General features: G+C 50.3%; 58 protein-coding genes, 2 tRNA genes and 1 pseudogene (2 of these 61 only partly in view). 44 read left to right on the plus strand and 17 right to left on the minus strand.

Features of this window, described 5'->3' with window-relative positions:
• The 4 genes from flgK to fliW all read left to right on the plus strand — a co-directional run.
• Nucleotides 1-90, plus strand: partial view of a flagellar hook-associated protein FlgK gene (gene flgK / locus SRBAKS_RS00280; protein WP_229592425.1) — the 3' end only. It extends 2,049 nt beyond the left edge of the window; only the last 90 of its 2,139 coding nucleotides appear in the window; its start codon lies off the left edge, out of view; its stop codon occupies nt 88-90.
• An 18-nt stretch (nt 91-108) separates the two neighbouring features.
• On the plus strand, nt 109-1,776 hold the full coding sequence (gene flgL, locus SRBAKS_RS00285) for a flagellar hook-associated protein FlgL (protein WP_229592427.1): 1,668 nt from the start codon (nt 109-111) through the stop codon (nt 1,774-1,776).
• A gap of 90 nt (nt 1,777-1,866) precedes the next feature.
• Nucleotides 1,867-2,109, plus strand: a complete 243-nt coding sequence (csrA, locus tag SRBAKS_RS00290) for a carbon storage regulator CsrA (protein ID WP_229592429.1) — start codon at nt 1,867-1,869, stop codon at nt 2,107-2,109.
• Nucleotides 2,109-2,528, plus strand: coding sequence for a flagellar assembly protein FliW (gene fliW / locus SRBAKS_RS00295; protein ID WP_430709141.1), 420 nt, complete (start codon nt 2,109-2,111; stop codon nt 2,526-2,528). The genes csrA and fliW overlap by 1 nt, the downstream gene beginning before the upstream one ends.
• A gap of 27 nt (nt 2,529-2,555) precedes the next feature.
• On the opposite strand, the gene flgM is transcribed toward fliW, so the two are convergent.
• Nucleotides 2,556-2,864 carry a flagellar biosynthesis anti-sigma factor FlgM gene (gene flgM, locus SRBAKS_RS00300; RefSeq protein ID WP_229592434.1) on the minus strand — a complete coding sequence of 103 codons (309 nt, stop codon included), beginning with the start codon at nt 2,862-2,864 and terminating at the stop codon, nt 2,556-2,558.
• A 27-nt stretch (nt 2,865-2,891) separates the two neighbouring features.
• Nucleotides 2,892-3,302 carry a DVU0524 family FlgM-associated protein gene (locus SRBAKS_RS00305; protein ID WP_229592436.1) on the minus strand — a complete coding sequence of 137 codons (411 nt, stop codon included), beginning with the start codon at nt 3,300-3,302 and terminating at the stop codon, nt 2,892-2,894.
• Nucleotides 3,303-3,541: 239 nt separating this feature from the next.
• On the opposite strand from SRBAKS_RS00305, the gene SRBAKS_RS00310 reads away from it, so the two are divergent.
• The 11 genes from SRBAKS_RS00310 (at nt 3,542) to SRBAKS_RS00360 (ending at nt 15,580) form a co-directional block, all read left to right on the plus strand.
• Nucleotides 3,542-5,305 carry an ARMT1-like domain-containing protein gene (locus SRBAKS_RS00310; RefSeq protein ID WP_229592438.1) on the plus strand — a complete coding sequence of 588 codons (1,764 nt, stop codon included), beginning with the start codon at nt 3,542-3,544 and terminating at the stop codon, nt 5,303-5,305.
• A gap of 53 nt (nt 5,306-5,358) precedes the next feature.
• Nucleotides 5,359-6,732 carry an MltA domain-containing protein gene (locus SRBAKS_RS00315; protein WP_229592440.1) on the plus strand — a complete coding sequence of 458 codons (1,374 nt, stop codon included), beginning with the start codon at nt 5,359-5,361 and terminating at the stop codon, nt 6,730-6,732.
• Nucleotides 6,725-7,369, plus strand: a complete 645-nt coding sequence (locus SRBAKS_RS00320) for a DUF4254 domain-containing protein (RefSeq protein WP_229592442.1) — start codon at nt 6,725-6,727, stop codon at nt 7,367-7,369. Before SRBAKS_RS00315 ends, SRBAKS_RS00320 begins: the two co-directional genes overlap by 8 nt.
• Before the next feature lie 8 nt (nt 7,370-7,377).
• On the plus strand, nt 7,378-8,811 hold the full coding sequence (gene gatB / locus SRBAKS_RS00325; protein ID WP_229592444.1) for an Asp-tRNA(Asn)/Glu-tRNA(Gln) amidotransferase subunit GatB: 1,434 nt from the start codon (nt 7,378-7,380) through the stop codon (nt 8,809-8,811).
• Nucleotides 8,812-8,826: 15 nt separating this feature from the next.
• A complete protein-coding gene (gene mtnA / locus SRBAKS_RS00330) occupies nt 8,827-9,879 on the plus strand; it encodes an S-methyl-5-thioribose-1-phosphate isomerase (protein WP_229592447.1) in 1,053 nt (350 codons plus the stop codon).
• Nucleotides 9,880-9,996: 117 nt separating this feature from the next.
• A complete protein-coding gene (der, locus tag SRBAKS_RS00335; protein WP_229592449.1) occupies nt 9,997-11,508 on the plus strand; it encodes a ribosome biogenesis GTPase Der in 1,512 nt (503 codons plus the stop codon).
• A gap of 86 nt (nt 11,509-11,594) precedes the next feature.
• A tRNA-Ser gene (locus SRBAKS_RS00340) sits at nt 11,595-11,688 on the plus strand.
• A 267-nt stretch (nt 11,689-11,955) separates the two neighbouring features.
• Nucleotides 11,956-13,032, plus strand: a complete 1,077-nt coding sequence (locus SRBAKS_RS00345) for a hypothetical protein (protein ID WP_229592451.1) — start codon at nt 11,956-11,958, stop codon at nt 13,030-13,032.
• Complete coding sequence (locus SRBAKS_RS00350) at nt 13,013-13,597, plus strand: hypothetical protein (protein WP_229592453.1); 585 nt, start codon at nt 13,013-13,015, stop codon at nt 13,595-13,597. Before SRBAKS_RS00345 ends, SRBAKS_RS00350 begins: the two co-directional genes overlap by 20 nt.
• Complete coding sequence (locus SRBAKS_RS00355) at nt 13,594-14,301, plus strand: Abi-alpha family protein (protein ID WP_229592455.1); 708 nt, start codon at nt 13,594-13,596, stop codon at nt 14,299-14,301. The genes SRBAKS_RS00350 and SRBAKS_RS00355 overlap by 4 nt, the downstream gene beginning before the upstream one ends.
• A 292-nt stretch (nt 14,302-14,593) precedes the next feature.
• A complete protein-coding gene (locus SRBAKS_RS00360) occupies nt 14,594-15,580 on the plus strand; it encodes a hypothetical protein (RefSeq protein WP_229592457.1) in 987 nt (328 codons plus the stop codon).
• A 21-nt stretch (nt 15,581-15,601) separates the two neighbouring features.
• Here the strand turns inward: SRBAKS_RS00360 and SRBAKS_RS00365 are convergent, their stop codons facing one another.
• Complete coding sequence (locus SRBAKS_RS00365) at nt 15,602-16,030, minus strand: Fur family transcriptional regulator (protein WP_229592459.1); 429 nt, start codon at nt 16,028-16,030, stop codon at nt 15,602-15,604.
• 216 nt (nt 16,031-16,246) lie between these two features.
• Between SRBAKS_RS00365 and SRBAKS_RS00370 the strand changes: the two genes are divergently transcribed.
• From SRBAKS_RS00370 to SRBAKS_RS00405, 8 genes are all read left to right on the plus strand, one after another.
• Nucleotides 16,247-16,338 (plus strand) — tRNA-Ser (locus SRBAKS_RS00370).
• 183 nt (nt 16,339-16,521) lie between these two features.
• On the plus strand, nt 16,522-17,739 hold the full coding sequence (locus SRBAKS_RS00375) for a tyrosine-type recombinase/integrase (protein ID WP_229592461.1): 1,218 nt from the start codon (nt 16,522-16,524) through the stop codon (nt 17,737-17,739).
• Between the two features lie 109 nt (nt 17,740-17,848).
• A complete protein-coding gene (locus SRBAKS_RS00380) occupies nt 17,849-18,586 on the plus strand; it encodes a hypothetical protein (protein WP_229592463.1) in 738 nt (245 codons plus the stop codon).
• Between the two features lie 624 nt (nt 18,587-19,210).
• The gene (locus SRBAKS_RS00385; protein WP_229592465.1) at nt 19,211-20,017 is read left to right on the plus strand and encodes a hypothetical protein; all 807 of its coding nucleotides are present in this window, start codon (nt 19,211-19,213) and stop codon (nt 20,015-20,017) included.
• Nucleotides 19,995-20,330, plus strand: coding sequence for a hypothetical protein (locus SRBAKS_RS00390; protein ID WP_229592467.1), 336 nt, complete (start codon nt 19,995-19,997; stop codon nt 20,328-20,330). Before SRBAKS_RS00385 ends, SRBAKS_RS00390 begins: the two co-directional genes overlap by 23 nt.
• Nucleotides 20,320-21,294 carry a DnaB-like helicase C-terminal domain-containing protein gene (locus tag SRBAKS_RS00395; RefSeq protein ID WP_229592469.1) on the plus strand — a complete coding sequence of 325 codons (975 nt, stop codon included), beginning with the start codon at nt 20,320-20,322 and terminating at the stop codon, nt 21,292-21,294. The genes SRBAKS_RS00390 and SRBAKS_RS00395 overlap by 11 nt, the downstream gene beginning before the upstream one ends.
• A 44-nt stretch (nt 21,295-21,338) precedes the next feature.
• Nucleotides 21,339-21,797 (plus strand): hypothetical protein, encoded by a 459-nt coding sequence (locus SRBAKS_RS00400; RefSeq protein ID WP_229592471.1) that lies wholly within the window; start codon nt 21,339-21,341, stop codon nt 21,795-21,797.
• Between the two features lie 68 nt (nt 21,798-21,865).
• Nucleotides 21,866-22,159, plus strand: coding sequence for an HNH endonuclease signature motif containing protein (locus SRBAKS_RS00405; RefSeq protein WP_229592473.1), 294 nt, complete (start codon nt 21,866-21,868; stop codon nt 22,157-22,159).
• Nucleotides 22,160-22,174: 15 nt separating this feature from the next.
• Here SRBAKS_RS00405 and SRBAKS_RS00410 read toward each other — a convergent pair whose 3' ends face one another.
• The gene (locus tag SRBAKS_RS00410) at nt 22,175-22,366 is read right to left on the minus strand and encodes a helix-turn-helix domain-containing protein (RefSeq protein ID WP_229592475.1); all 192 of its coding nucleotides are present in this window, start codon (nt 22,364-22,366) and stop codon (nt 22,175-22,177) included.
• A 104-nt stretch (nt 22,367-22,470) separates the two neighbouring features.
• On the opposite strand from SRBAKS_RS00410, the gene SRBAKS_RS00415 reads away from it, so the two are divergent.
• Nucleotides 22,471-22,860, plus strand: coding sequence for a hypothetical protein (locus SRBAKS_RS00415; RefSeq protein ID WP_229592477.1), 390 nt, complete (start codon nt 22,471-22,473; stop codon nt 22,858-22,860).
• Between the two features lie 52 nt (nt 22,861-22,912).
• A complete protein-coding gene (locus tag SRBAKS_RS00420) occupies nt 22,913-23,287 on the plus strand; it encodes a hypothetical protein (protein WP_229592479.1) in 375 nt (124 codons plus the stop codon).
• 477 nt (nt 23,288-23,764) lie between these two features.
• Here SRBAKS_RS00420 and SRBAKS_RS17910 read toward each other — a convergent pair whose 3' ends face one another.
• Both SRBAKS_RS17910 and SRBAKS_RS00425 read right to left on the minus strand, forming a co-directional pair.
• Complete coding sequence (locus SRBAKS_RS17910; protein ID WP_430708950.1) at nt 23,765-23,977, minus strand: MerR family transcriptional regulator; 213 nt, start codon at nt 23,975-23,977, stop codon at nt 23,765-23,767.
• Entirely contained in the window at nt 23,974-24,675 is a 702-nt protein-coding gene (locus SRBAKS_RS00425; protein ID WP_229592481.1) for a hypothetical protein, read from the minus strand. Before SRBAKS_RS00425 ends, SRBAKS_RS17910 begins: the two co-directional genes overlap by 4 nt.
• Nucleotides 24,676-24,804: 129 nt before the next feature.
• Here SRBAKS_RS00425 and SRBAKS_RS00430 point away from each other — a divergent pair, with 129 nt between their 5' ends.
• The 4 genes from SRBAKS_RS00430 (at nt 24,805) to SRBAKS_RS00445 (ending at nt 30,649) form a co-directional block, all read left to right on the plus strand.
• Nucleotides 24,805-25,788, plus strand: coding sequence for a radical SAM protein (locus SRBAKS_RS00430; protein WP_229592483.1), 984 nt, complete (start codon nt 24,805-24,807; stop codon nt 25,786-25,788).
• Nucleotides 25,772-26,173: a DUF6375 family protein gene (locus SRBAKS_RS00435; RefSeq protein ID WP_229592485.1), complete on the plus strand. Its 402-nt coding sequence runs from the start codon at nt 25,772-25,774 to the stop codon at nt 26,171-26,173. Before SRBAKS_RS00430 ends, SRBAKS_RS00435 begins: the two co-directional genes overlap by 17 nt.
• 398 nt (nt 26,174-26,571) lie before the next feature.
• Complete coding sequence (locus SRBAKS_RS00440) at nt 26,572-30,219, plus strand: NACHT domain-containing protein (protein WP_229592487.1); 3,648 nt, start codon at nt 26,572-26,574, stop codon at nt 30,217-30,219.
• 25 nt (nt 30,220-30,244) lie between these two features.
• On the plus strand, nt 30,245-30,649 hold the full coding sequence (locus SRBAKS_RS00445) for a hypothetical protein (RefSeq protein WP_229592489.1): 405 nt from the start codon (nt 30,245-30,247) through the stop codon (nt 30,647-30,649).
• A 213-nt stretch (nt 30,650-30,862) separates the two neighbouring features.
• Here SRBAKS_RS00445 and SRBAKS_RS00450 read toward each other — a convergent pair.
• Nucleotides 30,863-30,997: pseudogene (locus tag SRBAKS_RS00450) on the minus strand (transposase); the annotation flags it as partial.
• Nucleotides 30,998-31,489: 492 nt separating this feature from the next.
• Here SRBAKS_RS00450 and SRBAKS_RS00455 point away from each other — a divergent pair.
• The 4 genes from SRBAKS_RS00455 to SRBAKS_RS00470 all read left to right on the plus strand — a co-directional run bounded on the left by SRBAKS_RS00455 (nt 31,490) and on the right by SRBAKS_RS00470 (nt 38,538).
• Nucleotides 31,490-32,809, plus strand: a complete 1,320-nt coding sequence (locus tag SRBAKS_RS00455; protein WP_229592493.1) for a surface lipoprotein assembly modifier — start codon at nt 31,490-31,492, stop codon at nt 32,807-32,809.
• A gap of 77 nt (nt 32,810-32,886) precedes the next feature.
• Entirely contained in the window at nt 32,887-35,604 is a 2,718-nt protein-coding gene (locus tag SRBAKS_RS00460; protein ID WP_229592495.1) for a pentapeptide repeat-containing protein, read from the plus strand.
• A gap of 256 nt (nt 35,605-35,860) precedes the next feature.
• Nucleotides 35,861-37,897 carry a sensor histidine kinase gene (locus tag SRBAKS_RS00465; RefSeq protein WP_229592497.1) on the plus strand — a complete coding sequence of 679 codons (2,037 nt, stop codon included), beginning with the start codon at nt 35,861-35,863 and terminating at the stop codon, nt 37,895-37,897.
• Entirely contained in the window at nt 37,894-38,538 is a 645-nt protein-coding gene (locus tag SRBAKS_RS00470; RefSeq protein WP_229592500.1) for a response regulator transcription factor, read from the plus strand. The genes SRBAKS_RS00465 and SRBAKS_RS00470 overlap by 4 nt, the downstream gene beginning before the upstream one ends.
• Before the next feature lie 207 nt (nt 38,539-38,745).
• Here the strand turns inward: SRBAKS_RS00470 and SRBAKS_RS00475 are convergent, their stop codons facing one another.
• From SRBAKS_RS00475 to SRBAKS_RS00505, 7 genes are all read right to left on the minus strand, one after another.
• The gene (locus tag SRBAKS_RS00475; protein ID WP_229592502.1) at nt 38,746-41,217 is read right to left on the minus strand and encodes a PAS domain S-box protein; all 2,472 of its coding nucleotides are present in this window, start codon (nt 41,215-41,217) and stop codon (nt 38,746-38,748) included.
• Nucleotides 41,214-41,801, minus strand: coding sequence for a SpoIIE family protein phosphatase (locus tag SRBAKS_RS00480; protein ID WP_229592504.1), 588 nt, complete (start codon nt 41,799-41,801; stop codon nt 41,214-41,216). Before SRBAKS_RS00480 ends, SRBAKS_RS00475 begins: the two co-directional genes overlap by 4 nt.
• The gene (locus SRBAKS_RS00485) at nt 41,794-42,228 is read right to left on the minus strand and encodes an anti-sigma regulatory factor (RefSeq protein WP_229592506.1); all 435 of its coding nucleotides are present in this window, start codon (nt 42,226-42,228) and stop codon (nt 41,794-41,796) included. Before SRBAKS_RS00485 ends, SRBAKS_RS00480 begins: the two co-directional genes overlap by 8 nt.
• Entirely contained in the window at nt 42,197-42,700 is a 504-nt protein-coding gene (locus SRBAKS_RS00490; RefSeq protein WP_229592508.1) for an STAS domain-containing protein, read from the minus strand. The genes SRBAKS_RS00485 and SRBAKS_RS00490 overlap by 32 nt, the downstream gene beginning before the upstream one ends.
• A 37-nt stretch (nt 42,701-42,737) precedes the next feature.
• Nucleotides 42,738-43,547: a PAS domain-containing protein gene (locus SRBAKS_RS00495; RefSeq protein WP_229592510.1), complete on the minus strand. Its 810-nt coding sequence runs from the start codon at nt 43,545-43,547 to the stop codon at nt 42,738-42,740.
• Between the two features lie 377 nt (nt 43,548-43,924).
• The gene (locus SRBAKS_RS00500) at nt 43,925-44,218 is read right to left on the minus strand and encodes a hypothetical protein (protein WP_229592512.1); all 294 of its coding nucleotides are present in this window, start codon (nt 44,216-44,218) and stop codon (nt 43,925-43,927) included.
• 68 nt (nt 44,219-44,286) lie between these two features.
• A complete protein-coding gene (locus SRBAKS_RS00505) occupies nt 44,287-44,502 on the minus strand; it encodes a hypothetical protein (protein WP_229592514.1) in 216 nt (71 codons plus the stop codon).
• Between the two features lie 321 nt (nt 44,503-44,823).
• Between SRBAKS_RS00505 and SRBAKS_RS00510 the strand changes: the two genes are divergently transcribed.
• The 5 genes from SRBAKS_RS00510 to SRBAKS_RS00530 are packed head-to-tail and all read left to right on the plus strand — an operon-like array spanning nt 44,824 to nt 48,294.
• Nucleotides 44,824-45,234, plus strand: a complete 411-nt coding sequence (locus tag SRBAKS_RS00510; protein WP_229597027.1) for a PPC domain-containing DNA-binding protein — start codon at nt 44,824-44,826, stop codon at nt 45,232-45,234.
• 1 nt (nt 45,235) lies between these two features.
• Nucleotides 45,236-45,835 carry an ECF transporter S component gene (locus SRBAKS_RS00515; protein ID WP_229592516.1) on the plus strand — a complete coding sequence of 200 codons (600 nt, stop codon included), beginning with the start codon at nt 45,236-45,238 and terminating at the stop codon, nt 45,833-45,835.
• A gap of 13 nt (nt 45,836-45,848) precedes the next feature.
• Nucleotides 45,849-46,634, plus strand: coding sequence for an energy-coupling factor transporter transmembrane component T family protein (locus SRBAKS_RS00520; RefSeq protein ID WP_229592518.1), 786 nt, complete (start codon nt 45,849-45,851; stop codon nt 46,632-46,634).
• A gap of 3 nt (nt 46,635-46,637) precedes the next feature.
• The gene (locus tag SRBAKS_RS00525) at nt 46,638-47,483 is read left to right on the plus strand and encodes an energy-coupling factor ABC transporter ATP-binding protein (RefSeq protein WP_229592520.1); all 846 of its coding nucleotides are present in this window, start codon (nt 46,638-46,640) and stop codon (nt 47,481-47,483) included.
• 10 nt (nt 47,484-47,493) lie between these two features.
• On the plus strand, nt 47,494-48,294 hold the full coding sequence (locus SRBAKS_RS00530; RefSeq protein WP_229592522.1) for an energy-coupling factor ABC transporter ATP-binding protein: 801 nt from the start codon (nt 47,494-47,496) through the stop codon (nt 48,292-48,294).
• A 270-nt stretch (nt 48,295-48,564) separates the two neighbouring features.
• On the opposite strand, the gene SRBAKS_RS00535 is transcribed toward SRBAKS_RS00530, so the two are convergent.
• Nucleotides 48,565-48,855 carry a hypothetical protein gene (locus tag SRBAKS_RS00535; protein WP_229592524.1) on the minus strand — a complete coding sequence of 97 codons (291 nt, stop codon included), beginning with the start codon at nt 48,853-48,855 and terminating at the stop codon, nt 48,565-48,567.
• 139 nt (nt 48,856-48,994) lie between these two features.
• Between SRBAKS_RS00535 and SRBAKS_RS00540 the strand changes: the two genes are divergently transcribed.
• On the plus strand, nt 48,995-49,183 hold the full coding sequence (locus tag SRBAKS_RS00540) for a hypothetical protein (protein ID WP_229592526.1): 189 nt from the start codon (nt 48,995-48,997) through the stop codon (nt 49,181-49,183).
• A 185-nt stretch (nt 49,184-49,368) separates the two neighbouring features.
• Here the strand turns inward: SRBAKS_RS00540 and mazG are convergent, their stop codons facing one another.
• Nucleotides 49,369-50,175 (minus strand): nucleoside triphosphate pyrophosphohydrolase, encoded by an 807-nt coding sequence (gene mazG / locus SRBAKS_RS00545; protein WP_229592528.1) that lies wholly within the window; start codon nt 50,173-50,175, stop codon nt 49,369-49,371.
• Between the two features lie 38 nt (nt 50,176-50,213).
• Nucleotides 50,214-50,741 (minus strand): CvpA family protein, encoded by a 528-nt coding sequence (locus SRBAKS_RS00550; RefSeq protein WP_229592530.1) that lies wholly within the window; start codon nt 50,739-50,741, stop codon nt 50,214-50,216.
• 189 nt (nt 50,742-50,930) lie between these two features.
• Here SRBAKS_RS00550 and rfbC point away from each other — a divergent pair, with 189 nt between their 5' ends.
• From rfbC to qrcC, 5 genes are all read left to right on the plus strand, one after another.
• Nucleotides 50,931-51,500, plus strand: a complete 570-nt coding sequence (gene rfbC / locus SRBAKS_RS00555; protein WP_229592532.1) for a dTDP-4-dehydrorhamnose 3,5-epimerase — start codon at nt 50,931-50,933, stop codon at nt 51,498-51,500.
• A gap of 5 nt (nt 51,501-51,505) precedes the next feature.
• On the plus strand, nt 51,506-52,936 hold the full coding sequence (locus SRBAKS_RS00560; RefSeq protein ID WP_229592534.1) for a mannose-1-phosphate guanylyltransferase/mannose-6-phosphate isomerase: 1,431 nt from the start codon (nt 51,506-51,508) through the stop codon (nt 52,934-52,936).
• Between the two features lie 171 nt (nt 52,937-53,107).
• Nucleotides 53,108-53,857, plus strand: coding sequence for a cytochrome c3 family protein (locus tag SRBAKS_RS00565; protein WP_229592536.1), 750 nt, complete (start codon nt 53,108-53,110; stop codon nt 53,855-53,857).
• A 14-nt stretch (nt 53,858-53,871) separates the two neighbouring features.
• Nucleotides 53,872-55,815: a menaquinone reductase molybdopterin-binding-like subunit QrcB gene (gene qrcB / locus SRBAKS_RS00570; protein WP_229592538.1), complete on the plus strand. Its 1,944-nt coding sequence runs from the start codon at nt 53,872-53,874 to the stop codon at nt 55,813-55,815.
• A gap of 11 nt (nt 55,816-55,826) precedes the next feature.
• Nucleotides 55,827-56,560 carry the 5' portion of a menaquinone reductase iron-sulfur cluster-binding subunit QrcC gene (gene qrcC / locus SRBAKS_RS00575; RefSeq protein ID WP_229592540.1) on the plus strand. Its footprint extends 100 nt past the window's final position, so only the first 734 of its 834 coding nucleotides appear in the window; its start codon is at nt 55,827-55,829; the stop codon falls past the right edge of the window.

A 56,560-nucleotide genomic window follows, 5' to 3' on the forward strand; every position in this document is an offset into this window, starting at 1 on the left:
ATTAAATATCAGGCATCCTACACGGCGGCAGCCAAGCTTATCACCACTGCCGACGCAATGTTGCAAACCATCTTGTCGCTCAAGCCCTAGCGTGAGGAGGAAACAGGTATGCGCGTAACGCAGAAAATGCTCTTCTCCCGATATGTCACCAACTTGAACAAGTCGTTGACATCTCTGATGGACTTGAACATCAAGGCCCAGACACAGAAGCGGATCAATAAGCCCAGCGACGACCCTACCGGCATGACCCGTATTCTGGATCATCGTGACACGCTGCGCTCTCTGGATCAGTACTCCGAGAATATTTCCACGGCAAAAGGGTGGCTCACCAGTGCCGATGAATCACTCATGCAGGTGTCCACCATTCTGACCCGTGCCAAGGAATTGGCTACGCAGGCGGCTACCGGAACAGTGGACAGCAACAACCGCGAGCAGATCAGCTATGAACTGCGTTCGCTCTTCGAGCAGCTGGTCGGGCTGGCCAATACCAATTTTGAAGGCAAGCAGATCTATGGCGGCCATAAGGTCAATACTCCGGCGTTCAAGGAAATCATGTGGTTGACCACCAATGATGACTCCTTTGGCAATAATGCGGAGTTCACTGTCAATGGGTCATCGAATTCTACCGTTCTTGTTCAATTCTTCGACAGCTCCGGCACTGTTGCGCCGGGCGGCAACATGAACCTGTCGGACGGCAATCTTGGTGTGCGGTATTCCATTGACGGTGGTGACACTTGGCAGACGGATGGCTCCGTGACATTTGCCGCAGGCGAAGGCACCCTCAGTCTGCCACAGAGTGGCACCAGCGTTACATTTCACAACGATACGGCCATCAAGGTCAACGACCCTGCTGATGAATCCGTTGCCGACGGAACATGGCTGTGGATTCGTCCTTCCGCTCAATATATGGGGGATGACGAAGACGCACCTCCCTCGGTCGATCCGCTCGGCCCTGGATCGAACCTGATTGATGCCACGGCATCAGGGTCATTTCTGGATACCAACGTCACTGTGCGTATCGACAACTCGTCAGCCGTGGCCATGAATGAGGACATCGAGTACTCCTACAGCATTGATGGCGGTATCAATTGGGTGACCGGTAATATCGCCCAGGCTGACACGTCGTCCAACGCGGCCGTGCTTTCCGTTGCCAACGGCGGCATACTGTCCCTGGCCTCCAATGGGTCCAACCTGCTTCAGCCTGGACAGCAGTTTGTCATCCGTCCTCGTTCGGCGGCCATCAATCTCGATGTTTCCTCCAGTGAGCAGGTTCAGGTCAATGGCGTGGGCAAGGATATTTTTGGCGGTATCTATATGGACCCGGAGATTGTCCTGGCCTCCAATGGTTCCATTCTGACGCTGAGTAGTCAGAATTCCGGCAGGGTGTTCCACTCCAATGCCGCGCCCGGCATGGCGATTTCTATTCAGGGCAATGACGAATACTCCAAGAACCTGTTTGAAGTCATGGGCAATCTGGTCGCCATGGCCGAGACTAATAACCAGACAGGTGTGCAGCAGGCGCTGGCGAATCTGAGTGAGGCGCAGGAGCATATCATGAATGCTGTCGCCGAAGTCGGCGGTCGGGAGAACCGGTTGCAGATAGGCGAGACCATTGTGGATGGTCTCAAGCTCAATGAGCAGACATTGGTCAGTTCCATCGAGGATGCCGATGTCTCCGAATTGATGACCGAACTGGCGCAACAGCAGATCGTGTATGAGTCTGTGCTGCGTTCCACGTCCATGATCATGCAACTAAATCTTGGAAAGTTTATTTAATACTCCTCTTTACTTAGATGTGAACGTCATGTAATCGGCAATGAACGACTCGCATGATGCGGATGAGCCGAAGGACATATTGGAAACCACATGTTGATACTAACCCGGAGACCGGGAGAAAGCCTCTTCTTAGGCGATAATATCAAGCTTAAGATCCTGAGCGTTCAGGGTAAGCAGATAAAGATCGGCCTGGATGTACCCGAAGACATGACTGTCTATCGGGAAGAGGTGTATCTTAAGATCAAGGAACAGAACAGGCAGGCGCTGGAAATTAGCCAGCAAGACCTGCTCGCGGCGGCAGCGCTATGGCAAAAGAAAGAAAACAAAAAATAATGACGCGGCTGGGCGAGCGCGAAGTCAGCTCGGACGGCATCATCTATTTTCCTCGTGGCCTTGTGGGGCTGGAGGACAAGCGCGAGTTTGCCCTTTTGAGCGTTAAGGACGATGACTCTCCGTTCCTGCTGTTGCAGTGTGTCACAGACCCGGGCTTGGGACTGCTCGTGGCCGACCCCTACGCTTTTATCGAAAGTTATGATGTGAAGATCGAGAATGCGGACCGGAAAGTCCTCAAGGTGGAGAATATCAGGCAGGTGGCAGTATTGGTCACAGTGACCATACCACGTGACAAACCTGAAGACACCACCCTTAACCTTCAGGGGCCGATTGTCATCAACACCGAGGCAAGGATAGGTCTTCAGATTCCGCAGACGGAAGCAGGCTACCCCACACACTTCCATCCGATTGCTGTCTAGTCAGTCAGTCGGGTTACTCCCTTTCGACTAAACGAGAAGATCCAGGTCGTCACGAATGAGATTCGCGGCGGCCTTTTTCAGGTCTGGCTGGTAGGAGCCGTCCTGCACCTGGCGCTTGAGTTCATCCACCTTTTCACGGCGGACATCCGAGGCGTCCTTGGCTGTCTGCAGGGCTGTCCCCCGCAGGCGTGCTTCTGAAGACAGGACAACGCGATCAGCGGATTCTCCCGAGCTCTTGGCGGCTTCCTGGGGCTTTTGCTGATCCTTGACCTCTGGCCTTTCGATCTTCTTGTTTGCGTAAGGATTTGTTTCCCCTACTATGTTCTTGATGACCATGTCATTCCTCCCGTGATTACGGGGTTATCAAAGCATGGTGTCGTCCACCTTTGACAAAGTTATCTCCCACAGTCTCCGCATGACCTTGTTCCTTTCGGCGTCATGTATTTCAACCGGACCCTGATGGGTATCCTTTAATATCTGAACGTCGCCTCCGTCCAGTGGATATTCAAAAACATACCGCTGGTTGAATTCTCCCTCCAACTGGGCAAGGACTGCCTTGACCACGGGAGAGGGGTCGGAGTTGACGATCAGGTTTTCAATGACCTCATGCGCAATGCGCTGGACCAATTCCCGACGCTTTGCCTGCTTGGCAACATCGTCCATGGGGACGCTGTCGCCCATTGCCTGCCGAAAGCGTGCAAGACGCTTTGCGCTCGTAAGCTGCTTTCCATAGGTGCGCAGCATATTTCGAACATTGGCAGACGAAGTATTCACAGTTTTTTTCCTTTCCTTGATTGTTAGGATCGGCTTCTTGAAAAATAACTTTAGGGTTAAAGTTAAAAAAAATATAGAAAAGTGTTTTTTTCAACGGTATTTTTAGAGTTAAAAATGAAAAAGGTTGAATGTTTCTCAAATTTTAACTACAAATTTGAAGGATACGTGTACGTATGAGGTATGAAAGGCCATAGCTGGTTCAGTTGACCTTAATATGATTTTTTGAATGGGGAAAATTTATGGGATCGCCCAAACTTTCTGACTCGGTATTGGACATCAGATACGGCCAGGACGCATTGCTCGATGCGCTTCTATTGCATTTCATGACCGAGAATCATCTGGAATATTCCATTGACCCTACCAAGAACGCTTCCGGTGAGCAGATGCGCTTCATGCTGGCCATGCAGGACGGGGATTTTTATGCTCCGTGTTCGGACAGGATGTTCAAGATGCTGCTGGATGAAGGGCTGCCTGACGAATTGCTTCAGGAATATCTGGAACAGTGGCGGACATTCATTCGGTTGTCCCGTGAGTTCTGTTCAGACAGACAACTGTTGAGGCGGTTTATCCAGCTTGCCAGGCACAAGTTCCGCATGGTCCTTGCTTCTCCCATCATCGTGCCGTCGCGACTGATGAAGCGGTTGATCACCATCTTCATGACCCAGAGTGGTATTGATGATCCCTATCGAGATATTCGCAAAGGTCTGAACAGCAAAGCTGCCGAGATTGTCGAGAGCGATGCGTTTGACGCCATGGTCCACGCCGGGTTGTCCAATGTCAGCCCTGAAGAGCGCATTGATGATCTGCGATTCAAGATCGATATGTTGGAAATCGAGCGACTGTTGCGTATATCCACGATCTCTGACCATTGGTCGCCCGAGACATTCTCCGTTGAAGGGCTGAACGCCTGCGGCATGGCGCGTGAAATCAAGGAAGGGTCCGAGGTTTTCAAAGTCCTTTTCGAACGGCTGGGCAAGGACGGCCAGAGTCCCCGACGCATTTTGTATCTGCCCAACAGGGCTGGCGGCCTGCTCTTTGATCTGCAGGTTGTACGGGCGTTGCTGCGACTCGGACACAGTGTGGTCATGGCCCTTAAGGAAGGGTTTTATTTCGATAACCCCACTTTCTGGGATCGGGATAATGATCCTGTTCTGGCCAAGGCGTTCAGCGGTGCGCACTTTGTCAGTGAAGACAAGTTGTCCAAGAACGAATTGCTGTCCATTATGGCAAAGCACCGGTTTGTGGTCATTTCCGATGGTACACGCGAAAAATTCAATCCGTATCGAACCTCGGTCACGTTTGCTCGAGCCTGGAAGGAATGCGACTTTATTGTTGCCAAAGGTGAAGGGCTCAGAAACAGGCTGGTACTCAACAGCCATGATTTCACCCGCGACATCATCAATATATATCGCGATGAGCAGGGGGCATTCCATATGCATTTCAGGCCCAAGTCCGGCTCTGTTCATTCCTTTAGCGAGCAGTATATTTCTGCCAAAGCAGAGGAGATTATCGCCGAGATGCGCCATGCGCGTGCAGAGGGGAGAACGGTCATGTTCTATTCCGGCATCATCGGAAGCGTTCCCGGTCAGACAAAGGCGGCAATCGAAGTTATCACCACCTATGTGCAGCACCTGCGTTCCCAACTCGACGACGCGTTCATCATCAATCCGGGCGAGTATTTCGAGGAGGGCATGGACGCGGATGATCTCATGTTCATGTGGGAAAAGGTGCAGCGGAGCGGGTACATCAATGTCTGGCGTTTCCAGACGTATTTCGATATTGAAAAGAGCTTCGAGTTGATGGACAGAAAGGTGCCGCCGGTCTGGACCGGCAAGGACGCCACGTATTCCACCGGATGCACCAAGGAAATGCATATCGCTCTCGATGTGCAGAAGGCGCATCCCGAGTTGCAGATCATCGGTCCCAACCCCGAAAAATTCTTCCGTCGTCGGGAGTATGGGGTGGGGAAATTCTGTGATGTTGCCATCGATTCATGTGACTAAGGGAATCAGCAATCCTTTAACCCAAGCATCAAATGAAAGAAGAGAGTCGTACATTGAGTTGGCGGACTGCACGATGGCTGGTTGCCGTGGTGTGTCTGGCCGTTTTGCTCGCCTGTGTGAAGCGGGGAGGTGACACGATTGTAGAGACGTCCTCTGCATCGGACCCAGCCGCTCCTGTAGAAGTGGTGGAGCAATGCCCGGAGCAGCCTGAGACACTCCCCAAGCCTCAACCTGAGATGCTCGCTGTTCAGCCCGTTAGCCTTGTTCAGCCTCGGATAACGAGTGCGTTGACCCTGCGTCCTGTGCGGGAGCCGGCCTTTGTTCCGGCCTGTGACATGTTCTTTCCTCTTTCCAATGTGGAAGGGGTCGCGAGCAATGCCAAAATAGATATCAAAAGTCAGGGCCTTACTTCCTGGAATTCACTGGTCGACCCGGTGCAGCGCAGCCTTGAGTATGCCCTGAACATGCCTAAGAACACCCCCGCCCTGGTTCGGCCCGGTATGGTCCTGACCTGGGGACAGGTGGTGCAGTCTCTGGAAGAATTTCTCGATCTGCTGCCGTATCTCGACAATGACCCCGAACTGCTCGCTCGTCGTTTTGTCTGGTATGGAATGCGAAAGAAGCCTGTCATGACAGGATATTATACGCCTGAGATCGAAGGGAGCCTGACTCGACGCCCCGGATATGATTTTCCCATCTACGGCGTGCCGTCGGACTTGCGTTACGGCAAGGTGCGCGGGTTCAAGCAGTTTTATCGGGTCGAGAAGGGCCGGGTGCTGCCGTACTACGAACGGGGTGATATGGATGTCCGCAAGGTGCTCGCCGGGCAGGGGCTTGAAATTGCCTGGGCCAAAGATCCCGTGGATGTCTTCTATATGCAGGTGGAAGGGTGCGGACGGTTGAGATTGCCGGACGGCACCACGAGCAACCTGCTTTACGGGGCCAAAAACGGACACGGCTTCCGTAGTCTGGGTCGAATTCTCCATGCCAAGGGACTCCTGCCAAAAGGCAAGCTGTCCAAAGAGCATGTGAAAGCGTATTTTGCCAAGCATCCTGAACAGATGTTTCAGTTGATGGCCGAGAACAGAAGCTATGTTTTCTTCCGTCTGGAGAACTCTCCGCCCGAGGGGACCATTGGAAAGCCGTTGACGCCGATGGTTTCACTGGCTACAGACCGAAAGCTGTTGCCGCTTGGGAGCCTGCTGGCTTTTGAAGCCGAGATTCCGGAAGCCAAGGACGGTCGTCCCGTCGGTAAACGCACAATAGCCGGCATCGGTCTGGCGCAGGATACCGGAACCGCCATCAAGGGGTCCCGTGTTGATTATTATATTGGTGAAGGGAGCGCGGTGGAGCCCATTGCCAACAACATCATGACAGAGGCCACCGTGTACCTCCTCATAAGCAAAGAAGCACTTATTAATGGCTGATATTACAATAGATACCGTCAAGGACACCCTCAAGGATGCCATCGCCCATCAATCCCGCTCTGTCATCGACTGGCATTTTGGCGAACCCGTATATGATGGTGATCCTGCCAACGACCTGGCTGGCGTCTCCGGCGTGCGCGAGCTGGTTGCGCGTCAGCATTGGGCCAACTTCCAGCTGTGGCATGTCGAGGACCGCGCCCGTCGCAAGGATGTGGACGCCAAGGTTATCGCCGACTGCAAGTATGCCATCGACAAGCTCAACCAGAAACGCAATGACCTCATTGAGCGGGTGGATGAATGTCTTATCGGCATGATGGACGCCATATTGCCCGCCGACGCAAAGGAACGGTACAATACCGAGACTGTCGGGGCGGCCTTGGATCGTCTGTCCATTCAGGCGCTCAAGATCTATCATATGAAAGAGCAGTGTAGCCGTCAGGACGTTGATGAAAAGCACGTTAACGAATGTGACGCCAAGGTTGGTGTCCTGCAGCGGCAACACGAAGATCTTGAGCGTGCAATCCTTGAACTCATTGATGAATATTTTGCCGGACTCAAGAAGCCCAAGGTGTACTTCCAGTTCAAGATGTACAACGACCCGAAGCTGAACCCGGAACTTTACGCAAACAAGAAATAGGGGAACCCATGTCCCGCTACGAAACTGTCATCGGCCTGGAAGTCCATGCCCAGCTCAAGACGCAGACCAAGATATTCTGCTCCTGCTCAACCAAATTCGGCAACGATCCCAACGAGAACGTGTGCGCGGTCTGTTCCGGCATGCCCGGTGTGCTGCCTGTCCTCAATGAAAAAGTGGCTGAGTATGCCACCAAGATGGGGCTGGCAACCAATTGCGAGATCAATCTGAAGTCCGTGTTCGCGCGCAAGAACTATTTTTATCCCGATCTGCCCAAGGGGTACCAGATTTCCCAGTTCGAGCTGCCTATCTGTGAACACGGGTACGTGGATATTGATGTTGATGGCGAGAAGAAACGCATCGGCCTGACTCGTATTCATATGGAAGAAGATGCGGGCAAGAATATTCACTCTGCCGCCGATAATGCCAGTTTCGTGGACCTGAACCGTACAGGCGTTCCGCTCATCGAGATCGTGTCAGAGCCGGACATGCGCTCCGCAGAAGAGGCCGTGGCCTATCTCAAGGAAGTGCGCGCTGTCCTGTTGTATCTGGGCATCTGTGACGGCAACCTCGAAGAAGGAAGCTTCCGGTGTGACGCCAACATTTCCATTCGCCCTTATGGTCAGGAAGAGTTCGGTACCCGCGCAGAGTTAAAAAACCTCAACTCCTTCAAAAATATCCTCAAGGCCATCGAATACGAAGTGGGCCGTCAGATCGACCTCGTGGAAGACGGCGAAGCTGTTGTACAGGAAACCCGGCTCTACAATGTGGAGAAGGGCACCACTCATTCCATGCGCGGCAAGGAAGAGGCCCACGATTATCGCTACTTCCCGGACCCGGATCTGGTACCGCTGGTGCTGGAAGAGTCCTGGGTCGAGAAATGGACGTCCGAGCTGCCTGAGCTGCCCAGAGCCAAGCGTGAACGGTTCATGGCAGAGTACACGCTGGCTGATTATGATGCCGCGCTGATCACGGGCGATATTGCCGTGTCAGAGTATTTTGAGGCCGCTGTCAAAGCCTACGGTGGTGAGACCAAGAAAGTGACCAACTGGGTTGTCGGTGATCTGCTTCCGTACCTTGGCGAGACTGAGAGTGAAGCTTGTGATTGCAAGTTGACGCCTGAAAAAATGGCCGAACTGCTCAAGCTGGTTGATGACGGCACCATTTCCGTCAAGATCGGCAAGGATATCTTTACCGAACTCTGCACCTCTGGTGATGCCCCGGCCGAGCTCGTCAAGGCCAAGGGGTTGGTGCAGATGTCCGATACCGGTGAGCTGGAGGCCATGGTTGATCAGGTCATTGCCGATAATCCCGAAGAGGCGGAAGCCTACCGGGGCGGCAAGAAGAAGCTCATGGGATTCTTTATGGGCCAGGTCATGCGTCTTTCCAAAGGACAGGCCAATCCCGGTGTCGTTACCCAACTGTTCAATAAGAAACTTTCATAATTACAAGGAATTAAAATGACCGAGCATATCCAGTATTCTGCGGAAAAAGATGCACTGATTCTTCTTGATCAGCGATTTCTTCCCAACCGGGAGGATTGGTTCGAGTGCAAGACCACCGATGATATCTGCTTTGCCTTGGTTGTCATGGTCGTGCGAGGGGCGCCTGCCATCGGCGTGACCGCTGCGTATGGTTGCTATCTGGCCGGACGTGAAGTCCAGGGCATGGACGGCGACTGGACGGCAAATCTCGAAGCCAAGCTTGACCAGATCCACGATGCCCGTCCCACCGCGGTCAATCTGCGTTGGGCTGTGCGCGAAATGCGTCGCATCTGGAAAGAAGCCGGGGACATCAGCCTGGAAGATTTGCTCGCCATCTGGTTGGATCGGGCCAAGGAAATTCACGTGGGCGATATTGAAATGTGCGAACTCATCGGCAAGTTCGGCGGCGAGCTTATGGATGAAGGCGACACCATCATGACCCATTGCAATGCCGGCGCCCTGGCCACAGCCGGATACGGAACCGCGCTTGGTGTTGTTCGTGGTGCCATTGATCAGGGCAAGAAAGTGTCTGTCATCGCCAATGAGACCCGTCCCTTCCTGCAGGGCGCGCGACTGACCGCTTACGAGCTGCACAAGGACGGTATCCCGGTCAAGGTCGCCTGTGACAATGCCTGTGCTCTGCTTATGAAGCGTGGGTTGGTGGACAAGGTCGTGGTCGGCGCAGACCGCATCACGGCCAATGGTGACGCCGTCAACAAGATCGGTACCTTTGGTGTGGCCGTGCTGGCCGATCGGTTCAATATTCCTTTTTATGTGGCCGCGCCTCAGTACACGATTGATACCGAGACCTTCTCCGGTGACGATGTGCCCATCGAGGACCGTGATCCCAAGGAAGTCACGCACATTGGTGATCATCGTATCCCGCCCGAGGGTGTGGAAGTATACAACCTCGCATTCGATCCGACTCCCAATGAGCTGATCGCGGGTATCATCACTGAAAAAGGCGTGCTGTATCCGCCGTATACCGAGTCCATCAAGAAGCTTTTTGAAGATTATCCCGAGGGCTAACGCAAAATTGGACTCGACATTCAATTCAAGATAGGCTAATCCCCGCGCTTCCTGTCCGTTATGGAAGTACGGGGTTTTTTCTTGATCCTGCTTTAATCAATTTTTCTGGAGCCAAACATGCTGCCTATTGTCGCCCTGGTGGGACGCCCCAACGTGGGAAAGTCCACACTGTTCAATCGTCTTCTTCGCAAATCGCGATCCATTACCCATGATATGCCAGGGGTGACGCGCGATCGCATCTATGGCGAGTGCATCATGGGCGACGTGAAATTCGACCTCGTCGACACCGGCGGTATGGTGTTGGAGTCCGAGGCTACGCCTGAATTGTCCAAGGATTTCGAGGATGAGATTTTCGAGCAGGCTCGCGAGGCCATTGAGGAAGCCAACGCCATTATTTTTGTGGTCGATGGCAAGGAAGGGCTGACGCCGCTGGATGAGCAGGCCGCAGAATATGTGCGTCGATCCGGCAAGCCGGTTTTCATGCTGATCAACAAGGTGGACGGCAGTGAATTTGCCCCTCAGATGACCTCCGAGTTCCATTCTCTCGGCATTGAACAGATGCCCGTGTCCGCAGCCCATGGCTACAATCTGCACGACGTTCGCGCCCGTGTGCGTCAATTCGTCATTGATCTGGACCTGCCCGAAGAGGAGGACGACGGCGTTGAGCGCGGACTCCGCCTGACCATGCTCGGTCGGCCCAATGCGGGTAAATCCTCCATCATCAATGCCGTCATCGGCCAGGACAGGCTCATCGTCTCTGATGTGGCTGGAACCACGCGAGACTCCATTGACGTGACCTTTGAGAAGAAGAACAAGCGGTACACCTTTGTGGACACGGCAGGAGTGCGCAGAAGGGCGAATATTCAGGATCATCTGGAGAAGATCAGCGTCATCCGTGCGCTCAAGAATTCCAAGCGGTCCGACGTCACCATCCTGACTATCGACATCACGCTTGGTGTGGGCAGACAGGACAAGCGTCTCATCGAATTTCTGGCCAAGGAGAAGACCCCGTTTATCGTGGTCGTCAACAAGGCTGACCTGATCCCCAGAAACGAGACCAACCGGGCGCTTGAGGCATTTCGAGAGGAGTTGCGGGTCATTCCGCATGTCCCGATCGTGATGACTTCGGCGCACAAGGGCGTTGGTATCGGCAAGCTGCTGCCTATTGCCGAGAAGCTGCGTGAGGAATGCAACATCCGTGTTGGCACAGGTATCCTGAATCGTTCCCTGGCAGCCGTGGTAGAGAAACTCCAGCCCCCTGTGGTCAAACGCAAGCGTCCGAAGTTCTTTTATGTTACCCAGGCTGATGAGCCGATACCCACGTTCGTTTTTTTCTGCAACGATCACACTATCGTCAAAGCGTCCTATGTACGGTATTTGGAAAACCAGTTCCGCAAGATGCTCGGTATCAAGTCCGCGCCGGTCAATATCGTGTTCCGCTCCAGCCATGACAAGAAGGAGTGGCAGCAGAACAGGGGGATATCGGCTATGGGCAAACGTGGTCCGGGCCGTGAACGTATAGGCGGGGCCAAAACGCGTCGTCACGAGACTAAATACAAGGCGCTCAAGAGCAAACGGCGCAGGGAAGAGCTGGCCGAGAAAGAAGCGAAAGGGAAAAAGCGTAAATAACGACTATCTTTATTGACAATTGGTGGCTGAAAAGTGTAGACGATTTCTCCTTGACCGGAGTGTTTCACATTTCCGCGACAGGACCAGGAGAAGTGGCCGAGTTGGCTGAAGGCGCACGCCTGCTAAGCGTGTTATGGGCGTAAAACTCATACGAGAGTTCGAATCTCTCCTTCTCCGCCATATTTTAAGGGCTTACGGTGTGAATCGTAAGCCCTTTTTTTGTGGGATTCGGGTGGTGTAATCAGGGGAGTGTGGAACAAAGTGTAAACATTTTGTTTGGGGAATGGCTTTATTCGGTGGATGGTTGAATGCTGGAGGCTACTATTTTGCCTAAGAGGTAGTGGGCTTTTTTGCCTCGATGCTCTAGATTCGATATAGACATCTGGTACTTGGTCTGTTTCTTACAATGAAGTGTACGATTGCAAATATCTTGATGGAGAGGGTGATATGTCGTTTGAAAAAAAGATGCCGGAGGATCTCGATGCATTACGGCATGTTGTTCAGGTTATGAATGAGCATAAAAGAAAGAAGACGGAAAAGTTGCTTGCTGTCCTTAAAGATACTCCCTTGGACGAAGGGGCCTTGGAAGCCGTGGCTATGCTTGGGCCAAAAGAAGCAAACTATTTTTTGCGTCACCATCCAGGGCATGAATTGGAACAAGCTCTTTCTTCGTTTTGGAATATGCTGGATGTCTTCCAATGTGCCTGCAAAGGGATTCAACGCGAAAATGCAAAGTTTGCTGCGCTTGCTAAAAAAGGCGAGTTTTCGCATCGTGAAATGCAGATAGAGATCGATAATATTCAAAATGATATTCGAAAAGAAATATTTGCTGCTTCTGGAGCAGCTTTTTCCATTGTAAAGCTTTCATATAGGGTTTTCTCAAAGGTAGAAGTTCCAGGATACCGGGAAAGAATCAAAAATGAGTTTGCAGAAGCTGGAGATAATCAGTTCATTAAGTGTCTTAGGAATGAAATGAGCCACAGTTGGTTTCCCCCAGTGGGCTGGAAGGTCTTTCAATCAATACAGGAAGGGCAATCGGTGGCTTTCGAGTTCGATTGCTCTCAGTTGCTCCGTTATGGAGATTTCAACAGAATCGCAAAAGAGTTTATTTTAGCATCTGGCTCTGGGATTGATGTAGTGTGTTTGTTTGAATCGTATGCACAAAAGGTTGAGTCTCTTTATAGCTGGCTGGCTAATGTCATTGATGATTATCTTCCTGAGTCTGTACATGAGTATCGCAAGTGTGTGAAAGTACAGAAGGCCTATTCGAGTAGATGTTTGTGGCGGGTGTTAATTGAACAGGTAGGCATACCCAAAAAAGTTGACCCTTATGAACACTTAGATCGCCATTTGACAAAGGCTGAACTGGGAGAGGTGTTAGCTCTTCCTCGTCAGTCAAAACAGCAGGTAGACAGGATTATTCAATTTGTAGATGAACATGATGCCTGTGATGATAGTTTGCGTTTAAAAGTCTACCAACTTTTTGGGGTGAAGGAAGAGGGGCATGATTCAATACGAGTTTGATCTCAACGGAGTGTCTGCAGAAGAAGCATTGGATAGAATGCATTTGAGCTTAATGCAGGAGTCTGATCGTGGAATATTTATAGTGGCAGCCGCTCTGATTGAGGATTTGATGGGGGCTTTGTTAGAGTGGCAACTGAAAAAATATGAATCTGACTCTAAGGTGAAGAAAGATTATTTGAGGATGGTAAGAACATATCATGCCCGTATGACGGCCTGTCATGCGCTAGGTCTTATTCCCAAAGAAATATATGATGATTTGGTTTTGATTAAGAACATCCGCAATAGAGTAGCTCATAACTATTCACATTTTTCTTTGGAAGACGTGAAGGAAGAAATTCTATGTCTTGGGGGAGCCCATTCAGCCAAGTATATGGTCGAGACTTTAGCCCTTCCTGTTGAGGGATCAGTAAAGAATTCTGATGAAGAATTGGAACCTTTCGCTAAGTTTGTTTTTTCCATTTCAGTGTCGGAGTTAGTGTTTTACCTTTCTGCACCGATTAGAGGAATTGATGTGAGTGATCATAAGGACTTTTTAAAGAAAAGATCTGAGAGTGTGGGAATATGAAAGATTTAGATACAACGAAGGAAGCCTTGGAAACCGTCAAGTCTGTGTCGGAGACCACATCAAAGGCCCTTGATGTGACTGAAAAATTTGGTGGCTTTATTGCACAATATGTCGGCGGCTCTTTAGAGCAGGCTATGGGGATATTTGAAGATAAACTTAAGTATCTCAGATGGGAAAGGCAATTGAGGTTGATTGCTCGCGTCGAGGAGCTTGCCAAAGATCATGCCGTGGAGATTTCAAAGAGGCCGATTCCTCTAAAAATGGCGATCCCTCTTTTTGAGGCCGCATCATTAGAGGAGGAAGATTATCTTCAAGACTTGTGGGCAAAGCTATTGCTAAATGCTTCTAACGCTCAGAGTAAAGTAAATCTACATAGGTCGTATATTAATATTCTTGAGCAAATCACTTCACTTGAAGCAAAAATCTTGAAAACTATTTATGACTTGGAGTTTTCTGTCTCGGATGGAGTAGATATTGCTACGAGTAAACTACCTGAGGAAGCTCATCTAGAAGTTGATTTTGACGCGATTAACCCAGCCCCCGACAGCATCGTTGATCCGATTGATGACGTTAAAGCAGCTCTTGCAAACTTAGCCCGCTTGAGATGCTTGGCCCTGCCGACTTCATTTAATGGGAAGGAAATATTCCATCACGTTAATCCTACCCTTCTTGGGAGGAGGTTCGTTGATGCATGCTCAGTGTAGTCGTAAATAAAAGGATTATCTTTCTCCCAAGACCGCATTCGCGATGAATTTGGTAAAAGGCCGGATGTCGTTGCTTCCGCTGGCGGACTCAAGTGGCGCAATATCAGTTTTGTGGCTCCCTATATATCTGCGAACATGCCTTTCGCAAATCTCTGCGAAAGTTCTGAAAGCTGCGGTAGTCTCCTGGAGATGAAGGCACTGTTATTGATGGCCAGCTATTGGGTATTGAATTTGCATTGCTGCGCGTGAGAGTGTTATTAATGTCAATCTGTTGAACTTCAAATGCGGGACTATGATAGAATATCTGGTACAGTCTGACTATTTGCGCGAAGTACAGCGCACCTTCGGGGGGGCCGGCAAGCTCGATATGCTGGGGGTCTTCTCGCAGATATTCATGGTTGCCGTTCCAGTTATTGTGATCATGGCTTTATGGCATTATCGGAATATTCTCGCTTTTGCTCTGATGCGTCTTGTATCCTATCCATTCAATGCGAAAACCACCAAGGTTATTGGGAATTATCTTGTTTCACAAGGTGTGATGATCGAAGTCTGTCTCTATTCGAGTGACGGCATCGGGCGCACCCTGTGCAACGTTCGCGTGGTTGGTGTGGAAGGGGGCAGGATGCAGTTGAAGCTGGTGAATGTGAACCCGGCAGCCGTGAAACTCAAGAACAGGCGGGTGGTCTGTTTCATGAAGCCGTTTGCCTATACAGGGAAACGGCTCAATGCATTTGTCACATATATAAGTCACATGGAACGGAAAGGGATTGTGCTCAAGGAGCTCTCTTTACTGACGCCCATTCGCTATAAGTATATTCTTCGACGGAGGCATACCCGCCAGCAGGTTGCCCGAGAAGGGGCTGTTCGGGTCAAAGCGTGGAGCGGCCGTAAGGTGAACACCTTCTGGATGATTCGTCCGGATCTTCAGACAGTGAACAACCCTGCCAGATATGGTCGCAATACCCGTCTTGCCGTTGAAAATATTTCTGCGGGTGGCGTGCGTATGTTCATCATTAATCCCAAAGGTGAGCTGCCTCCACTTCAAAAAGGGAATCAGCTCGTCCTCAGAATCAGTATCTGGAATCCAGCTGTGAGGAAATATGTCTTCTTTACGGCCCTGGGGACCATTCGGAGTCGTTTTACCGCTCAGGGGGGAGCCATCGGCCTGGGGATACAGTTTGCCTCGGAAGGCGAGCAGGTGGGCAGGCGATTTGTCTGGAACACAGTGCAGGGCGAAATCAAACCCCTGGCCAAATTTCTTGCTCAGCTCGATCAGTAGAAAGCGGGTGCTACAGTCGGTTTATTTACGACAATCAGCGCAGATTCCGTAGAGATACATCTTATGTTTGAGCAGGGTAAAACCGTGCTCCGCCGCCAGTTCTTCCTGACGTCGCTCGATTGTATCATCAAGGATCTCGATGTTTTTGCCGCACCGTTCGCAGATGAGGTGATCGTGGTGATCTTTGCCGTAGCTCGGCTCATAGCGGGTTACGCCATCGGCAAAGTCGAGGGGTTCGACAAGGCCGGAATCGCTGAGAAGTTTCAGGGTCCTGTAGACTGTTGCCTGGCCGATGGAGCTGTCGCGTTTTTTGACGTACACATATAATTCCTCGGATGATAAATGGCCTTCCTGCTTCAGCATTGTGTCCAGAATGAGGCGCCGTTGGGGCGTCATCTTGAGGTTCTCGTTGGCCAGATATTCGGTAAACACGTCTTGGGGGGCTTTCATTATGTATCCCATCGGTTTGATTTTGAAATTCGATGATATCAATTATCAACTCATACGGTAAGAGCAAATGAGTGTCAAACCCTCCAGTGGATTAATGGGCGACGAAAAAAAATCAGCTGGGAAACCTGACTATATGACTTTTCTGTCTTGACATTCACAGGCGTGGTTTCTACAACCATTTTCCTCTGTCTCGCATGATTTTTTGCGAGCAGCCAAGGAGAGGTGGCAGAGCTCGGTTTAATGCGCTGGTCTTGAAAACCAGAGGCGGGGCAACTCGTCCGGGGGTTCGAATCCCTCCCTCTCCGCCATATTTCAATTTCACTTCGTTTCAGGAAGTGTCATAAACCCTCAGAAATGAGGGTTTTTCTTTGTCTTCCTTGTTTCTCTGTGTTGCATCCTGTTTCTTGACATTGCATATTCAAGTGGTACAACTGGTGGTACAGTCGTTGAGTTGTACCATTTTTGTTGTACCACTTCTGGAGGGAAACCTGATGCCCCTTACCGATGCGAAGATCAAAGGCGCAAAGCCGAGGCCCAAAACGTATACCCTTATTGATGGAGACGGCCTTTATTTAGAGGTTAATCCTAAGGGCCGTAAGTGGTGGCGATTCCGCTACCAGAAGGAGGGCCGTCGTAACCGTCTGTCTCTGGGCGTTTATCCTCATATATCTCTCAAAGATGCTCGACTTGAACGGGATCGTCTGAAGCGTCAGGTTGCAAAGGGGATTGATCCGTCATTGAAACGGAAAGAGGAAAAGCGGAAAGCTGGGGCCAGTGAAGCATATGAAGCTATTGCTCGGGAGTGGTTCGCTAAACAAGTCGAGTCTGGATGGAGTGAACGTCATGCCAAGACCACAATGGAGAGGATGGAGAAGAATATCTTCCCCTTTATTGGTAAACGTCCGATTTCGGACCTCGGCGTGGAAGACATGCTCGGAGTGGTGCAGCGATGCGAGAGGCGTGGTGCTGTTGAAACGGCCCGACGTATTCGACAGATTATGTCTCAGATTTTTCGATATGCCATCGCTGCGGGCAGGGCAGAGCGTGACCCAGCAGCTGACATCAAAGGTGCCATCCCTCCGTCTAGGAAGGTGAAACATCACGCCTCGATCACCGACCCCAATAAGATCAAGACACTGCTTCGGGCAATTGATGCCTTTGACGGTACGCTTGTCGTTCATTGTGCTCTTAGGCTGGCTCCTCTTCTTTTCGTACGTCCTGGGGAACTTAGAAATGCTGAATGGGAAGAGGTCGATTTGAAAGGGAAAGAGTGGCGTATCCCCGAAGAGAAAATGAAGGGCGGCTCGGTCCATATCGTTCCTTTATCTAACCAAGTCGTCGAGGTCCTGACTGAACTTAAACAAGCCACTGGGCCAATTGGGTATGTGTTTCCAAGTATTCGAACCCCAGCCCGGCCTATGTCGGAGAATACGATCAACGTGGCCCTGCGCCGGCTTGGATACGACAAGACTGAAATGACGGGCCATGGTTTCCGTAGCATGGCTTCGACGCTGTTGAATGAGCATGGCTGGCACAAGGATGCAATTGAGCGGCAATTGGCGCATACTCCGAAAGATAAGGTCCGGGCCTCATACAATTACGCTGAGCATTTGCCAGAGAGAAAACGGATGATGCAATGCTGGGCTGATTATTTAGATAGCCTCAAGGCTGGCGGGAAAGTCGTACCATTGTTTGCAAAAGCGGAGTAATGTCTTTCCACGCCCTAGTCAGAGGTTCGCTACCTTTGGTGAAAGTCCCGGTCTCCCGCCGGGGTTGGGCGTGACATAAGCGGGACGTAAGCCTTGGGAGGGCTTCAAAGTGGGTACAATATTAATCCCTACACAAACACTGCCCCCAAACTCTTTGGGACCAGAAGTAACCTTGGTTGACTTTTTTCACTGGAATCATGTCCTCGAAGAGTGGGAAGGGCTTCTCGAGAAGGATCTTATTCAAATGGTTCAAAGCCTCGAGTTGCCAGCCTATCGATATAAAGAATGCCGAAAGCGTCCAGATGGTAAACTGGTGGTGAAAGCATGCCTACTTCAGCCATATTCTATTTGGAGATATCGTCCTATTGAGGAACAAGAGGATAGCTTTATAGACCCAAATATTGATAGCTCCCCTCCTCAGGACTATGTGATTAGACGCGATTTTAAGGACGTGTTTCGAGCTTCTGATGTAGTCTTTCGAAGTCAGGATTTAGCAATATTAGAAGCGAATCATCCGGATTGGAAATGGCCTCACGTTGATCCCTCTGATGAAGAAGTCTTGGAGGAAAAGAAAGACCGTCGTCCACTTGTGGAAGTTGGTTCGGAGCTGGTTGCTGGTAAAACTCCTGATATGGTAAAAATCGAACTCAGAGAACGATATGATGAGCCGATAGTGGCTTATGTCCTTCACCAGCATTTTAGCACCAAAGGAAGTGGTCGGAAAATATCCAAGGCTAGGTTGGGTGAATTGATGTGGCCAGACGAAGAACTTAGCGATAGCGCTTTTATTAAGAAATTCAACCAGCTTCTCGAGCAAGCTGAGGGCTATAAGGTGCGTATTTCTTGAGTTACCACCACGTCCCATAGCTGCACATTTCCAATTACTTTCTAATTTCTTTCCAATTATTTTCCAATTCCCCTTGTCATAGTTCCTCCATGTTCAACGGCGAATCTGTCCGGTTCGCATAACCACATGGAGGGAATATGTCCCCTACGCTGCCAACTGAAGGCTATGTCCGACTTCCGCAAGTTTTAAAGGCTATTCCTGTTAGCAGAACTACCTGGTGGCGGGGTGTCAAGGCGGGCAAGTACCCAGCGCCTGTTAAGCATGGCCGCTGTCGCTTCTGGAGAGTTGCGGACATCCGTGATCTGATTGATCGTTTGTCTGAAGGTGAGGGATAGTAGTCATGTCTACCAGGGAAAAACACTCTCACTTGGCAAAGATTAAGGCCCAATTATTACAATACGATCTGGACCTCTCTCATATCCCAGATCAGAGTCCTGTCCTCAAGAGAGCGACTATAGCTCTCAAGGTATTTCAAGAACATACTGGCCAACTTGAAACTTATCGTAAGACTCTCCAAAGGCGTCTTACCTTAGTTGATAATGATCTGACCGAGTTGTTTGAACTCGGGCAAGTCTTGCAGGATGCTCTAGAAAATTATTTGCATCATCGTGAGGACGGTGAAGCATGATTGATGGTGGGTTCTTTCTCGTTGCCCGAAAGCTTTTTGAGTCAGAGTTGATGGACAAACCAGATTTGTACGTCAAGCTTTGGCTGTGGATGCTCAATAAGGCCAACTGGAAGGATCACAGAAAGCTTAAACGTGGTCAATTTCTTACTACTATCAAAGAGATGCGAGAGGCCATGTCCTACAAAGTTGGCTACTGCACAAAGACGCCGACGGTGGGCCAAATACGAAGCGCGTACGAAGCGTTTACGAACAGCACAATGATCAACACTACGAAGACCACACGCGGCATGATCATAACGATAATAAATTATGACACTTATCAGAATCCAGCTAGCTACGAACAACATAACGAACGACACAGCGAAGCCGACATGAACAACACGATAACAACACACTATAAGGGAAAGAAGGGTAAGAAAGAGAAAAGAGATACCGGTGATCCTTCCGGCTCTCCGGGGCCTCGACCAAAGGAATGCTCTTCTGAGCAGTGGGGTAATTTTATGGTTTTCTCAAAGCAGTTTCTCGAAAGGCAACATGATCGATTGGGTAAGCTGGTCAAGACCACAGACTCAAGAGTCCTTTCGGGGGCCAAGGCCCTCGATAATCTGATTCGGGTACAGAAGTTTGAGCAGAAGGTTGTCTTTGAAACTGTCGAGTGGGCTATGACCAATTCTTTTTGGCAGACCAACCTTCTTTCATTGGGATCTCTCACTAAGAATAGCAGAAACGGTGAATCAAAATTCACCAATATACTAGCGGCCAGGTTTAAAGGAGTGAGTGATGCACATAGAATTAATTCATGAGTTACAGTTTCGCGCTTTATCTGGGATGCAACGTTACCCAGAGCTCTTCAAGACAACACCTGTCTATTTATGCGGCCAAGAACCATGGCTCACGATACGCAAAGCACTTGAGGCATATCAGGGTGGCAAAGTCGGCCATAAATCTCTTCTGCGCGGAATGTTGGCTAAATACGGAGAGGTCTATTTCGATGAACTCCTCCGGGTTTTAGAGAACGCCGAAGCTGTGCCATGTAAGAATTGGGCTCTGACTCAAATTGCAAGACTGAGTGATGCCATCTCTCAGAATTATGAAGAGGGACGTCATGCCGCATGAGGACGCGAAACGACTCGGGTTGATGGAGCTCACGGAACGAGCAAGGCGGTGGGTTACTGACCAACCACCAGGTGAGTTCTCAGCCTTTATCTTCGGCAAGGAGCTTCATCTTGGAGAGAATCCAGAGATACGTGATACCGTTCTGCGGGACCTTGTCATTATGGGCTCAATTGAGCCATGTGGTAAGAAACGAGGACAGTATCGGGCCGTCCAGAATGAGTGTCGAGAGATGGACTGGCATAATGCTGAGACAGAGTATTACCCGATCTGGCTACCTCTCGAACTACATACGCTTGCTGGAGTGCAAAGAAAGAACGTTGTCATTGTGGCTGGTGAGACCAACGCCGGCAAGACGGCATTCGTTATGGAGTTGATCTATCGGAATTTACAAGTCAACGGTGGTGCCCACTCAGAGATAAGGCTCTATAACTCTGAGATGGGTGACGGAGAGTTGCGGCAGCGCGTTATGAATCTGGATAACAACGTCCAGTCATGGGACGGCTTTAGGCCTTTTGAGCGGACATCCAATTTTCACCAGGTAATCGACCCCGATGGTTTTAATGTCATCGACTATCTCGAAGTCTCCAATGAGTTCTATCTCGTTGCAAATTGGATCCAGAAGATTCACGCCAAGCTCAATAAAGGGATAGCGATCATCTGTATTCAGAAGCCCAAGGGAAAGGATACGGCCCGAGGCGGAGAGTTCTCCCTCGAGAAATCAAGACTGGCTATTAGCCTCTTTCAGAACCATGGGGTCCATTCATGCAAGATCGTCAAATGCAAGCTGCCAATGGGAATCACTAACCCCCAAGGGATGGAGAGAGATTTTTACGTTGAGCGAGGCCGTAAGATCGTGTCGAGGTCCGATTGGAGATATCTCACCCAGAAAGAACGAGACCAGCTATGGACGCTCTACGAGACAGACGCAGCGGCGAAGAATGCTAGAAAAGAGTTAGGATTATAGGCCCTATCTGGAACTATTTAATCACAATCTATGGAGATTCCATTATGACTAACAATGAAGAGAAAAAAGGCCCAGGCCGCCCCACCAAAATGACTGAGATGACACTCAAGAAATTAGAGGAGGCTTTTGCTTTAGGGAGCACCGATGTCGAAGCCTGTCTTTATGCGGAGATCAGCCACACGACACTCTCTAATTATTGCAACGCTCACCCTGAATTTCTTGAGCGAAAACAGACCCTCAAATTGAACCCTGTTCTTAAGGCCCGGAAGGTTGTCATGGATGACCTCGAGAAAGGAGACTCTAGTACCGCGAAATGGGTACTCGATAAACATGAAGGGAAAGCGAAGCAGAAGCATGAGGTGAGTGGCAACGTAGGCGGTGATACGACGGAAAGGGCTGGCCTTACGCCAGAGATGAAGGCAATGCTTGCAGATATCTATTCGAACTCGGGAGGTAGTAGTGATGAGAAATGGGAGAAATATAAGGATGAGTTAACGAAATAACGCCAGGGTCGTTACACCTTGGCGTTATTTGAGAAAAGTAGCCAGGGCGCCTGTCGCCAGGAAAGGCCGTGAATACACCGCTTATGGGTGAGGGGGGCGGAGGCCGGCGGCAACGTCATAAGCACAAGGTTGTTTGGGAGCAACGCAATGGCCCTCTGCCACCAGACCATGCGGTTCGATTTCTGGATGGTGACAAAGAAAACTGTGAAATTGATAATCTGATGATGTTCAATCGAGCAGAGAACTTGCATCTCAACTTGATGGGATTCGATCAAGCGCCACCAGAGCTCAAAGAGTCAATCATTCTTCGCGCAAGGCTCATTGGAAAAATCGCCGAGAGAAAGGGGGAACTAGACGACTAGCATGCAACGCTTGTGCTACTCCTCAAAAAGATCTTTTACACGGCAGCCGAGGGCCGTAGCAATAGCAGCCAGGGTCCGTAGAGTGCAGGACTCTATTCGTGTATCCCTCGCTTTCTGAATAGTACGCTGAGAAACACCGGCATCATCAGCAAGACCTAAGATTGTTGCGCCCTTCTCCGTCATTACTTCTTTTACTTTGCTCTGCATACGAACTCCTCTTTTGATACTTTAGTATCTTTTTGCTTGACCTAACACAAGATACTATAGTATCAAATTGGTGCGAATGACGAAAAGAACAAAGGAGAAAGTTCATGCTGCTCGACACCCACAAGATGAAGGCAATTGATGCTCGGAATAGTCGAGACTGGAACCCGTCAGATTACGACTATGACCTGAATGTATTCGTATACCGAATCGTTTGGGTGAGTGATGGCCAGCCAGAAGAGGATGGCGACTTGATGACCTTCCAGGAAGTCGCGGTCTTTTTGGCAGGGCCTGGAATTGATGGCGAAGAAGAGCTTGCCTTGGCAGACGCCCAAGCTATTCTCTCCCATGGTGGGCGAGTCCATGTCGGCCCGGAAGACGATCAATATTCGATTATTCCATTGCAGGAGCCAATGGCCGAGGACCGTTGGGGTGAGATCATCCCTTTGCATGAAGCGCAAGGCGATGAGGACTGTCAATTTCAATACAGTCGGTAGTTTGGTGTAGACTTCTCAATAGGTGTAACCGGTTAATAAAGAGGAGATTGTTATGAAAGATTCACTATTGCCAAAGAGTACTACTGTGGGTAAGTGCCGTGTCACTTTAAGCCGGGTAGAGCCGGATGAAACCTGGCAAGAATTGGATGAAACGCTTAAGGAGTATGTGCTGTTCAAGCAGCAGGTCGAGAGAGTTTTGAAGGAGTTTTCTTCAAGGCTAACAACGGTTACTGGGCCACTCTATATTAAGTCTTTACGGGCAATGGGGTGGTCTGAATGTTCTGGAACCTCTCCTGACTGGTTAATTGATGGATTCCACCAAGCTCATCATGAAAACCTTAAGGCTATTGAGAATGGCTTTGGCGGCTTATGCACGGCGATACGGCAGGCTAGAACAATGGCTAGGTTATTAGGCCAGAGAAGATAACGGTAGGAAAAGCCCATATATTGTCTCTTAACTTCGTGGTTAACAGCCTTGCGCCTTCCTTGCTATGTGTGTTGACTGACACCAGTCTCAAGCGTAGATATATAGCATAGACATTGTGGGACCGATCCCCCCAGCGTCATCGACGTATGGCTGGTCGGGCGTAACCACGAAGTCCAGGAATTGTTGGTTCGGAGCTGTTCACCGTTTCCTCAACTGCGTTGGGCTGCGAATTCTTCCAACAGTGACGAGTCGAATGTTAACCTGGAGGATAGGCCTCATTCGGCGAAACCGATGTCCGTGGACGCAAGGGCGTCCTTGCTGGTGTAAAACCACGGGCATCACCAACCAGAGCGGGTACTACCCGAGCGACGTCCTTCCCGCCTCGTGAGGAGGTATGGGCAAGCGGGGTCACCGCCGGTTCTCGTGGCCGCTCTTCATAGAACTCCGAGGTCATATAGATCTCGGAGTTTTGTTTTGCTAGGTCAGGGATTCCAGTATTTGTTGGACCTTGAAATCAACCAGCTTGTCTTGATCGAAGAACTCATCGATTGACTCCCGATCATAGCGCCGGTGGCCTCCCTCCGTTCTGGCGGCATAGATCAAGCCTTCGTCGGCGTACTTGCGAAGGGTGTTTGGAGATAGGCCCGAGTAAGTTGCAGCTTCTTTGGTGCGTAACCAACGCTTTCTCAATTGATGCTCCAGTTTGAAATTTGGGGCTTCGTGTGCTGGAATTCATTGGTAAACAAATTGACCATTAAAGCATGCGACAGGGCTTTAATGCTATTATCAACAGATATCTTTTCTTTACCTGCTTGCTCGAGAAAACTATCGATCTGTTGGTCGTCAGCACTATGAACTCGCAAATTCCATCCATTAATAAAAAGGTCGTTCTGGGCTTTGCATATGCGGTTGAACGAATTGTGTAATAGTTGGACAACTTGTTTAGGCTGGGTGGCTTTGACGAAAGGCCAAAATTTTCGGCCAGCAGTACGAATCCGCTCGCGAATGTCGCCCAACTCATTATTCAATTTTGCGACTTTAGTTAATGGTTTTCCCAGTTCTTTTTTAGGGGCTCGAAGCGCAGTGCGCATCTCATTGAATAAATGATTATATGTGCTTTTGTATTCTGACAACAGGTCTGTGTATTCGTATATGAGTTTTTTCTTGGCTTCGAATAGACCTAGCTCAGTCCGTAAATATGCTTCTCGTTCCCATGCTAGGTCGTTGTATGTGTTGGTGAGTTGCTGGCCAATGATTCCTGTGAGGATGAAGCCAATTACTACTATGCTTATCTTATCGTTCAGTCGTCTCCAGCACCATATGATCAATGAAACAATTAAACACCATACGGTTTTCAGCTTGTTCAGGAGTTGTGTTTTAGATGGCATAAGTGTCCCCCTTGTCAGGGTGAAAGGTTCGTCTTTCTAATCAACTAAGTCAGTTGCCTTAGTATGAGCAAGTTGTTTCATAATGTCCGATATAGTCCTACACAAACCGGCTCGATTGGAGTAAGGAGATTGGCAAATGAGCAAGATCTTATTCTGATAATATATAAAAATTTGAAGCGTATTGTGTCTGTTGAATGGAAAACTCGCCCGGGTCCTGATGGGTTACATCTGTATGATAGAGCTACTGGAACGAATATCCTCTTTGATGAGGTCGAATGCCCCGAAGATTCTTGGGCGTTAGCTCCTCGCCAAGTCTCAATTGCTTTGACCAATTCATGCAATTTGTGCTGTCCTTTTTGCTATGCTCCGAAAGAGCCTGCTGAACTTGATTATCAGTGTTTATTGGGGTGGTTGGATGAATTGGATGCAAATGGGTGTCTTGGGGTTGGGTTTGGAGGCGGTGAGCCTCTTATGTTCAAAAAGCTCCCAACTCTTTGTGAATACATTAATGAGAGCACGAGCCTTGCCGTTACTTTTACTACCAATGCACACATGCTTACTTCGTCCTTGGTTGATGCTCTAAAGGGGAAGGTTGCTTATTTGCGTGTCAGCATGGATGGCATCGGAGCGACATACGAGGGGCTTCGAGGAAAGTCCTTTGCATCCCTTTCTCGTCAATTTGAACTGGTCAAAGCCATTTCTCCGTTTGGCATTAATTATGTGGTTAATGCCCAGACTTTTCCTGAACTGGATGGTGCAATTTCTTTGGCCTCTGAGTTGGGGGCAACTGAGTTTCTTCTGTTGCCCGAGCAGCCTGTTCGAGGTCGTAGTGGGATTGATGAGGATGCCGTTGCAGGGCTTCAAAAATGGGTGAACTCATATGCTGGCCCTATTCGATTAAGTGTCAGTGAGGCGGGGGCAGAAGGCCTTCCTGTTTGCAATCCATTAGTGCATGAGAAGGGATTGCGGTCATATGCTCACATTGATGCAACTGGCAGAGTGAAGCGTTCTTCGTTTGATTCGGAAGGAGCAAAAATTGACGCTGGTGGAGTTATGCGGGCATTAAATAAGTTACAGCAGCTTACGGAGGATAGTCGTGAAGATTTGGCATGAAGTCGTTTCTGAGCATTCAATGAATCTCAGGATGATTGGTGTTTTTAAAGAGGTTCAAGACGCTGATAAAGCAAAAGATATAATCGATAAGTTTACTGAGTACGCCCTTGAAAATGAAGGTGATTTGAACGAATCGACAAGTCGCTACGGTAAACCTTTGCTTGATTTGATGGAAAAATTCAGAGTCTATTCGATTAGGCCGGGTGAGATGGAGCAGTTTATGTACAATGTGCATGTTGATGTTGACGGCTCTAGCGTTGTCATTACCACTGATGAATCAGAAGTTTCGGCATTTATGAAGATTCTGATTGATATGGGGGCTAAGGTCGAAATCTATTCAGCTCATGACTACCCAGAAGCAACTGCTGATAATAATAGCGAGTAAGAAGCGAGAGAAACGTGCCTCCAGTTAATTGGACAATTTTCGAGGGTCTTCCCGGCGCAGCTACAGATAATTTTGAATACCTGTGCAGGGCGTTAGTTCGTCGTCACTACAATAAGCATGGCAGTTTTCAAGGGCTTTCCAATCAGCCAGGAATAGAATTCCATCTGAACATTCATTCAGATTGCCCTCTCGGTGAAGTTGGACGATGGTATGGTTGGCAGTGCAAGTGGTATGAGTTGCCAAGCGGTAGAGCTCTTGGGACAACCCGGCGCAAAACTATTGAAGAGGCCATCCTGAAAACGCAGGAGATTCTGCCTGAGCTAACGGACTGGGTGCTCTGGACTCGGCATACCCTTACACGAGGGGACCAGAAATGGTTTTATGGCATTGAGACCGATATGAAGCTTCATCTATGGACAAAGGATGAAGTGGAAGAGCATTTAAGTGGCCCCGCCGAAATTCTTCGAGGAACCTACTTTGGAGAACTGGTACTCACACCCGATGCGCTAGCTCAAATGCATGCTGGTGCAATTGCTCCAATTCGTCAGCGTTGGATTCCAGAGGTTCATCAGACCTTAGATGCTGAGGAGCAAATCCGTCTTTCTTTAGGGGCTGTCGAGGCCTGGGCGGAGTTGAAAGATATTCCCGAGCAGATCAATGAGGCGGTCCAAGCCCTAGATGATTTGTCCTCGATAATTCCTGATGGGATGTCTGAGAGGGTTGATAGTATTCGGTCTGCTGCATCAGGGTATTCGCAATTGATGTCGGATATTCATGCGGCTCTAGAGGGCGGTGATTATGATGTAGCGTTTCAGTTGGTAGATAAGGGAATTTCTTTTGACAAAGAATGGAAGAAAACACTCCGTCAATTACGAATTTTCAAGAATCAAGCTGCATTATATCTTACCAATGTGCTTGCCTCATTTGGCGACGTTTTAGCTGCCTTGAGGGTGCTCTCCGAAGTGCTTCGACAAGGAATGATTGCGGTTCTTGCTGATGCTGGTTGCGGGAAGACTCAGATGTCCGCTCAGTTAACGTCGCCAACTGAAGATAGAGGTGCTGGTATACTGCTTCATGGCCGGGAGTTGAGTGCTCGAGACCGGTTGGATGATTTGGCGAGAACGGTTGTAATACAAGGGCGTCCCGTTGAGACTTTTGAATCTCTCATTGCGGCACTCGATGCTGCTGGCGAGCGATCAGGGCGTAGGCTTCCCTTAATTATTGATGGCTTGAATGAAGCTGAAGACCCCAGACAATGGAAGGCATACCTTGAATCACTTAGGGTTATTCTGGAGAATTATCCCTATGTGCTTCTGGTCGTTACGCTTAGGTCTGAGTTTGCTCCAGAGTCTCTTCCTGATGATATCCAGCAATTTGATATACCTGGCTTTCGGGGCCACTTGGTTGAGGCAGCAAGAGCTTATTTCCATTACTACAAGATCGACATTGGCGATGCCGAGTTACCGATAGAATTACTCAACCATCCGCTTAAGATGCGTCTCTTTTGCGAGGTGACCAACCCTGAGCGCAAAAAGACCGTTGGCGTCGAGGCCATGCCTGGGTCTTTGACAAATTTATTTGAAAAATATCTTGATCAAATTGCAGATCGTATAGCCCAACTCGCCCCGTCGTCTTGTCGCTACTATGCATCAGACATCCTCTCGGCATTGAATGCTACAGGGTATACCCTTTGGTCTGAAAATATTCGAAGTGTCGAGTTGAATAGATTGCGTCAAATATTAGGGGATGCTCAAAGAAATTGGGACCAAAGCCTTGTACGTGCTCTTGAACATGAAGGCGTGTTTTATCGTGTGCCCGGGAGCACTCCTGGAGTTTCTGAGATAAGTATCAACTATGATGCATTAGCTGGGCACATCGTTGCAGACTCATTGCTCTCTCAGCATGGAGGAGCAAGTTTTGGAGATTGGTTGAAAGAAGAGCCACAGGCTTCTTTGCTTTTTGGCTCAATGGGCGAAAGGCATACCCTCTCTGGCGATATTTTGGTGGCGTTGGTTGGTCTTGTTCCGTGCCGAATGTATCGGCAGCAGTTTTGGTCACTCCTTGATGGGCAGGCCCGAGAACGGGCCTTATATCTTTCTGCCTGGTTGTCTCCCGAGCAACTCGATTCAGAAACAGTGAAGCTGCTTGGTGAAATGGTTAAGCAAGAGCCTGACTATTATGGCAGAGATTTGCTTAGCCTGTTGATTGCCACACGTGCTGCTAAAAACCATCCCTTGGACGCTACCTTCCTGGATAACATACTGCGCTCAATGACCGTCGTTGAGCGAGATGTGAGATGGACCCAGTGGATTAGACGTTCTGCCGATGATCGAAAAGAGGACATATTACGTATCGAAGATCGGTGGAAGACGAGTGGATTAAGAAGGCGTGAAGACTCTTTGCGTGCGCTTTGGTTGCAGTGGGTATTAACCGCAACGAATCGTACGTTACGAGATCATGCTACACGTGCTTTGTTTTGGTATGGCACTAATGCTCCAGCTGAATTGTTTGAGCAAACGTTGTCTTCCCTGTCGATTAATGACCCATATGTGCCAGAGAGACTGCTTGCTGCATCGTATGGGGTTGCAATGGCTCTATGGGCTGATAGTGAGGCGCAAGTCCTCCACCTTGCATTACCAGATTTTGCTAATTCATTGGTTGAAAAACTGTTTGAACCGGGTGCTCCAAACGCAACCAGGCACGTCTTGATAAAAGAATACGCCCTTGGGCTCATTCAGCTAGCTCAGAAGATTTCTCCAGCATGTATCCCAGAAGAGAAGAAAGGGTTACTACAGCCTCCGTTTGACCAAATACCAGAGGGTTTTCCAGAGGTTGAAGACATAGACGACTCTGTCACTGAGATTGCAAAAAGTGCGATCAGAATGGATTTTGGTAACTATACCCTAGGTCGCTTAATCCCTGAGAGAGGGAACTATGATTACGACAACGATACCTACAAAGTGGTCCGTAAAAAGATAGAGCATCGAATTGTTGACCTAGGTTATGGGGAGGAGGTCTTTGGGGAGCTAGATTCAAGGATTAACGATATGGGGTGGCGGCGTGGTCCCTACCGAGAAGGGAAGATTGAGCGTTATGGAAAAAAATATTCCTGGATTGCATACTTCGAAATGTACGGGCTGCGCCTCGATAGGGGGGAACTACCTGATTGGCGACAAGATGAACGAGCTCTTGATGTGGATGTTGACCCGACCTTTTCAGAAGCTCCTAAAGAGTGGCTTCCTGACCTGCCAGATGTCTTTGCAAAACCACTGGGTGACGTTCCTGAATGGATAAGCGAAGGGCCAACGCCAGACTACACTTCTTTGTTGCAGCCAGAAAGCGTCGATGAGCAGGAGGGACCCTGGATTCTCTTGGAAGGTTTTATTGAGCAAAACGCCTCAGATGACGCCCGGAGAGTATTCACGTTTCTGCGTGGAGTCTTAGCAGAAGAGGGTGATGTTGAGAAGATACTCCAAAAATTTGCCGCGATAAAATATCCTGGTAACATTGCCATACCTGAGCCGTTGGATGACCATTACTGTTTTTCTGGAGAAATTCCTTGGTCTGCACAATATGCACGAGCTCTTCGGAATGCGGATGGTTCTCCCAAGCCTGACCGCAGAGGAGCTTTTGGGCATCATCCTAATCCAGGAATACCAGTAGAGGTTCCCGTTTGCCGATATTGTTGGGAGTCACACCATAGCGAGTTAAATCAATCTGGAAACGTAATAGTTCCGGCTCCCGCGTTAAGCGAATCTGTAGGCCTCGTGGGTAAGTGGGGGCAGTGGGATTATTATGACAGTGAAGGCAAGCTCGCCACTCTTTGCCGAGTGTTCCAAGAGGATGGGGCTGCTTATATGTCGAAGCTTTTCTATATTCGAAAAGATTTGTTGGAAAAATATTTGGAGGAAACCGGCCAAAAGCTTGTTTGGATGCTTTGGGGAGAGCGGGAGTTTCACCACCGTTATTTCACGGAAATAATGGAAGATCATTATGGCTTGCTCAGGAATCATAAACATATTCATCGTTTTGCGATGACACTTTAGCTCAATAGAAACTTAGGGTGATAGAATGCAATGGGATGATTCATATGTTGAAAGGAAGGGGCTGGTTTTTAGGAATGTTTGCATTGCAGGCATGATAACAACTTGGATGTCCTACTGGGTTTCGATGAATATGGGTGTGGGCTTTTTGCAGGTCTTTGGTAAGATGGCGGTAGGGTGTTTTTTTCTTTGCTGTTCCTGGTTTTTCCTAAGAGAATCCAAAGGTCGATTATGGAAAGCGGTTTTTAGCTTCCAAATTGGTTATTGGATTCTTGTATATTGCCTTATCCAGGTTCTTGCCTGGGAGTCCCGGTATGGAGAGATACTTCCCATTCCTTCTCATCTAGGAGGCTTGAATATCTTTTTACTAGTTTTGCCTTTTTTTGCTTTCAGCGGTTTGTTCGCATGGAAAGAGCTAGATCATAGATTTTAATTAGGGAGACGAAAATTGGGGGGGGGTAACTAGTCGTGAGTGGTACAGCAAGTGGTACAACTGATGGATTGTCTTTTATGTATCTAGTTGAAATAAAATAAAAAAGAATCGTTCATTCGAATCCCTCCCTCTCCGCCATAGAATAGAATCACTTTACCTCATAAAGTGTCATAAGCCCTCGTAATGAGGGCTTTTTTGTTGCTTTTTTTAGGTTCATCCGGTCAGAGCGTACTTTGACTCATGAATCCCCATGATTCTGAGTTTGAAAAACTCTTTGTCCCAATAGCCATAAGCTTGTCGTTTCAGCGTCTTGATTTTGTTGTTTGTCCCTTCAATCAGCCCGGGTGAACCTTTTACTAGCTCTAAGAAAGGCTTTCCCAAGCATTGAAAGATGAGCATTAGCTAAATATGCAGTAAAAGGTCTTATGATCATTAATTAAGGGTCATTGCTTTGTAAAAAAATGGGGCAAATGATGTTTGGTGGTATAAAGAGTGGTATACAATAATTGTATTAATGTTGGATTTTCGAACCTCTTCCTCTCGGCCAGTTAAAAATTTATTTCAAGTGGTTGTACGCTTAGCGTGACTGTTATTTGCCCGGTTCTCAAAGCATATCCCCGCTGTAATGCGAGATTTATAAGTTTGGTCAAAGCTTGAGGCTCGTTGTCTTGCCTCGTTTTCTTCTTTTTCATTGATTTCTTACAACGATTCTTTTTTGTAAGGGAATTCCCGGACAGAGAAAGGCATGCATCTGGAGTATGTGTAATAGCTAAGTTTATAGAAGTGACTTTCGTTGAGTCTCTGAGAATGTTGTGCTGTTGAGTATAGACCGGAGGCCGTATGCCTACCAGATTTTTATTTTGTTTTCTGTTCGTTTGTCTCTTGACCGTTGGCCAGATGGCTGCACCGCTTGTGGCAAACGCCGTGTCGGGTGACCCGTACAATGAGGGCATGGCGGCATTTCAGGCTGGTGATTATGACAAGGCCTGCCCGTTGCTGAAACAGGCTTGCTCCACTCGACCGAACAACATTCAGCTTTTGCTCAATCTTGCAGTCTGCCAGTTCTACACCAAGAATTATGAAGGGGCGGTGGAATCCTATCACATACTGCACGCAATGCGACCAGACGATCAACGTGTGACCTTTGAACTTGGCAGGTCTTTAGCCGAGTGCGGTCGCTTTAAGGAATCGCGCAAGTATCTTTTAGAGGTTGAAAAAAGCAACCCGCCCAAGGAGTTGAGAAGCGGGCTCGATGGTATGCTCGATCGCCTGGATGATCTTGAGAGACGTACTCGGTTCGGCGCAACGTTCGAAGTGTCCGTGCTGAACGACGATAATGTGAATGTTGGTCCCAATGACGGGATCTTGGGCAACATCATCCTGGACCCGGATACCTATCCCAAGGCGTCCACGGGGGTCGGATATTCGGCCATGATCGGCGTGGAACAGAAACTCGACATGATTGGCGATTGGCGACTATCCGTAGGTTTGTCCCGTAACGAAGTCCGTTACTCCAGGTACACCGACTACAACGTGGGCGTGACCAACGTGTCGCTTCGGCTTAACCACAAGCTGGAACAAGGTTCCATCCAGGGCGCGCTCAACTATACGGATATCGAACAGGGCGAGATGAACTCCATCAACACCTTTGCCCCGTCCGTCATGTGGATGCACACCCTGGCACCTGACAAACAGCTCATTACCGATGCCAGCATCGAGTTTCGTGACAACCGCAAGAACCACGAGTCGGACAGTCATTATTATACGGCGGGAAGCTACCTGCGCTGGTTCTTTGGCGGCCAGAACCAGCACTACCTGCTCGGCGGCGGTCGAGTCTTCACCGAAAATGCCCGCGCCCCCCGCAACTCCAACGATGGGTATGAGGTCAAGCTGGCTCCGTCGTTCGGGTTGCCCAATCTGTTCCGGTTTGACCTGTCCGCAACTTTTGGCAAGACCGTTTACAACGCGCCTCCTGCGGCCGGAGTGGATAATGATCGCCGGGATCAGAAACACACGTTTTCAGGAACTCTCTCCCGACAACTCTGGGACAAGAACTCCAAGGCCACACTCAGTTTCATCCACACGCGAAACAAGTCCAACTATGTTCCGAACAGTTACTTCAAAAACACGGCGAAGTTTGCCTTGGGCTATAATTTTTAGCGGGCCTGAAACATATTCATAGGGCGCTCATCTTCGAGGAAAGCATTAAAGATCACTTTCAAGAGAGGGGAATCGGTATGAGGGAAAGAACATTTGCACTGTCTGTAATTGCGACGGTTCTGGCGTTGACGGTTTGTCTCACGGCCATTGGTTTTGCTGCGGCCCTGACGGTCGAGACGGCAAGAGAAGCGCGAGATAACGGAAAGACCGCCTTCGAACTATACGTATCCGGTTACTCGGTTGATCAACTCAAAGGAGCCGGATACGGACCGTCTGAAATGCTTTCCTTTGACCTGAAGATTCCCTTGGAAAAAATCGGGCAGGCCTTCAATGCGCGTGAGTTGAAGGATGCCGGTTGGGGACTCAGATTCATAGCCAAGGCGGGTTTTGATTTATCAGCCCTTTTTAATGCTGGCTTTCCTATGATGACGATTCTAGAGACCGTTCCGATTGCGACGCTCAAGGCGAATGGTTCTGATATGATTGTTGCGCTTACAGTCTTCGCAATGGGGAAAGGGCACCCCGGTTTGCAAACGTTGCGAACTGCAGGGTTCACTGACGACGACATCCGTGGGTACATGGCACTTGCTGCGAACGAGACGGACATTGTTGCCGGTATCATCTCCGGCTCCAGCCTCTCCGAATTGAATAGGCTGGGCGTCAACATGAAGACACTGTTTCGCTACGGCAAGGAGGCCCCTCTTTCTGAATACCTCTTGGCGGGGTATTCTTTGGCCGACTTCAAAGCGGCAGGCATCACTGCCGAGAAGTTGAGAAAGGATGGATTTCATCCTTCCGAGCTCAAGGCTGCCGGATATACTGCTTCGGAGCTGAGAGCTGCGGGAGTCAACTTGAATGACCTCAAGAGAACCGGTTTCTCTGCCAAAGAGCTGAAGGAAGCCGGTTTCCGGGTCAAGGATTTGGCCAAAGTCGGATTTTCCGTCGCTGAAATGACAGCGGCAGGCGTGACTCTTTCTGAAATGAAGGGCGGTTTCTCGACTGCCGAATTCAAGGCCGCGGGAATCACGCTGAAGGAACTTGTTGCCGCTGGGTTTACCCTTGACCAATTGAAAGATGGGTTCAGTCCCGAGGACTTCAAGAATGCGGGCTATGCACCGCAGGAGTTGGTTTCGCTTGGTTTTAGCGCTAAGCACTTGAAACGAGCCGGGTTTTCGGCTGCCGATATCAAAGCGCTTTTCCCTGCCGCTACATTGAAGAGTAGCGGGTACACCCTTCAGGAAATGCAGGAAGCTGGTTTTACCGCTGCCGAACTCAAGGGCAGCTATTCAGCGGCACAACTGAAAAATGCTGGGTATTCCCTTACCCAGTTGAACAAGGCCGGATTCTCCGTTGCGGCATTGAAAGCTGCGGGCTTTTCCGCTGTTGAACTCAAGGCACAGGGCTATGCGCCGTTGGAGCTTAAGGCCGCAGGTTTCTCCGCCAAACAGTTGAACAAGGCCGGATTCACGGCTGCTGAACTCAAGAGTCTCTTCGCCATCCGTGAACTCAAAAGAGGCGGATTTAGCACTCAACAGCTTAAAGAAGCCGGTTTTACTGCAACAGACCTAAAAAAGGCGCGATATTCACCTGAGCGTCTCAAGGCTGCGGGATTTACTGCGGATGAAATGGTCGAGGCCGGGTTCCATGCCCGAGAACTGAAAAAGGCGGGGTACGGCGCAGACGAGCTTTATACTGCCGGTATCACTCTGGAGGACTTGCATGCGGCGGGGTATACCGCCGGAGAGATGAGGGATGCAGGAGTCAAGTTGGTTGGCATGAAGAACCTGTTTTCGGATGCGCAGCTTAAGGAGGCAGGCTATACTGCAAAAGATTTCAAGGGATTGCGTTACACTCTTGAGCAAATGAAGAATCTTGGATTCACCGCCGCTGAGGTCAAGGAAGCCGGGTTCAGCGCTTGGAAAATCAAAAGCGCGGGATATACTGCGGCAGAAATGAAGGGCGTTTTTCCTCCAAGCACACTCAAAAGTCTCCGATTTACCGCCGCAGAAATGAAGGAAGCCGGGTTCACGGCAGCGGAGATGAAATCCGCTGGATTCCGGGTGCATGAATTGAAGGCAGCCGGATACACCCTGGCACAAATGATAAAAGCCAAATTCAAAACGGTTTCTTTGAAAGCTAACTTCACCGTGACGGAACTCAAAAATGCCGGATTCAGCGCGATGCAGCTGAAACGAGTCGGAATTAAGGCAAGGGCACTGTATAAGGCCGGGTATTCCATCCTTGATCTGAGAAAGGGAAGTTTCTTTATCAGTGACCTCAGGGATGAAGGGTTCACTGCAGCAGAACTGAAGGCAGGCGGAGTCGAATTGTCTCGCTTGAAGAATTACTACAGTCCTTCGGATCTTAAAGGCGCAGGGTTCACGCTTGCCGAACTCAAGGAGGTCTTTAAATTGCAGGCTCTCAAAGACCTCTACTCTCCGCAGGCTCTCCTGGATGCCGGGTATACCAGTGAAGAGCTGCTCGCCGTAGGGTTTTCGGAAATGGATGTCGCCGTTGCCGGTGGCAGAAACATGCCTGAATCGCCTCAGGAGGGCGACGGAGAAAGCAGTTCAGCAGGTGGCGGTACTGACGCTTCTCAACAGCCCCCCCTGGTTTGGCCTACCAGCTTTTCGCCCGTACCCGGACCAGCTGGTCCCGGCAACTTGCCCGGCGCGTACACAGCCGGCCCTGCTCTCAATCCCCCAGGCATTCCGTCCGTGGTTGAGCAGACCACTAACAATAACTCTGCCACTCAGGCTACTGGACCGGGAGCTACGGAAGTCGAACCAGATTGATGATGAGAAAGAACGAGTGATGTGGGAGCACTTATTGAAATGCTCCCGCATTTCGTTTGTTCTTCGAAAGAATCAAAACAGGTCAAATGTTCATATGTACTAGGCATGCCGGGGGCATTGCTCGAAATGGTTTATATGTGTGTCCGGAAATTCCCTTACAAATGCAAAAAAGTCGAAAATCCCCATAGGGTTGCAATAATCATTCAGTGCTCGTACAGTGGACAGCATTCATTCTTGCACGACAGATGGAGGCGGTTTGAAGCGTTTGACGGCCATCAATGCTCCCACGGGAAGGCGGCGCACTCGGCAGTATATTCTGGCGAGCCTGCTGTGCGTGGTTCTTGTGGTCGTTATGGCTTGTACGGGAGGATGCCTCCGGCAATCCAGCGTTCCCCCCAAGGCTGTAGCAGGTGTGTTGGATATTAGGGGAATCGATCTGGCCCAAAGCGGCCCTTTGTCTCTTCACGGAGAATGGGAGTTCTACTGGGATCGGTTGCTTACCCCGGCTGATTTTCTCGCCGAAGCCCCGGAGCCTTCGGGCATGTTCACCCTTCCGGGAACATGGAATCATGCCCCGGAAGAGTTGAATTTGAGTCGGACGGGGCAGGCGACCTATAGATTGCATCTGCTCACCAATCCGGGGGATGCACCTCTTGAAATCAGGTTGGTCGACATTCAGATGGCTTACAAGTTGTGGGCCAATGGGGTCGTTGTTGCCCACAGCGGCATAGTGGGGATTTCAGCAGAGGATGAAGCTCCGAAACGCTCACTGCGTATCGGGGAAATAGTCTCTCGTGACGGTAAAGTGGAGTTGGTACTCCAAGTCTCCAATCACCATTTCCGCGTCGGCGGTATCCCCGAAACGATTGTCGTCGGTCCGGTCGGAGCGTTGCAGGAGCAGCGAACGCAGGCATGGGCGCTGGCCCTATTCTTTGCCGGGAGCATTCTGGTCATCGGCGTCTACCATCTCACTCTCTATTTTGTTCGTCGTAGGGATGTTGCGCCGCTGTATTTCGGGCTGTATTGTCTGCTCACAATCGGCTATACCATCAATTCCAACACCTCCGGGTGGGTCATGACCATGCTGGTGCCGGATATCAATCCGGCGTTCATGGAGAACTTCGCTCTGTTGTGCTACATGGCCTGGCCTTCGGCCCGCTTTCGTTTTTTCAAGACGCTGTATCCCGAGGAATTTCACAAGACCATATATCGGCTGGGCGATGTACGGACTGTCGTTTTCATTGGCTTCATGCTCTTCGCCCCCGGTGTTTCCCTGTATTGGTATGTTCTCGGCTGCCTGGTGATGTCCCTGGTTTTTGGCCTATATAACATTCAGCGGCTGACGATTAGCGTTCGGCAGGGCCGCGCCGGAGCATGGTTGATGCTTACGGGTTGCACCATTCACATGGTGCTGGGTATCAATGATATTTTGGTACACGCCAATTGGCTCGACTCCTCCTACGTGGTGGAAATCGGCATGTTTATCTTCGCGTTGTGTCAGGCCGTTGCTCTGGCTCAGTACACTAACAGCGCCTTCCAGGCCGTAGCTCAGCTTTCCGGCGAGCTTGAAAACAAGAATCTGCGCTTGCAGGAAGAGATGGAAGAGCGGGACCGGCTGGAGCGGGAGGTCGTCAACATCAGTGAAGAGGAACGGCGGCGTATCAGTCATGAATTGCATGACGGGCTGTGCCAGAATTTGACCGGCGCGCGCTTGCGTGCGACAGCGTTGAAGAGACGACTCAAAGAGACCGATGGCGGTGAGGATATTGAGATGTTGTCAGCCTTGCTTGATGCATCCGTGAATGATGCATACAACACGTCGCATGGCCTGTGGCCGGTGGAGCACGACCCGGACATGCCCGGTCCTTCTCTGAGCGATCTGGCACGACGGGTGTCCAAAGCCTCCGGCATGAACGTCACGTTTGAGAAAAATCTGCGTTGCGTCCATTGCGACAACCCGCATGCAACCATGTTGTATCGCATCGCACAGGAAGCCCTGGCCAATGCGGTCAAGCATTCCCAGGCGAATAGTGTTTCCATGACATTGCGCTGTGAAGGCTCGCGTTGTCTTGTGCTGACGGTCTGTGACGATGGCATAGGGCGTGAGGCTGCATCGAAAATTGAAAATGAGCGAACAGGCGGAATCGGATTGGGGATTATGAACCACCGGGCACGAATTATTGGTGCAGAGCTACGCATTGAGGACGCGCAGGACTGCGGTACTGTGGTGACGTGTTCCATCGACTGCACTACGTCACCGGGCGGGGCTGAGAATTGGGGGGAGGGCGCATGACAGAGGTAAGTCAGCGTGTTCAGGTGTTGCTTGCGGACGACCATCCAGCGGTGCGTCAGGGGTTGACCATTCTTCTTGAGTCAGCGAATTACACCATAGCAAGAGAGGTTGGAAGCTGCGCAGAAGCCAAACTCTTCATCGAAACGGGCAGATTCCAGTTGGCAGTTCTCGATCTTTCAATGGAAGACGGCAGTGGGATTGATCTTCTGGCAGATTTGTCGGCAAATGGCATTGCGGTGCTAGTCTATTCAATGCATGAGGAACCGGAAACCATCAACCATGCCCTGCGGTGTGGCGCGCGGGGCTATGTTACCAAGCGGGAGGAACCAGAGGTGGTGCTGGATGGCGCAGAGGCGGTTCTTGATGGTGAGCGATTCATTAGTCCGCGCTGCACGCAAGTCCTGACAGAGAACAGCGGAAGGATTGAAGATGAGGTGCCGTTGTTTGTCCTCAGTGACAGGGAGAAAGATATTTTTGCGGCGATGGGGGCTGGGGAATCCAACATTGATATAGCCGAGAAAATGAATATAAGCCCCAGAACCGTGGAAACTTACATGTCCCGGATTGTCAACAAGCTGGGAGTCGAAAGCGTACCTGCATTACGGAAGCTCGCTATATATAAGGCAGTTATAGGAGTATGATTCTGTTGGTTAGCGTGTGTTCGCATACTTCTTTGGGTTTTGTGGAATCAGAAGTGGGATTTCAACGAACAGTCTGTTGATCAAGAGTGTTTATTTAATATTTTTTTGAGAAAACAGATGGTTAGTCTATTTGTGGCTCGTAAAGGCGTTGTGACTAGCCGGTGCGGGCCGTTATCAAGCTGACGACCTTGCCGGATAGTTGATCATCTATTTGGATTTTAGTTTTTCCAACGCTCGTTCCAATTCCCGAATACCGGCTTTGCGGGCAACTGCATTGAGTTTCTTCATGTCGACCTGGAGCTTCAAGCCGTCATCGTGATAATTGATGAAGCGGTCACCTTCTGCGAGGTGGTCGTACAGGCCGACTGCCGAATATGGCCGAACCTTGCGCCGTATTCCTTTGACCATGATTGGTTCTCGTTCTTCTGCTGCGATTATATCGCTGACCTGCGAAAACGTCTCGTAGGACATCAGTATGCCGCCGGGGTCGGCCTGGCCTTCCAGTCGTGCCGCGAGATTCACTTCACCGCCGATAATGGTGTAATCCATCCGCTCTTCTGAGCCGAAATTTCCCACAGTGCAATAGCCCGTATTGATGCCAACTCGCATTCTGAAGGGCTTTTCGTATCCTAGTCCTTTCCACTCATCTTCAAGTTCTTTCATGCGGTGTTGCATGGCTACAGCCATGCGAACGCACTGCATGGCATCCTCTTTGACACCCAGTGTTTTTGGATCACCAAAGAACATGAGCATGGCATCGCCGATAAACTTGTCGATGGTTGCACCGTACTCCATTGAAATTATGGACATTTCAGTGAAATATCTGTTGAGAAGGGCAGTAAGGTCTTCTGGTTGCAAATCCTCAGTTGTCTTGGTGAAATCCTTGATGTCGCTGAAGAAAATAGTGAGCTTTTTTCTCTCTGTTGTGAGTTGGACGTCCTTGTCTCCTGAAAAAATGGAATCGAAAACCTGAGGAGAAAGGTATTTTGAGAGTTTTTTTGAAAGCTCGGCCAACGCCTTGTTGTGTTCATCCAGCGCCTTGGCGGCAGCGTCGCGTTCGTCCTGTGCATTTTTCTGTTTTGTGATGTCTTGTCCTACGCAGAGCGCTCCAATAAGCTCGTTATCGTTCACGCCGTAGAGAGCTTTATTCGTCCAGTTGACCCAAACGCGACTACCGTCCTTAAGCATGTTTTCATTGGAGGAGTTTTCATACTTGTCAGGATCATGGGCTATTTTGAAAATTAATTCGCTGAGGTCTCTGCCAGAGGATTCCGTTTTGGGAACCAGGGTTCCCAAAATTCTTTTGCCGACAACCTCGTCCTCTGTGTATCCAAAGAATTTTTGAGCAAACTCATTGAAAAAAGTGATATTTCCTTCGATATCGAGCTTGAGAATGATGCTGCTCGCGTTCTCGACCAGTTCGCGATATTTGATTTCGCTTTCGCGTACCGTTTCTTCCATGCGCATCCGTTCCGTGATGTCTTCCTTGACTGCAACGAAATGCGTGATTTCCCCCGAGTCGTTGGAGATGGGCGCTATAATGGCACTTTCCCAATATTCTTCGCCGTTTTTACGGCAGTTAATCAGCGATCCTTTCCAGTGTTGTCCTTTGACGATAGTTCCCCAGAGTTCTTCATACACTGACAATGGAGTCTTGCCTGACTTGAGAATAGAGGGCTTTTGCCCAATAACATCTTCCAGAGAATACCCAGTGATGCTGGAAAAAGCCGGGTTGACGTATTCTATATCCCCCTCATTGTCAGTGATCATGACGGAAACCGGACTTTGTTCTACCACCTGCGAGAGTTTTTTAATGGATTCCTGCGCCTCCTGTTGCTCGGTCACATCTCGAATCGAGGCGATGACTTGTGTCCCTGCGTTGGTTTCAATCGGGTTGAGCTTTATGTCTACAATGATGTGTTCGCCACCGTGTATTATGGCTTTTGTAGCCAGTAATTGGACATTGACTGGAGATTGGAAATATTTTTTGACCCATTGTGAATGGGAAGGACGTATGGACTCCGGCACAAGTATTTCAATGGATTGACCGAGCAACTCTTCTTTTGAATACTTAAAGGTGGTCTCTGCTTGCGAGTTGGCGAAGGTAATGGTGCCTGATTGATCGATAATGATCAGCGCATCAGGAGTCCCTTCCAATATGGTCAGAATGCGCTTTTCACTTTCGCGCAATGCCTGTTCAGTCCTTTTGCGTTCAATAACTTCCTTTTCCAATTCTGTTTTTTTTGTCTCGATGTTTTGGAAGAGCTCTTCGCGGGTTGGGAGAGCAATCATCTGGCTCAATTCATCAATCAGTGTTTTGGAAACCCGGAAACTCCGGTTCGGGAAGAGTCTTGTTGCGCGGAAAGTGGATGATGGAAGATCCTCACCGGAAATGATGGAATCGAAAAAAACGCTTGTGGCCAATGTCGGCCGGGTCGGTTCATCGAAATCAAATTGAAATTTAAGGGCAAGTCGTTGGCCAACCGGCTCTATGCCTAGACGTATTTGAAGTGAATTATTTGCTATAAGGACAGGTCTGCATAGCTCGGAACAGATGGTGACAATCTTTGTCGCGTTGATGGTGTCAAAACCAAGTCGGGATGTTAAACGAAGGAGCTTCTTGCGCGCTTCGTTAAAAGTATCCAGGTTGTAGATTCTGATCTTGCCGAGGGAGGTCATTTTATCAACCTCACAATCAGACAGGAGGAATCGTCATCGCCCTTAGCAAAGGTATCCATTACACGCTGAGCAATCTCCTCGGCAGTGCCCGTCAGCAACCCCGGGCAATCGTGCTGTTCAAAATGTTCTTTTATCCCATCTGAATAGAGCATAACCACGTCCCTGCGACAGAGCTTTATGATTTGCTCTGACGGACGATTCATCATGTACCCAATGATCCCGTCTTTTGAGAGCACTCGGTTATACTCCGCTGCAAAGATTCTTGTGGTAATGTTACCGACTCCGGCAAAAGAGAGCGTGCCGGTCTTCAAATCAATACAGCCGATGGCCGCCACACCACCTCGAGTCCCTCGTAAATATTCATGCAGGTCTTCAAGGATATCGGCTGGGGACTCTTGATGGTGGTGTGTCAAATACTCCTGGGCCTGCACTGCCACCTCATGCGCTTCCGGGCCATGACCGAGTATATCAATCAGTGCGAAAAAACAGGTCTTTTTATCGACATGAATGAAACCAATGTCCCCGCATGTGTCTATTGATTCCTCTAGCGATCTCATCATCAAATGGCAGTCGACTTTAAGCATCGCAGTCTCTCCATTTGCGAGCGACGCATTGAGTTCCACTTCCGGAGCGTGATTCTATATATAATTCGTCCATAATTCTTTTTACACCCGGAAGTCCCAGGCCAAGACTGTCGCCTGTACTGAAATGTTCCTGCATTGCTTTTTCAACGTTTTTGATTCCCGGTCCCGAATCAATTGCCATTACTTCAAAACCGTCGCGTTCTTCATTCCTGATGAATCTGACTGTTAATTCTCCTCTTCCGGCGTACTTGATCATATTGGTGGCCAACTCGGAAACTGCGGTGGCAATAAGGTACTGGTCCGTCTCCTCAAAGCCAATGGCGGCAGCCATATGGCGGGCTGCGCCAATGGCTGCTCCCGCATCTGAAATGTCGACCAATTCAATTCGGGATTCGTCAACTATCTCGTTCTGTCTCAATCTCATCATTTCTTTCTACTGATTCTTCTTCATTTTCTGTTTCGTCTCTCTGGTCGTCGTTTTCGGTTTCAAGTTCTTCCATCTCTTCGTCCTCTATGGCTTCACACTCCGGGAGTGGGGGCTTGAGGATATTCATGGCGTCTTCCATTTCTCGTGCCGCTTCAATGTCGTCGAACTCAACGCCAAGGTCTATCAAGGCGGAAACCACGCCTGGCTGGAAACCGACAAAGATCGTCTTGGCCCCCATTATGGTCACTGTGCGTGATGTGTCTTTCAGTAAATGGAAACTGACAGAATCGATCACCTCAATTGCCGAGACGTCGAGAAGCACCCCACGCACGGAATGCGCGTGAACTGTTTGTAATATCTCCCTGCGTAACGTTTGGAAAGTGGCATCATCGAAGTTCTCCGGCGCTTGCACCAAAAGAACCCCTTCGATGATGTTCATGGTTGAGCTGGAAGCTCTTATAGTCTGCTGCATGGCAGCCATATCCTTTGCTCAAGTGAATCAAATTGAATTATTTAGTTTTTTTGACTTCAAGACTCATGAGCGTAAAGGCGTCTCCCAATGCATCGCGCAATGTGGAATTGGTGGCCACATCGCCCAGATCAATACCCAGATGCACAAGGCTTTCGGCAACGGCCGGAGACATGCCCGAGATGATACAGCGGCATCCCATGAGCTTCGTCGCCTTGGTGATCTTGATGAGGTGGTTGGCGACGGCAGTATCTACTGCGGCAACGCCTTGTATATCCAGAATTATGGTCTTGGCTGAGGTTTCCTTGATCTTGAGCAACATGGTGTTCATCATCTGCTTGGCGCGCAGGGAGTCGACAACACCAAGAACTGGCAGGACCACTATGCCGTCCCAGAGGCTGATGGCCGGGGTGGAGATTTCCTGGATGGTTCGACTCTGTTCACGAAGCCGTTTTTCATCTCGTACGCGTTCAGTGATATCTATGGCGTACTCCAAGCCGCCGATGAGTTCGCCGTTGTCATCAAAAAGCGGGGCGGCTGTATACTCGATGGGGGTCAGGCGACCGTCAATATTGATCTCGTTTCGCGCGGTACACGTTTTACCGGTTTCCCTTGCCAACTGCATGCGACATTCCGGCGTTTCGCAGTGATGGGATTGCATCAGCGTATAACAGTGAGAGCCAAGGATATCGTCGAGTTCCATTCCAAGCAGATCCTGACCCGGTTTGTTCATGAAAATGATTTCCATGTCATTATTCACGGCAAAGACTGGAGTGGGGAGCTGGTTGAGAACCTGAGTGGCAAGGTCTACATTCATTTTTTGTGCTGAAATTTTCTTTTTGTCTGTCATTTGAGAGCCCCCTCACAGAGTTTTGTTTATGTTGCGAGTTGAAATATACACCAATGAATGAAGTCGTCATTCTGCCTTTGATATGGGAAAAAGCAGGTCGGACCACCGAGAATATTAAACGGTTTATATTTTTATGGCAACACGTTGGTTGTTTTTTTATGATGATCATAGTGGGGATGGCCTATCTCCCAAATCTGTTCGCAATAGAGTTGGATGTGCGGGCAGAAAAGCCTGTTGGCGGATGAAGCCGTATGGATGGCGTGTATCACCTTCCACCAAAGACCAAAGGCTTCTCTCAAACGAGAGAAGCCTTTGGTCTTTGGTGGAAGGAAGGAGGGGGGCAGTCTGGGAATGTTGAAGAGTTTTGATCGGACGGGTTAATCCTGTTGTACTTTTTTATTCGTATAGACAAACAGGATCGTGGGTTCGGCACCGTATTCATCGTCAGCCATGAATCCTAGGCCGAGGAGCCATGACATGGTGAGCTTTGCTTCATCTTCTGAGGCCGTCTCATAGCGAATAAGTTGCCGGTTGCTGGTGTCGTCGCGGTCGGAGCCTTCCTCTTCAATGCCGACGTACCAATCTTCGTATATGCCGCCGTGGTGATTGATGTGGCGCATCGCCTGCTCAACCACGGTCTTGTTGACTCCGGGTTCGATTGTACTGCTCATGTGTATTGTCTCTTGGGTGTTTTTTCCAACCTGTTTTGCAGGGAGGAGCGTGGACACAGCTGTTAGATTTATTGTCCCAGAGGGCCAAGCAACTCGATGATCTTGTCGGTGTTCACAGGGATGAACTTCTGGTGGAACTCTTCCTGTTCGCGACAAAACAGGCGCTCGCTTTCCACTGGCTTGTAGAGAATCATTTCCTGGTCGTCTTGCGTATTGGTGGCGTTGGTCACGGTGTCCAGCGTGATATAGAGATTACCGTTTTTCTTGTTCCTGAATAAAGCCATCTGAGCCCTCCGTATACTGCTTGTTGTGCCTTTTGGATAAGGCAAGCAGTATGTAGCGTATTGGTCGAACTCTCCGCAAGGGGCTTTCTGACGCTCACGCGACTTCGGTGTGATCCCGTTCGATATTCGCCGTATGTTTGGATACTGTGTCGAGTTATTCAAAAAGCAAATATACTTCATATGCAAATATGAGTAAATCAATTGGTCTCTTGATAGCCCCTGGTGTAGTTCCTTGTGCAATGTGTGAGGGATGAGGTGCGGTTGCAGTCAAGGGGGTTGGCTGTGATGTTGCGACCTTGAAGAACAGGAGGGGCCATTGTGATGTCGTGCATTGCCGTGAGATTGCGGCCAGGGCAGGACTTGCTGTGTGAACTGGAACGATTTGTCCGTGAGCAATCCATCGAGGCTGCGTGTGTGCTGACCTGTGTGGGGAGTTTGACCACGGCGGTTCTACGGTATGCCAATCAGGAGAATGCTATCGTGCTGGAAGGGCACTACGAGATTGTCTCTCTGACAGGCGTGCTGTCACATCATGGTTCCCATTGTCATATTGCGCTGTCCGATTCGCAGGGGCGAACCGTGGGAGCGCATGTTCTTGAAGGCTGCAAGATCTACACGACCGCAGAGATTGTGCTGGGGGTATGTCCTGATGTCCGTTTTGTGCGGAGGTACGATTCAGAGACAGGATATCCCGAGCTTGAAATCGAATCTGCAACTTGTGAAGAGGAGTAGGATGATGGGTTTATCAGACCGGTTGAAGAGTGGATTTTCGACGTTTACGCTGGTGTTTATTGCTGTCGCTATTGTTATCAACATAGCCGTCGGCCAATTGGTGTCACTTCTCAAGCTTCCGATTTTTCTTGATTCAATCGGCACCATCCTCGTTGGTGTGCTCGCCGGTCCATGGGCTGGAGCCATTACCGGTTTACTGACCAACCTGATTTGGGGTTTGATCAGTTCACCTGTTGCGGCCGCTTTTGCCCCTGTTGCCATGGTTATCGGTTTCATGGCCGGTATCTGTGCTCGCTACGGCCTGTTCAAGACATGGTGGCTGGCTCTCGTTGCCGGTGTCGTCATCACTGTGTTCAACGCTGTGGTCGCGGTTCCCATTCGGTTGTATATGTTTGGCGGCATTACCGGGAGTGGGGCGGATTTCGTGACTTCCTACATGCTCGCTCTGGGCCGCGACCTGTTCGGCTCCGTCGTGATAACTGTGTTTACGTCGAACCTGTTGGACAAGGTTGTCTCGGCATTGCTGGTATGGGGATTGATCAAGGCGCTTCCCGGCCGTACCACCTCGCGGCTTTCCCGGTCCGAAGCAACCCTTTCCTAATTGCTCAGGACCCTTGAATATTCCAGAACAGTCCACGACTCTCCATGTACATGGCGAGTCGTGGACACATCGTCTTCATCCGCTTAACAAGCTGGCGTATATTCTGCTGGTCGGGGTTGGGGTGTATCTTCTGCCCAAGGGGTGGATGATCGCTTGTCTGCTGATTGTCTGCAACCTCGTTCTGGCCATGATGAGCGGTGTGCTTGGACCGTTGTGGAAGATTCTGTGGCGGACCATGCTGCCGTTGCTGCTGTTCATGATTCCCATTCATGGATTGCTGAATCCTGACAATGTGACTCCTGTTTTTACCTACCATTCCATTTCGTTGTACGCAGAAGGGTTGCGTTTTGCGGCGGTTGTCTTGGTACGGCTGGCAGCGGTGATTACCGCCTCATTGTTGTTTGTTCTCTGTACGCATCCTGCGGACTGTATTACTGCGGCCACGCAGGCAGGATGTTCGCCATCAGTCGCCTATTTGCTGGGCAGTCCGCTGTTGATACTCCCTGCAATGCGTGCCCGGGCAGGCGTTATCCAGTCCGCTCAACGGGCGCGGGGCCTGGACTCCGAAGGACATTTTTTCAAGCGGATGAAGGCGTTGAAGCCGCTGGTAGCCCCGTTCGTACTGGGGGCGCTCGTTGAAATCGAACAGCGGGCCATTGCCCTTGAGGTCCGTGGGTTCAATTCACGCACTGTTGCGACATCATGGCGCGTTCTTGTTGATTCAAAGGGGCAGAAGGGGGCTCGCTGGGCCATGCTGTTAATGGTGGTGGGAATCATAGTTTGGAGAATAGTGGGCTGAAGCATGGCAACATTGACACTTGATGATGTGACCTACGCCTATCCAGGAACGCAGAGTGCGGCGTTGAACGGGATTTCTGCCCGTATCGAACACGGAGAATGTGTGGCCCTGATCGGGGCTAATGACGCGGGAAAATCCACATTGTGCTATGCGTTGACCGGAGTTGTTCCGCACCTCTTTAACGGGCGTCTGAGCGGGGATATTCTCAAGAATGACGAGCGTCTCAGTGAGCTGAGCGTGGCAGAAATAGCCTGTGATGTGGGGCTTGTCATGCAGATACCCGCGAACCAGTTTTCCAATGTCCGCTTTACGGTTTTTGAAGAAGTCGCGTTTAGTTTGGAGAATCGTGGCGTTGAGCGGGAAGCCATTTGGGAACGTGTGATGCGCGTGCTTGCGCTTACCGGGTTGACTGAGTTGGCAGAGCGGTCGCCCCAGCAGCTTTCCGGGGGGCAACAACAACGAGTGGTGTTGGCGTCCATGCTGGTGGGAGAACCGGATGTATTGGTTCTGGATGAGCCGACCACGTTTTTAGATCCCCGCGGAACACGAGAGGTGTTCGAGATCCTCGACCGCTTGCGGAGCCAGGGTAAAACCATTGTGATCGCGGAACAGAAACTGGATATGGTCGCCCGATATGCAGACAGGGTACTGGCGCTGCACCAAGGGAAACTGGTTCTGGACGGGCCACCATGTGAAGTCCTCGTTGATCCCATGATACGTGAGATCGGACTTGACTGGACGCGGTACACGCAGGTCGCGGCTTTGGCCGTGGAGCATGATCGATGGAAGGCAGGGCAGGCCTTGGCAACCACATTCTCCGAGGTTGTCTCGGGGCTGAAGGTCGATTGATGGTGAGGCAATGTTGCTGGAAATAAAAGATATCTGTTTTGGCTACACCGAAGATGTTGCTGTGCTGCACAATGTCTCGGTGACCATAAAGCGCGGTGAACGAGTAGCCCTTGTCGGACACAATGGCTCCGGGAAAAGCACCCTGGCAAAACATCTGAACGGTTTGTTGCGGCCCTCTCAGGGAGAGGTGTGTCTTGATGGGGCGCCTATCAGTGATTTGAAGGTCGCTCAGATTGCGGGGATGGTTTCATTGTTGTTTCAGAACCCGGACGATCAGATCTGCAAGCAGTCTGTGTGGGATGAGATCGCGTTCGGTCCACGGAATCTTGGCTTTGATCCAAAGCGCGTGCAAAAGCTCGTTCAGGAATCAGTGGCGGCCTTTGAGCTTGGTCCGGTGCAGGAGATGAATCCACATGATCTCGGATTCAGTCGACGCAAACGACTGGCCCTGGCCTCGGTTGTTGCAATGGATGCGTCGGTGGTTGTTCTGGATGAACCGACTGCGGGCCTTGATCCTTCCGAGATCGTTCTTCTGGAAGCCGTGCTCAATCGACTGCAATGTGATGGGAAAACCGTGTTGATCATCAGCCACGATATGGACTTTATCGCCGAGAATATTGAGCGCGTAATCTGTATGGAGAGTGGCAACATCTGTTTTGACGGTCTGGTGGGTTGCTTGTTTGAAGATCACGCACTGCTTGATCGGTGTGGTCTGGAACTTCCCCAGGTTGTCAGGCTCTGTCAGCAGTATACCATACAGCCCCATGCGTTGACCCCGGAGGGGGTGATTCTTGATTTGATAAATTCGTAGCAGTGCCGGTGTTTATTCTTTGAGTTCTTTATTGCCGTGTAAAAACAGGAAACGCCATTGTCTTAGCTGTTAATGCACAAATTAATGATGCAAAGTCCCGTAAAATTATATTTGATTTGCTGAATATTGTAATTCAGGTCTGTATGATAGGAAGTGTATTGATTTGGTGTTGTCCGGTGAATTGAAGGAATATGGAAGGCATACGCTAAAAGACCCCGCTCCTCTTGATTGAAGAGCGGGGTGTTTATTCGAGGCGTTATCTCCGAACCTTCAGATAATGGTGTCAATGACCGCACCCTTGGCGTGAGCACCAAGGACACTGGTCTGGAAGTCATAACTTTGGGCCATACCGGTTTTGTCGTCCGATGAAGACCCGGGATTCATGTAGTCCAAGGTTTTGGATACGAGTGAGGCTTCGGCGGATGCTTGGTCCACCGGAGCCGGACTCGAACCACTGCCGGAATTGTTCATGTAGTCCAGGGTCTTGGAAACCACAGCTGCGCCAAATGTCTCTTGATCAAAAGGCGAGGAGCCTCCAAGACCGCTCAGTGCCATGGTCATAAGTCTACCCTCCCTAGCCGTCAGGGCGGAAATAACGCCTATCAGCCATATCGGTTATTCCCTCAAGAACTTTAGGGGGGAGGGAAATTTGCACTTGTACACGAATTAGGCGTATAATGGCTATGGTCCGGGAGGTAGTATGCAGATCGAAAGTATGTATCTCATCATTGCCATTATCGTCAGTCTTGTTGTCGGAATAATGCTCTATCTGTGGCAGCGGCCGCGACTGTCCATCCCATACATACTCGTGGCAGTGGGTGGCGCTATCTTGTCGCTCTATTACATATTAAATGTTCTATTCGGATCAGGCAGAACCGGGTGGCCTTGATCAAGTAAGGCATTGGCGAAGAATATGAACGAAATCGGTATCTTGATTGTTTCCGTTGTTGCTACCATTTCCGTGGCGGGGGTGCTGGCCTGGAAACTCAAAAAAAACTGTCTTCCATGACTTCTCATGTATGGAGCCATCGGCACAGGTGTCGCCGTATTCTCTCTGTTGAAACATTTCCTGGGTTAATCCTTTTCCCAGTTTTTTACTTCATCCCATAAGGCATTCATTGCATCCAGGTTCATCTCCGAAAGGACCAGGCCCCGCATTTCTGCCAATTCCTCCATTTTGCCGAAGCGGCCAAGGAATTTCTGGTTGGCGAAAGCCAGGGCTGAATTGGCTTTGATGCCTTTTCGCCTGCCAAGTTCCACCAGGGTAAAGAGATAATCGCCGAATTCCTTTTCGGACGCATCCTTGTCCCCGTCAGCCATGGCGTTCTGCCATTCCTGCCACTCACTTTTGAGTTGTCCTTCCACTGCGGCGTCACTGTCCCAGGTGAATTTGTTGCGGGCGGCCTTGGAGTTGATGCGATATGCCTTCAGCAGGGGGGGGAGGCCCTTGGGCAGAGAGTCATAGACTTGTTTTCGTCCGGTCTTTTTGTTCTCTTCGCGCTTGGTTTTCTCCCAATTGTCCCAGATTGCTTCATTGTCGATGAATGTCTTGTCGCCAAAAACATGGGGGTGACGGCGGATCATCTTGGCCGCACTGTATTTGAGCGAGTCTGTCAGGGAGTGCGCGCCGTCCCGCTCGTAGAGTCGGGCAATAAACAGGATGATGAACAGAGCGTCGCCCAGTTCCTCCATGGCTTCGCGGGCGTCGTTGTTGCGGATTCCCTCGATGAGTTCAAACGCCTCTTCGACAAGATAGTCGCACATGGAGTGGGGTGTTTGTTCGCGGTCCCACGGACAACCATCCGGGGCAAGCAGGGCGTCAATGACATCGAGAAGGTCCTGAACGGCGGTTCCGGGGGCGTCACTATTCGTATCGCACATGGCGAACTCCATGAATGGTTGGATTATATGAAAACAGTCTAGTTGGTTGTGTCGTTCTTGATGCCGAGCGCATCCTTGGCGGTTTTGAATGCGTCAGTGGCGGAAGGCAGGTCGATATATTCGTCCAGGGCATCCACCAAATGTTGTGCCTGGGGTGCCAGGAACGACTCCTTCAGGATCTCGGCCTTGGGAGCAAAGGTCTGGAGAAACATGAGGACCATCAAACAGATGAGCACCCCCTCGGCAAGGCCGAAAAAGCCTCCTGCGGTCCGGTCGACCCAGCCCAGCAGAGATATTTCGAGCATTGAGCGGATAACCTTGGCCAGGATCCAGAAAATGATCAATGTGCCGAAGAAGATGAGGGAGTATGACAATACGCTGACGGTGGTCATGTTGTCGATATACAACTGCAGGTGTGGTGCGACCAGATCATCGAAGTTGGCCGCCAGGAAGGTGGCCAGAACAATGGCTATCAATGACAGGACTTCCTGAACCAGACCGCGGAAAAAGCCTCTGACAAGGAACAGTGTGACAATGCAGATGAGAATGATATCCAGAAAATTCATGCAAATGCGTCCTTATACATTGTTATAGATCTCCTCTAGAAAGAGGCACTAGCAAACTGAGGGGCAAATGTGAACATGGTAGGCCCCTTTTTTTGTACTGAACCGTAAAAAAACGTCTCGGGCTTGTGTCTGTAGCGGAACTCGGATACATGAACTCAAATCGCCTGTGCATTAATGAAGGAGAATTGAATGCAGGTCCATAAGACTGGTTTTCCCGGCCTTCTTGTTTTGGTCCCCAACGTCTTTCAGGATGAGCGTGGTTTTTTTCTGGAAAGTTATAATCGCGATTCGTTTTTGAAGCTTGGCATTCAATGTGAATTTGTTCAGGATAATCATGCCTATTCCAAGGATATAGGCGTGCTCAGGGGATTTCATTTCCAAACACCGCCCGCAGAGCAGGCCAAGCTTGTCTGGGTGACGAGAGGAGCGGTTCTGGATGTGGTAGTGGATTTGCGGAAGGGGTCTCCTACCTATGGGAAATGTCATCATGTTATTCTGAGTGCGGCTAACTTCAAACGCATGATTGTCCCTCGTGGTTTTGGGCATGGGTATGTCACCATCATGCCGGACACCGAGTTTCAATATAAGGTTGATGGGCCATATTCTCCTGAACATGAAGGCGGTATCGCCTGGGATGACCCGGACATTGCCATGGACTGGTCGTCAGCCCTTCAAGGTCGTTCCCCTATATTGTCAGAAAAAGATAGACGGCTTCCCAAGCTGGCTGATTTTGATTCTCCTTTTATCTACGAGGTCTAATACATATGTCCACAGCCGATCTGAACAAGGACGGTTTTGTAGAGGAGTGCCATGCCATTATTCTGGCAGGCGGGTCTGGTACCCGGTTGTGGCCTCTCTCACGAAATCTGCTACCCAAGCAGCTTTTGGTTCTTGGAGGCAAGACGACTTTGCTCCAGCAAACCGTGAGCCGTGTGCTGGAGGCATTCGAGCCATCAAAGATATGGGTTATCACCAATGAAGAGCATGTCTTCGAGGTGCGGAAGCAGGTGGCTGTCATCGACCCGGCCATAGAAGCACAGGTTCTGGCCGAACCCGTAGGTCGCAACACCTTGCCGGCTATCATGCTTGGCCTGGACAAGGTTGTGGAAGCCAATCCCAAGGCCCTGGCCGCCGTGTTCCCGTCCGACCATCTGGTCAGGGATACCGAGGCGTGGGTGAACGATCTGGTTCGCGGGGCCAAGCTGGCCGCCCAGGAGCAGTTTGTCACCTTTGGTGTGGGGCCGAGCAAGCCCGAGACCGGGTATGGATACATCACGTTGGGCGAGGAGTTGGGAGACGGTGCCTACGCCGTGGACGGATTTGTTGAAAAGCCCGATTACGCCAGAGCAGAAAAATTCCTTCGTGAAGGCAGCCATTTCTGGAACAGTGGGATGTTTCTTTTCAGTGCCAAGAAATTTTTGACACAGGTTGCCAAGTGCGAACCGGTGTTGTGGGAGTGGTGGATGGCACGGGATGAAGTGCCGTTGCTGCAAGGGTATCGGGAGATACCGGATATTTCCGTTGATTACGGGGTGGTCGAGAAAATTGACAACATCGCCGTGATCAAGGCCGGGTTTGACTGGGATGACCTCGGGAGCTGGGAAGCCATGTATCGCCTTGGCGACAAGGACGAAAACGGCAACGTTATCCAAGGGGACGTGCTGGCCATGGATTGCACCAACTCACTGCTTATCAGTGAGGGGGGCAAGCTGGCTGCAGTCGGTTTGTCCGACATGATAATGGTTCAGACTCGTGATGCCACCCTGAGTTGTCCCATGGAACAGGTTCAGTCCGTGCGTGATGTGGTTGATACCCTGAAGGCCGAAGGCAGTCAGTTGGTGGAGAGTCACCCCACGGTGTATCGTCCATGGGGTAATTACACTGTTCTGGAAGAAGGTGCGCATTATAAAATCAAGCGCATTCAGGTTGTTCCGGGGGCGCGTCTGAGTTCCCAGATGCATCATCACAGAAGTGAGCATTGGGTGGTTGTGGACGGTACTGCCGAGGTGGAAGTTGACAATACTCCCATAGTTTTGGTGGAGAACCAGTCCGTTGATATTCCCAAGGCATCACAGCATCGTTTGGCCAATCCCGGAAAGGTGCCGCTCAATATTATTGAGATTCAGAGCGGCCCGTATTTGGAGGAGGATGACATCGTCAGATTCGATGATGTCTATGGAAGGGTGAAGAATTAACGTCAATTGCGATTTTGGAGGATAGCTGTTTGGATTCGTTGTTGATTTCTTGCACTGTGAGTTCGTGAATTTTTTCATATTCTCTTGACAGGAAATCGATAGTCGCCTTATGGGAACAGAGTTCAATTGGTGTGAATTTCACATTAACTTTAGAGTGATGGGGCAAAGGTTATGGAGGAAAGAAAAGCATCGAAACGGTGTGGAGGGGTTCTCCCCTTTATCATCGGCTTCCTGGCCACGTGTGTGTTGGGCTGGGCAGTGCTTCCGGGTTTGTTCTTCGAAAAGGTCGAACAACCCGTGTGGTTCAGCCACGCCATTCATGTGGACGGCGAGGGTATGGATTGCGAAAGTTGTCACTATTTCCGGGATGACGGTTCGTATGCCGGTTTCCCGACCAACGAAGTGTGTGCGGAATGTCACGCGGTTGATCCTGAAGAAGCAATGGAAGCCATTGCCGAAGAAGGCATCGACCCATCTGATTATGACGCTATCATGAAGGCTGAAATCGGAGCTATCGAAGACAATTTGGCGTCTTCGGATGACGACAAGCGGAACGCTGAGCGCGAGTATGTCGTCAAGTATCTCATCCAGGGTAAAGAAGTTCCCTGGCTGAATTATCAGTTCCAGCCTGACAACGTGTACTTCTCTCACAAGGCTCACGCAAATCTCGATATTGCCGAGTTGGCCGAGATGAAGAAAGAGTTGTCCAGTGTTGTCGACCCCGCAGTGTTTGAGGGCGAAGCCCCTGAACAGAACTGTAACTTGTGTCACCTCAAGGATATCCACACGAACGATGTGCCTCCGGCATTCGAGGAGAATATCCTGTCTGGCTACAGCAAGATGACCATGAAGATGTGGAAGTGTGAACGGTGCCACGCCCTTAAGGGCCAGCCGAACGCCTGCTACACCTGTCACAAGTAAAGGGGTACTGAGAAATGAGCGTAGCACGCAGAGCTTTTATTCAGATGAGTGTGGGTGCCACCGTCGGTATTTTGTTTACGCCGACGGTCTGGACAGCCCTTGATGATGTATCCATCTGGACGCAGAACTGGCCTTGGATTCCCAAGTTGAAATACGGGGAAGTCAAAGGCGTACCGACTGTATCCAAGATGTGTGAATCCGGCTGTGCCGTGAAGGTCCGCACTGTTGCGGGTGAGCCTTTCGGCGTGGAAGGTAACGTGGACAATCCTCTTTCCGGCGGTGGTGTTTGCCCCCTGTGCGCCAATGGCGTTCAGGTCAAGAACAGCCCCACCCGGATCAAGGCCCCCATGTTGAATGGTGAAGAAATCACCTGGGAGAAGGCGACGGAAGTCGTGGCCGAAAAACTGGAAGCCGCTGGCAGCAAGGTCGCTGTCGTCTCCGGCGATCAGACCGGTACGATCAACGAAGTCTTTTCCGCACTGCTGGCAGACAAAGGCTCTGATGCCTTTTATACCATGCCGTGTGAAATGCAGGCTGCCGACAAGGCATGGACCCTCATGGGTGGTTCCGGACAGGTCGGGTACGATCTGGAAGGCGCAGACATGGTTTTGTTGGCTGGTGCCGACGCCCTGGAATCCTGGGGCCCGACCGTTGCCAACCTCAAGGCTTTCGCTGCAAACGAATCCGGCAAGTTCATCTTTGCCGGTCCCATGCAGACCAAGACCGCTTCAGTGACTGACAAATGGGTGCCTGTTTCCGCAGAGGGCATGGCTGCATTCACCTTGGGTGTTGCATACTATGTCCTCCAGGCCGGGAAAAGCGCACCTGTCGCAGACTTTGCTGCGTTTAAGTCCATGGTTATGAGCGAATACAGCCCGGCCAAGGTTGAAGCCGTCACTGGCGTCAAGACCGGTATCATGGCTGATGTTGCCAAACAGTTGCTGGCTGCCAGCAACCCTGTGGTTGTGCCCGGTGGCTCTGTTGCAGCACACGGTGCAGCGTTTGCGTTGAACCTGCTGCTCGGCGGGGCCATGACTGCAGTGCCTGAATTCGGCAAGGCCGTTTCCACTGCAATGACCCGGAGCGAGATGTTGAAAGCGGACATTCTGGAAGGCGTTTCCGCCGACCTGCTGTTCGTGTACGAGGCCAACCCTGCCTATGCTCTTCCCGAGCAGGTCAAGGGAGCTTTCACCGTTGCTTTCGACTCGGTCGCAACCGAGACCACGGCGGCAGCAGATTTGGTTCTGCCGACTCTGCATCCCTATGAGCGTATGGATGACCTGGCAAGCCCTTACGGCGTAGCCAAGGCTACCTATGCTCTGGGCGCACCGGTCTCCAAGCCCAGCGTCAAGGCCGGTTGCGCAGGAACCTTCCTGCTCGGTCTGGCTGACATCGGTTTCGAAACCTTCGAAGAAGTGCTTGAAGCCAAGGTTGAAGCCGTTGGTGCAGATATGGATGAACTTAAGGAAGGCGCAGCCTATGTGGTCGCGGGCGAGTCCCCGGTCGCTACAAGCATGGCCGCCAACGTGATTGGCAAAGCCGCTGTTCCCGTCAAGGGCAATGGCGCTGTCGGTCTGGCTCCGTATACTCTGCTCAATGTGGGTACCGCCAACCAGGCGACTACTCCCAATGCTCCGGCCACCATCAGCAACAACCAGTTGGTTGGCGATCATATGGTCGTGATGATGAATGGTGCCACAGCCAAACAGCTTGGCGTGAGCGTTGGCTCCAAGGTCAAGCTCTCCGGCGGTAATGGCGAGTGTGAAGCCCTGGTTCAGCTCTTTGAAGGCGTCCTGACAGGCGTCGTGGCCGCGCCTCTGGGCATGGGTCACACCGTCGGCGACGAGTTCTCGAAGGGGAAGGGCGATAATGTCTACAAGATTCTCACGGTGAGCTCCGAGGCTGCCGCTGGCGCCTCCACATGGGCCGGTTCCACTGTGAATGTCGCCAAAATCTAAGGGGAACCGACATGCAAATAAAAGAATTCAAAATCAAATGGGGCATGGTCATTGATATTGATAAATGCACCGGCTGCGGCGCCTGTATGGTTGGCTGCCAGGTGGAAAACAATATCGCTCCCATGACCAAGAATGACCCTTATAACTATGTTCAGGCTCTGACCAAGGATCGCGACGAAGCATCCAACAAGCTCAAGACCCTGACCTGGATGAACGTGTACGAACTGTCCAACGGCCAGGCATTCCCGGATCACGAGACTGCCTATCTGCCGAGGCCCTGCATGCAGTGCGGTAACCCCGCATGTGTGCCTGTCTGCCCGGTTATCGCCACGGACAAGAATGAAGAGGGCGGCATCGTCTCTCAGATCTACCCCCGTTGTATCGGCTGTAGATACTGTATGGCTGCATGCCCCTACCACGCTCGTTACTTCAACTGGTGGGATCCGCTCTGGCCCGAAGGCATGGACAAGGGATTGTCTCCCTCCGTGTCCGTCCGTCCTCGTGGTGTGGTTGAGAAGTGTAACTTCTGTCACTCCCGTTACCTGGACGCCAAGAATGAAGCCCGTCAGAATGACGAGGATCCGATGAATCTGGCTGATGGCGCGTACAACACCGCCTGTGCCGAGATTTGTCCCACCAAGGCCATCACTTTCGGTGATCTCAACAATCCCGAACACGCAGTGCATGACCTCGCCAAAGGCCCCAACGCATTCCGCCTGCTGGAGAAGCTTGGCCTGGCACCTCA

Source organism: Pseudodesulfovibrio sediminis, from assembly GCF_020886695.1.
GTDB lineage: Bacteria > Desulfobacterota > Desulfovibrionia > Desulfovibrionales > Desulfovibrionaceae > Pseudodesulfovibrio > Pseudodesulfovibrio sediminis.

Coding starts and splice junctions, on each gene's coding strand:
- SRBAKS_RS00440 (WP_229592487.1), top strand. CDS start 26,572: ATGAAGCTTCATCTATGGACAAAGGATGAAGTGGAAGAGCATTTAAGT.
- SRBAKS_RS00425 (WP_229592481.1), bottom strand. CDS start 24,675: ATGCCATCTAAAACACAACTCCTGAACAAGCTGAAAACCGTATGGTGT.
- der (WP_229592449.1), top strand. CDS start 9,997: ATGCTGCCTATTGTCGCCCTGGTGGGACGCCCCAACGTGGGAAAGTCC.
- SRBAKS_RS00410 (WP_229592475.1), bottom strand. CDS start 22,366: ATGCAGAGCAAAGTAAAAGAAGTAATGACGGAGAAGGGCGCAACAATC.
- SRBAKS_RS00540 (WP_229592526.1), top strand. CDS start 48,995: ATGCAGATCGAAAGTATGTATCTCATCATTGCCATTATCGTCAGTCTT.
- SRBAKS_RS00505 (WP_229592514.1), bottom strand. CDS start 44,502: ATGGCTTTATTCAGGAACAAGAAAAACGGTAATCTCTATATCACGCTG.
- SRBAKS_RS00550 (WP_229592530.1), bottom strand. CDS start 50,741: ATGAATTTTCTGGATATCATTCTCATCTGCATTGTCACACTGTTCCTT.
- mtnA (WP_229592447.1), top strand. CDS start 8,827: ATGACCGAGCATATCCAGTATTCTGCGGAAAAAGATGCACTGATTCTT.
- SRBAKS_RS00490 (WP_229592508.1), bottom strand. CDS start 42,700: ATGCAGCAGACTATAAGAGCTTCCAGCTCAACCATGAACATCATCGAA.
- csrA (WP_229592429.1), top strand. CDS start 1,867: ATGTTGATACTAACCCGGAGACCGGGAGAAAGCCTCTTCTTAGGCGAT.
- SRBAKS_RS00390 (WP_229592467.1), top strand. CDS start 19,995: ATGCACATAGAATTAATTCATGAGTTACAGTTTCGCGCTTTATCTGGG.
- SRBAKS_RS00345 (WP_229592451.1), top strand. CDS start 11,956: ATGTCGTTTGAAAAAAAGATGCCGGAGGATCTCGATGCATTACGGCAT.
- SRBAKS_RS00400 (WP_229592471.1), top strand. CDS start 21,339: ATGACTAACAATGAAGAGAAAAAAGGCCCAGGCCGCCCCACCAAAATG.
- SRBAKS_RS00395 (WP_229592469.1), top strand. CDS start 20,320: ATGCCGCATGAGGACGCGAAACGACTCGGGTTGATGGAGCTCACGGAA.
- SRBAKS_RS00475 (WP_229592502.1), bottom strand. CDS start 41,217: ATGACCTCCCTCGGCAAGATCAGAATCTACAACCTGGATACTTTTAAC.
- SRBAKS_RS00470 (WP_229592500.1), top strand. CDS start 37,894: ATGACAGAGGTAAGTCAGCGTGTTCAGGTGTTGCTTGCGGACGACCAT.
- flgM (WP_229592434.1), bottom strand. CDS start 2,864: ATGGTCATCAAGAACATAGTAGGGGAAACAAATCCTTACGCAAACAAG.
- SRBAKS_RS00350 (WP_229592453.1), top strand. CDS start 13,013: ATGATTCAATACGAGTTTGATCTCAACGGAGTGTCTGCAGAAGAAGCA.
- SRBAKS_RS00510 (WP_229597027.1), top strand. CDS start 44,824: ATGTCGTGCATTGCCGTGAGATTGCGGCCAGGGCAGGACTTGCTGTGT.
- SRBAKS_RS00375 (WP_229592461.1), top strand. CDS start 16,522: ATGCCCCTTACCGATGCGAAGATCAAAGGCGCAAAGCCGAGGCCCAAA.
- SRBAKS_RS00530 (WP_229592522.1), top strand. CDS start 47,494: ATGTTGCTGGAAATAAAAGATATCTGTTTTGGCTACACCGAAGATGTT.
- SRBAKS_RS00485 (WP_229592506.1), bottom strand. CDS start 42,228: ATGATGAGATTGAGACAGAACGAGATAGTTGACGAATCCCGAATTGAA.
- qrcB (WP_229592538.1), top strand. CDS start 53,872: ATGAGCGTAGCACGCAGAGCTTTTATTCAGATGAGTGTGGGTGCCACC.
- SRBAKS_RS00455 (WP_229592493.1), top strand. CDS start 31,490: ATGCCTACCAGATTTTTATTTTGTTTTCTGTTCGTTTGTCTCTTGACC.
- flgL (WP_229592427.1), top strand. CDS start 109: ATGCGCGTAACGCAGAAAATGCTCTTCTCCCGATATGTCACCAACTTG.
- gatB (WP_229592444.1), top strand. CDS start 7,378: ATGTCCCGCTACGAAACTGTCATCGGCCTGGAAGTCCATGCCCAGCTC.
- SRBAKS_RS00420 (WP_229592479.1), top strand. CDS start 22,913: ATGAAAGATTCACTATTGCCAAAGAGTACTACTGTGGGTAAGTGCCGT.
- mazG (WP_229592528.1), bottom strand. CDS start 50,175: ATGTGCGATACGAATAGTGACGCCCCCGGAACCGCCGTTCAGGACCTT.
- rfbC (WP_229592532.1), top strand. CDS start 50,931: ATGCAGGTCCATAAGACTGGTTTTCCCGGCCTTCTTGTTTTGGTCCCC.
- fliW (WP_430709141.1), top strand. CDS start 2,109: ATGACGCGGCTGGGCGAGCGCGAAGTCAGCTCGGACGGCATCATCTAT.
- SRBAKS_RS00365 (WP_229592459.1), bottom strand. CDS start 16,030: ATGAAAGCCCCCCAAGACGTGTTTACCGAATATCTGGCCAACGAGAAC.
- SRBAKS_RS00355 (WP_229592455.1), top strand. CDS start 13,594: ATGAAAGATTTAGATACAACGAAGGAAGCCTTGGAAACCGTCAAGTCT.
- SRBAKS_RS00500 (WP_229592512.1), bottom strand. CDS start 44,218: ATGAGCAGTACAATCGAACCCGGAGTCAACAAGACCGTGGTTGAGCAG.
- SRBAKS_RS00445 (WP_229592489.1), top strand. CDS start 30,245: ATGCAATGGGATGATTCATATGTTGAAAGGAAGGGGCTGGTTTTTAGG.
- SRBAKS_RS00360 (WP_229592457.1), top strand. CDS start 14,594: ATGATAGAATATCTGGTACAGTCTGACTATTTGCGCGAAGTACAGCGC.
- SRBAKS_RS00565 (WP_229592536.1), top strand. CDS start 53,108: ATGGAGGAAAGAAAAGCATCGAAACGGTGTGGAGGGGTTCTCCCCTTT.
- SRBAKS_RS00310 (WP_229592438.1), top strand. CDS start 3,542: ATGGGATCGCCCAAACTTTCTGACTCGGTATTGGACATCAGATACGGC.
- SRBAKS_RS00320 (WP_229592442.1), top strand. CDS start 6,725: ATGGCTGATATTACAATAGATACCGTCAAGGACACCCTCAAGGATGCC.
- SRBAKS_RS00415 (WP_229592477.1), top strand. CDS start 22,471: ATGCTGCTCGACACCCACAAGATGAAGGCAATTGATGCTCGGAATAGT.
- SRBAKS_RS00535 (WP_229592524.1), bottom strand. CDS start 48,855: ATGACCATGGCACTGAGCGGTCTTGGAGGCTCCTCGCCTTTTGATCAA.
- SRBAKS_RS00525 (WP_229592520.1), top strand. CDS start 46,638: ATGGCAACATTGACACTTGATGATGTGACCTACGCCTATCCAGGAACG.
- SRBAKS_RS00495 (WP_229592510.1), bottom strand. CDS start 43,547: ATGACAGACAAAAAGAAAATTTCAGCACAAAAAATGAATGTAGACCTT.
- SRBAKS_RS00515 (WP_229592516.1), top strand. CDS start 45,236: ATGATGGGTTTATCAGACCGGTTGAAGAGTGGATTTTCGACGTTTACG.
- SRBAKS_RS00560 (WP_229592534.1), top strand. CDS start 51,506: ATGTCCACAGCCGATCTGAACAAGGACGGTTTTGTAGAGGAGTGCCAT.
- SRBAKS_RS00385 (WP_229592465.1), top strand. CDS start 19,211: ATGATTGATGGTGGGTTCTTTCTCGTTGCCCGAAAGCTTTTTGAGTCA.
- SRBAKS_RS00460 (WP_229592495.1), top strand. CDS start 32,887: ATGAGGGAAAGAACATTTGCACTGTCTGTAATTGCGACGGTTCTGGCG.
- SRBAKS_RS00480 (WP_229592504.1), bottom strand. CDS start 41,801: ATGCTTAAAGTCGACTGCCATTTGATGATGAGATCGCTAGAGGAATCA.